Source organism: Streptomyces sp. 13-12-16 (assembly GCF_002114215.1).
Taxonomy (GTDB): domain Bacteria; phylum Actinomycetota; class Actinomycetes; order Streptomycetales; family Streptomycetaceae; genus Streptomyces.
Map to the genome: position 1 here is coordinate 1 of NZ_NCTE01001505.1, position 42,387 is coordinate 42,387.

36 protein-coding genes and 12 pseudogenes are annotated in these 42,387 nt (G+C 70.0%); 23 read left to right on the top strand and 25 right to left on the bottom strand.

Annotation, left to right across the window (positions count from 1 at the left end; genetic code table 11):
• A partial coding sequence (locus B7767_RS43865) for a hypothetical protein (protein WP_218775877.1) occupies window positions 1-777 on the bottom strand: 777 nt, incomplete at its 3' end.
• Between the two features lie 678 nt (window positions 778-1,455).
• Between B7767_RS43865 and B7767_RS43870 the strand changes: the two genes are divergently transcribed.
• The 7 genes from B7767_RS43870 to B7767_RS43910 all read left to right on the top strand — a co-directional run bounded on the left by B7767_RS43870 (window position 1,456) and on the right by B7767_RS43910 (window position 9,969).
• Entirely contained in the window at window positions 1,456-2,520 is a 1,065-nt protein-coding gene (locus B7767_RS43870) for a hypothetical protein (RefSeq protein WP_256923801.1), read from the top strand.
• A gap of 433 nt (window positions 2,521-2,953) precedes the next feature.
• Window positions 2,954-3,976 carry a hypothetical protein gene (locus tag B7767_RS43875; protein ID WP_256923802.1) on the top strand — a complete coding sequence of 341 codons (1,023 nt, stop codon included), beginning with the start codon at window positions 2,954-2,956 and terminating at the stop codon, window positions 3,974-3,976.
• Window positions 3,969-5,621 (top strand): polyprenyl synthetase family protein, encoded by a 1,653-nt coding sequence (locus tag B7767_RS43880; protein ID WP_085576639.1) that lies wholly within the window; start codon window positions 3,969-3,971, stop codon window positions 5,619-5,621. Before B7767_RS43875 ends, B7767_RS43880 begins: the two co-directional genes overlap by 8 nt.
• Complete coding sequence (locus tag B7767_RS43885) at window positions 5,618-6,313, top strand: hypothetical protein (protein ID WP_085576640.1); 696 nt, start codon at window positions 5,618-5,620, stop codon at window positions 6,311-6,313. The genes B7767_RS43880 and B7767_RS43885 overlap by 4 nt, the downstream gene beginning before the upstream one ends.
• A gap of 64 nt (window positions 6,314-6,377) precedes the next feature.
• On the top strand, window positions 6,378-7,958 hold the full coding sequence (locus tag B7767_RS43890; RefSeq protein WP_085576641.1) for a DUF11 domain-containing protein: 1,581 nt from the start codon (window positions 6,378-6,380) through the stop codon (window positions 7,956-7,958).
• 69 nt (window positions 7,959-8,027) lie between these two features.
• Window positions 8,028-8,498 carry a hypothetical protein gene (locus B7767_RS43895; RefSeq protein ID WP_085576642.1) on the top strand — a complete coding sequence of 157 codons (471 nt, stop codon included), beginning with the start codon at window positions 8,028-8,030 and terminating at the stop codon, window positions 8,496-8,498.
• A gap of 937 nt (window positions 8,499-9,435) precedes the next feature.
• The gene (locus B7767_RS43910; RefSeq protein ID WP_085576644.1) at window positions 9,436-9,969 is read left to right on the top strand and encodes a GNAT family N-acetyltransferase; all 534 of its coding nucleotides are present in this window, start codon (window positions 9,436-9,438) and stop codon (window positions 9,967-9,969) included.
• A 242-nt stretch (window positions 9,970-10,211) separates the two neighbouring features.
• On the opposite strand, the gene B7767_RS43915 is transcribed toward B7767_RS43910, so the two are convergent.
• On the bottom strand, window positions 10,212-11,441 hold the full coding sequence (locus B7767_RS43915) for an epoxide hydrolase family protein (RefSeq protein WP_085576645.1): 1,230 nt from the start codon (window positions 11,439-11,441) through the stop codon (window positions 10,212-10,214).
• A 62-nt stretch (window positions 11,442-11,503) separates the two neighbouring features.
• On the opposite strand from B7767_RS43915, the gene B7767_RS43920 reads away from it, so the two are divergent.
• Window positions 11,504-12,466: a YafY family protein gene (locus tag B7767_RS43920; protein ID WP_085576646.1), complete on the top strand. Its 963-nt coding sequence runs from the start codon at window positions 11,504-11,506 to the stop codon at window positions 12,464-12,466.
• Between the two features lie 156 nt (window positions 12,467-12,622).
• On the opposite strand, the pseudogene B7767_RS47170 reads toward B7767_RS43920, so the two are convergent.
• Window positions 12,623-12,718, bottom strand: a pseudogene (locus B7767_RS47170) (oxidoreductase); the annotation flags it as partial.
• Window positions 12,719-12,901: 183 nt separating this feature from the next.
• Between B7767_RS47170 and B7767_RS43925 the strand changes: the two are divergent.
• Window positions 12,902-13,582, top strand: a complete 681-nt coding sequence (locus B7767_RS43925) for a bifunctional 2-polyprenyl-6-hydroxyphenol methylase/3-demethylubiquinol 3-O-methyltransferase UbiG (protein WP_085576647.1) — start codon at window positions 12,902-12,904, stop codon at window positions 13,580-13,582.
• A gap of 215 nt (window positions 13,583-13,797) precedes the next feature.
• Here the strand turns inward: B7767_RS43925 and B7767_RS49220 are convergent.
• Window positions 13,798-14,121: pseudogene (locus tag B7767_RS49220) on the bottom strand (FG-GAP repeat protein); the annotation flags it as partial.
• A gap of 198 nt (window positions 14,122-14,319) precedes the next feature.
• Complete coding sequence (locus tag B7767_RS43935) at window positions 14,320-14,538, bottom strand: EF-hand domain-containing protein (protein ID WP_073937915.1); 219 nt, start codon at window positions 14,536-14,538, stop codon at window positions 14,320-14,322.
• 614 nt (window positions 14,539-15,152) lie between these two features.
• Here B7767_RS43935 and B7767_RS43940 point away from each other — a divergent pair.
• Window positions 15,153-15,710 carry a GNAT family N-acetyltransferase gene (locus B7767_RS43940; protein WP_085576648.1) on the top strand — a complete coding sequence of 186 codons (558 nt, stop codon included), beginning with the start codon at window positions 15,153-15,155 and terminating at the stop codon, window positions 15,708-15,710.
• A gap of 542 nt (window positions 15,711-16,252) precedes the next feature.
• Here B7767_RS43940 and B7767_RS43945 read toward each other — a convergent pair.
• Window positions 16,253-16,837 carry a 3'-5' exonuclease gene (locus B7767_RS43945; protein ID WP_085576649.1) on the bottom strand — a complete coding sequence of 195 codons (585 nt, stop codon included), beginning with the start codon at window positions 16,835-16,837 and terminating at the stop codon, window positions 16,253-16,255.
• Window positions 16,838-17,715: 878 nt separating this feature from the next.
• On the opposite strand from B7767_RS43945, the gene B7767_RS43950 reads away from it, so the two are divergent.
• Window positions 17,716-18,267: an EF-hand domain-containing protein gene (locus B7767_RS43950; protein ID WP_085576650.1), complete on the top strand. Its 552-nt coding sequence runs from the start codon at window positions 17,716-17,718 to the stop codon at window positions 18,265-18,267.
• A 643-nt stretch (window positions 18,268-18,910) separates the two neighbouring features.
• On the opposite strand, the gene B7767_RS49520 is transcribed toward B7767_RS43950, so the two are convergent.
• Complete coding sequence (locus B7767_RS49520; protein ID WP_373408291.1) at window positions 18,911-19,153, bottom strand: hypothetical protein; 243 nt, start codon at window positions 19,151-19,153, stop codon at window positions 18,911-18,913.
• 91 nt (window positions 19,154-19,244) lie between these two features.
• On the opposite strand from B7767_RS49520, the gene B7767_RS49525 reads away from it, so the two are divergent.
• Window positions 19,245-19,577: a hypothetical protein gene (locus tag B7767_RS49525; protein ID WP_373408293.1), complete on the top strand. Its 333-nt coding sequence runs from the start codon at window positions 19,245-19,247 to the stop codon at window positions 19,575-19,577.
• Between the two features lie 22 nt (window positions 19,578-19,599).
• Here B7767_RS49525 and B7767_RS49020 read toward each other — a convergent pair whose 3' ends face one another.
• The 4 genes and pseudogenes from B7767_RS49020 to B7767_RS47180 all read right to left on the bottom strand — a co-directional run bounded on the left by B7767_RS49020 (window position 19,600) and on the right by B7767_RS47180 (window position 21,194).
• Window positions 19,600-20,205 carry a hypothetical protein gene (locus B7767_RS49020; RefSeq protein ID WP_256923803.1) on the bottom strand — a complete coding sequence of 202 codons (606 nt, stop codon included), beginning with the start codon at window positions 20,203-20,205 and terminating at the stop codon, window positions 19,600-19,602.
• A 162-nt stretch (window positions 20,206-20,367) separates the two neighbouring features.
• Window positions 20,368-20,457 (bottom strand): annotated as a pseudogene (locus B7767_RS49530) (IS5/IS1182 family transposase); the annotation flags it as partial.
• Window positions 20,451-20,862 (bottom strand): annotated as a pseudogene (locus tag B7767_RS49535) (transposase); the annotation flags it as partial. The pseudogenes B7767_RS49535 and B7767_RS49530, both read right to left, overlap by 7 nt.
• Before the next feature lie 170 nt (window positions 20,863-21,032).
• Window positions 21,033-21,194 carry a hypothetical protein gene (locus B7767_RS47180; protein ID WP_179167579.1) on the bottom strand — a complete coding sequence of 54 codons (162 nt, stop codon included), beginning with the start codon at window positions 21,192-21,194 and terminating at the stop codon, window positions 21,033-21,035.
• A 29-nt stretch (window positions 21,195-21,223) separates the two neighbouring features.
• Here B7767_RS47180 and B7767_RS49540 point away from each other — a divergent pair.
• Window positions 21,224-21,648 (top strand): annotated as a pseudogene (locus tag B7767_RS49540) (HAD family hydrolase); the annotation flags it as partial.
• A 120-nt stretch (window positions 21,649-21,768) separates the two neighbouring features.
• Here the strand turns inward: B7767_RS49540 and B7767_RS49025 are convergent.
• From B7767_RS49025 to B7767_RS44005, 8 genes and pseudogenes are all read right to left on the bottom strand, one after another.
• Window positions 21,769-22,055, bottom strand: a pseudogene (locus tag B7767_RS49025) (hypothetical protein).
• A 147-nt stretch (window positions 22,056-22,202) separates the two neighbouring features.
• Complete coding sequence (locus B7767_RS43980; protein ID WP_373408292.1) at window positions 22,203-23,261, bottom strand: PHB depolymerase family esterase; 1,059 nt, start codon at window positions 23,259-23,261, stop codon at window positions 22,203-22,205.
• Window positions 23,262-23,352: 91 nt separating this feature from the next.
• Window positions 23,353-24,117, bottom strand: a pseudogene (locus B7767_RS49545) (hypothetical protein); the annotation flags it as partial.
• Window positions 24,118-24,304: 187 nt separating this feature from the next.
• The gene (locus tag B7767_RS47185; protein WP_179167580.1) at window positions 24,305-24,445 is read right to left on the bottom strand and encodes a hypothetical protein; all 141 of its coding nucleotides are present in this window, start codon (window positions 24,443-24,445) and stop codon (window positions 24,305-24,307) included.
• 51 nt (window positions 24,446-24,496) lie between these two features.
• Window positions 24,497-24,994: a transmembrane transport protein gene (locus tag B7767_RS43985; RefSeq protein WP_085576652.1), complete on the bottom strand. Its 498-nt coding sequence runs from the start codon at window positions 24,992-24,994 to the stop codon at window positions 24,497-24,499.
• The gene (locus B7767_RS43990) at window positions 24,991-25,524 is read right to left on the bottom strand and encodes an RNA polymerase sigma factor (RefSeq protein WP_085576653.1); all 534 of its coding nucleotides are present in this window, start codon (window positions 25,522-25,524) and stop codon (window positions 24,991-24,993) included. The genes B7767_RS43985 and B7767_RS43990 overlap by 4 nt, the downstream gene beginning before the upstream one ends.
• A gap of 370 nt (window positions 25,525-25,894) precedes the next feature.
• Window positions 25,895-26,113: a hypothetical protein gene (locus B7767_RS46055; protein WP_085576654.1), complete on the bottom strand. Its 219-nt coding sequence runs from the start codon at window positions 26,111-26,113 to the stop codon at window positions 25,895-25,897.
• A gap of 208 nt (window positions 26,114-26,321) precedes the next feature.
• Complete coding sequence (locus B7767_RS44005) at window positions 26,322-26,849, bottom strand: DinB family protein (protein WP_107486682.1); 528 nt, start codon at window positions 26,847-26,849, stop codon at window positions 26,322-26,324.
• A 293-nt stretch (window positions 26,850-27,142) separates the two neighbouring features.
• Between B7767_RS44005 and B7767_RS49030 the strand changes: the two are divergent.
• The 5 genes and pseudogenes from B7767_RS49030 to B7767_RS49040 all read left to right on the top strand — a co-directional run.
• Window positions 27,143-27,853: pseudogene (locus B7767_RS49030) on the top strand (ISL3 family transposase); the annotation flags it as partial.
• Between the two features lie 161 nt (window positions 27,854-28,014).
• The gene (locus tag B7767_RS49035) at window positions 28,015-28,818 is read left to right on the top strand and encodes a transposase (RefSeq protein WP_256923804.1); all 804 of its coding nucleotides are present in this window, start codon (window positions 28,015-28,017) and stop codon (window positions 28,816-28,818) included.
• Between the two features lie 16 nt (window positions 28,819-28,834).
• Window positions 28,835-29,473 (top strand): DUF6461 domain-containing protein, encoded by a 639-nt coding sequence (locus B7767_RS44015; RefSeq protein ID WP_085576656.1) that lies wholly within the window; start codon window positions 28,835-28,837, stop codon window positions 29,471-29,473.
• A gap of 90 nt (window positions 29,474-29,563) precedes the next feature.
• Window positions 29,564-29,776: pseudogene (locus B7767_RS44020) on the top strand (hypothetical protein); the annotation flags it as partial.
• Between the two features lie 233 nt (window positions 29,777-30,009).
• Window positions 30,010-32,694 carry an erythromycin esterase family protein gene (locus tag B7767_RS49040; protein WP_256923805.1) on the top strand — a complete coding sequence of 895 codons (2,685 nt, stop codon included), beginning with the start codon at window positions 30,010-30,012 and terminating at the stop codon, window positions 32,692-32,694.
• A 256-nt stretch (window positions 32,695-32,950) separates the two neighbouring features.
• On the opposite strand, the gene B7767_RS44035 is transcribed toward B7767_RS49040, so the two are convergent.
• The gene (locus B7767_RS44035) at window positions 32,951-33,304 is read right to left on the bottom strand and encodes a hypothetical protein (RefSeq protein ID WP_085576657.1); all 354 of its coding nucleotides are present in this window, start codon (window positions 33,302-33,304) and stop codon (window positions 32,951-32,953) included.
• Between the two features lie 609 nt (window positions 33,305-33,913).
• Between B7767_RS44035 and B7767_RS44040 the strand changes: the two genes are divergently transcribed.
• The 3 genes from B7767_RS44040 to B7767_RS47605 all read left to right on the top strand — a co-directional run bounded on the left by B7767_RS44040 (window position 33,914) and on the right by B7767_RS47605 (window position 36,677).
• Window positions 33,914-34,555, top strand: a complete 642-nt coding sequence (locus B7767_RS44040) for a hypothetical protein (RefSeq protein WP_256923810.1) — start codon at window positions 33,914-33,916, stop codon at window positions 34,553-34,555.
• Window positions 34,539-35,401, top strand: a protein-coding gene (locus tag B7767_RS44045) for an IS5 family transposase (protein WP_107486684.1) whose coding sequence is annotated in 2 segments (ribosomal slippage) — window positions 34,539-34,895 and window positions 34,898-35,401 — 861 coding nt in all. Because the reading frame shifts where the segments join, the coding sequence is not laid out codon by codon here. The genes B7767_RS44040 and B7767_RS44045 overlap by 17 nt, the downstream gene beginning before the upstream one ends.
• 199 nt (window positions 35,402-35,600) lie before the next feature.
• Window positions 35,601-36,677, top strand: a complete 1,077-nt coding sequence (locus tag B7767_RS47605) for a hypothetical protein (protein ID WP_218775880.1) — start codon at window positions 35,601-35,603, stop codon at window positions 36,675-36,677.
• 4 nt (window positions 36,678-36,681) lie between these two features.
• Here the strand turns inward: B7767_RS47605 and B7767_RS44060 are convergent, their stop codons facing one another.
• Window positions 36,682-36,960, bottom strand: a complete 279-nt coding sequence (locus B7767_RS44060; protein WP_256923806.1) for a hypothetical protein — start codon at window positions 36,958-36,960, stop codon at window positions 36,682-36,684.
• On the opposite strand from B7767_RS44060, the pseudogene B7767_RS49550 reads away from it, so the two are divergent.
• Window positions 36,893-37,849 (top strand): annotated as a pseudogene (locus B7767_RS49550) (ISL3 family transposase); the annotation flags it as partial. The gene B7767_RS44060 and the pseudogene B7767_RS49550 overlap by 68 nt on opposite strands.
• Window positions 37,850-37,995: 146 nt before the next feature.
• Here B7767_RS49550 and B7767_RS44070 read toward each other — a convergent pair.
• From B7767_RS44070 to B7767_RS44085, 3 genes and pseudogenes are all read right to left on the bottom strand, one after another.
• Window positions 37,996-38,737, bottom strand: a pseudogene (locus tag B7767_RS44070) (IS110 family transposase); the annotation flags it as partial.
• A gap of 493 nt (window positions 38,738-39,230) precedes the next feature.
• Window positions 39,231-39,800, bottom strand: coding sequence for a hypothetical protein (locus B7767_RS44075; RefSeq protein WP_085576662.1), 570 nt, complete (start codon window positions 39,798-39,800; stop codon window positions 39,231-39,233).
• 737 nt (window positions 39,801-40,537) lie between these two features.
• Window positions 40,538-41,164, bottom strand: a pseudogene (locus tag B7767_RS44085) (IS5 family transposase); the annotation flags it as partial.
• A gap of 69 nt (window positions 41,165-41,233) precedes the next feature.
• Between B7767_RS44085 and B7767_RS49050 the strand changes: the two are divergent.
• Window positions 41,234-41,368, top strand: coding sequence for a hypothetical protein (locus tag B7767_RS49050; RefSeq protein ID WP_256923808.1), 135 nt, complete (start codon window positions 41,234-41,236; stop codon window positions 41,366-41,368).
• Between the two features lie 27 nt (window positions 41,369-41,395).
• On the opposite strand, the gene B7767_RS44090 is transcribed toward B7767_RS49050, so the two are convergent.
• Window positions 41,396-42,387: MFS transporter (locus tag B7767_RS44090; RefSeq protein WP_085576664.1), on the bottom strand; the 992-nt coding region annotated here is incomplete at its 5' end.

Here is a 42,387-nt window from a genome sequence, read left to right on the forward strand (position 1 = left end):
GGCGATCCGGGCGGGGCCGCCGAGCCGTCCCCACGGCTCCCGGCTCCCGCGGGCCTCGCGCGCGGGAGGTCCCGCGGCCCCGGCCTCCGCCTGCGCGCGACGTCCGGCCCGGGACAGGTACCAGAACCGGTCCTCCACCCGGACGCGGACGCCGTCGCCCCGCAGCACACCACCTGCGCCCAGGTGGACCGACCCCGTGTCCGCGTCGGCCCGCAGTACGACGCCCGAGGCGTCCGCGGAGTCGAAGACGGCCTCCGTCACCCGGTCGACGTCGACGGACATCGTCACCGAGTACCTCTCCGCCGAGCCATCCGCGACCGCGTAGGCCCTCGGTACGGCCAGTTCCAGCGAGGCCGTCAGCCGCCGTTCCCCCCGCACCTCGACCCGCAGCCGCCGTACCTCGGCACGCGGCAGCAGGTAGTCGAGGGCCAGTTGCCCGGCGACGTCCGCGGTGAGCCGCCGCGTTCCCGGCCGCACCCGGCCGTCGAGGTCCCGGTCCGGGCCCTCCGGCTCGGCCGGCGGCGGTACGAGCCGCTCGCCGTCCGGGCCCAGCAGTCCCACCATCCACTCCCGGCGCGAGGGCCCCAGCTCGGACATCCAGCGCAGTCCCGTCCGCGCCCGCCGCTCACGCCCCCGGGCAGTTCTCGCCCGGGCCGCCCGGAACAACGGGAACGTGTTGTTGTCCCACACGTCCGCCGCCCGGTACACCGCCGCCCGGTCGAAGCTCCGCGCATCCCGCGACGCCTCACGGATCAGCGCCAACGAGCCGTCCAGCAAGGCTCCGTACGCTTCAATGGCATCCCCACCCATGCGCGCAGTCTTCCAGCCGCCCGCCGCCCCCGCGACGGACGGAGGCGCTACCGGGCGCCGTGCCCGGAACCGGCGAAGATCACCGGTGCGTCTTCGGCCTCGAGCCGTGAGAGGGCGAGGCCGGAAGGCTGGTGTACCGACCGCAGCAGATGTCACCGAAGGCATGGGCATGGGCCTGGGACGCCCAAGGGGACGTCCTGGCAGTGCTGCTGATCGGCCCCATGGCGAGCATCGAGCGGGGGGACTCAGAGCCGATGGGCGGCGGGCCTGTCGGCGTTTCCGTCTCGCCTTCCCTTCGCGGGCCGGATCCGGCGCCCGGACTCCTCGGTCGCCCATGTTCGGTGCCAGGCCGGGCCACGCCCGTAAGGACCGCCCGGCGCTCACCGGTACGGGGAGGCCACACCGCGGACGTGTACGTACCTGCTCCCGGCATCCGAGGGACTGGATGCGCCTTCCTGCGCTGCTCCGTCATCCGAGTGCACCCTCCCCTGCCGCAGCGGTTTCGGGGCGGCTTTCGGCTAGGCAATGAACTGGCCGATGACAAGGAGGCGGTATGCGTGAGAATGGCCGACGAAGGGCGCGCGCGGCGTCGCAGGCCCCCGAAACCGGGTGGCATGTGGGGGTGAAGGCATGGCGCGGGCTCGTGTGACGTCACCGCCCAAGGCGGCGAAGGGCCTGCCGACGGTGGCAGGTTGCGGGGATGCCGGCTTCGCCGGCGACGGTGGGTCGGCAGTGGAGGCGCGCCTTGCGTTTCCTTCCGGCGTTGCGGTCGACGCCGACGGAAACGTGTTCGTTTCCGATCACGCCAACCATCGGGTCCGCCGTGTCGACCCATCGGGTGTCGTCGTCACGGTCGCCGGCGATGGGGTGCGTGGTGACGGCGGTGATGGCGGCGAGGCCCAGCGGGCGCGGCTGGGTTTTCCGGTCGCGGTGGCCCTGGACGGGCAGGGGAACGTGTTCATCGCCGATGAGATGACGCACCGTGTGCGGCGGGTGGACGCCTCAGGGGCCATCGGTACCGTGGCCGGGGACGGCTCGCGCGGCGGTGGCGGGGACGGCGGGCCCGCGGTGAGGGCGCGGCTGGACGTGCCCTGTGCCGTCGTGGCTGCGGCGGGTGGTGAGCTGTTCGTCGCCGAGGGCGGGGGCCGGGCGGTGCGCAGGATCGACGGTGAGGGCACGATCAGCACGGTGGTGGCCGAGTCCCCGTTGGGCCGGGATGTCGCGGTCGCCGGGGCGCCGTTCGTCCCGGCGGGTCTGGCGATCGATGCGTCCGGGCGTCTGTACATCGCGGATGCCGAGGGGCGCCGCCTTCTGCGCTGGGACGCCTCGGCCGGGCTGACGGTGCTGGCCGGTGCCGGTGCCGGTGACGAAGAGGGAGCCGGCGTGCGGGTGCCGTGGGCGGCGCCCTGTGGCGTGGCGGTCGATGCGGGGGGAGTCGTCTACGTCGCCGATCAGAACGCGCACAGCGTGTGGCGGCTGGAGGGCGGTGCGGCCACCGTGCTGACCGGCCCGGGGGAGCCGACCGGGCCGGGCGAGGACGGCGGACCCCGGTCGGAACTGGCCTATCCGAGCGGACTGGCCCTGGATGCCGCAGCGAAACGGCTGCTGGTTGCCGACAACTTCCACCACCGCATCGCCGAGGTTGCCCTGCCGTCACGCAAGGCGGGCACGCGGCGCCGCCCTGCACGGCGCGGGCCCGCCAAGTCCTGAAGATCGGGCACGATCCGGGCGGTACCACCGATCGTCGAGTCGGCCGGGAGCCGGGAGCCGGGAGCCGGGAGCCGGGAGCCGGTGCCGGTCCGGTCCTGGTGCCGGTCCGGTCCCGGCCGGCGAGAGACGAGAAGAGAGCCGCCGACGCGGCGCGCGAACCGGGGCACTGCTCCTCTGCTCCTGGTCGAGTCGACGGCACGGCCTGTGGGGGCGCGACGGCGGCTGAGGCATCCGTTGCCGTCGCTCGCCTGCCCCGGTGACTCGCTCATCTGTTTTTTAGTCCGTTTCGCTCGCTTTTGGGTATGTTTGGCGCGAGCAAACGTTACGTCGCGTTATGGTGCAATCCGTTTGCGTTAGCTTTTGCGATGTGCAGACGTCCTCTTTGCCGACCGTTCGGCTGGGCCCGCCAGGGCCGTTCCCGCATGCCCCCCTCATGCATCACCTGGACCGGAAGTGGCTGCACTACGCGTTCCTGTCACGCTGCGGCCGGCAGGCTCTGATCGCCAACCTGTCCGTCCTCGGCCCCTCGTCAGGGAAGGTGGTCGCCGATCCAGGAGCCCCCGCCACGGGAAGGCGCAGCGGTACCGGTACCGTCGAAGGCCAGCACATGGCGATCCTCCTGACCTTCGAGGAGGACCGCGGTTGGAGCGCGACGCAGTTCAACGCCGAGCAGCCGGAGCTGCCGTGGTCGGCGTTCCGGCTGCCGCACCCGCACGGCAGTCCCGGGGCGTTCCGAGTGGCCGCCCGCGGCTCCGGTCCGGCGCTGGACGTACGGCTGCGGCGCACGAGCAGGCCGTGCACGTCGCAGTGCGCGCCGTTCGGCACGGATGAGTATCTGCGATGGCAGTCCGAGCCCGGTGTCCTGGGCTTCGGCACGATCAAGCACGGCGACGGCACGGTCTCGACGACCGACATGCTGGGCTACCACGAACGGGTCCGCGGCCGCTGGTCCTGGCCGGCGCTGGGCGGCTGGGTCTTCGGGTTCGTCAACGACCCCGCCGGCCCGGTGGGCGAGGCACCGCCCGCCGCGCTCGTGTTCACCCTGATCCAGCCCCGGCATCCGGCCGGCGCCGCCAGCGGCTCGGTCATGCTGTGGCGCAACGGGCGCATGATCCGCCACTTCCCGCGCCGGAACCTGCAGATCGCCGTCAGCGGCGTCCTCTCCCGCGACCAGGTGGCCCTGGTCCCGCCGCTGGCCGGCACCCTCGGCACGCCTCCGGCGGCAGCCGTCCCGTCCCGTCTGCTGATCACCGCCCGGCTCGGGGACGACCGCCTGGTGTTCGACTTCCACTGCCGTACGGCGGGACGGATCGCCAACCCCTCGGAGACGAGCCTGCACCCCTTCAGCGTCCACGAGACGCTCGGCCCCTGCACGGTCGAGGGTGTGATCGGCGGCAGGAGCCTGTCCTTCCGGACCCAGGGGATCGTGGAGTTCGCCGGAGGCGCACATGACTGAGACCACCCTCGCCCTCACCGGCGCCCGCCTGCTGGCGGACACGGTCGCCGCCCTGACCGAGCGCGCACCCGCCGTCCTTGCCGCAGCCGCCGACCAACTGCGCACCATCAGGCTGGGGTTGCACTTCAACGACGACAGTCACGCCACCCTCACCGCCCGGCACAGCCGCCTGCTCGTCGAGCAGACCCGCTGCACCGCTCCGGACGTCGAGGTCGTCTTCGACAACCGTGCGATGAACCTCCTCTTCGACCTGCAACGGTCCGCGATCGACCAGGTGCTGCCCGACAGCCTCGACGTGCGCGGCTCCCGCGAGGACACCCTCGCGGTGTGGCGGGCCTTCACCCTGCTGTCCCAGCGGGCGGCCGGCCTGCGCATGCTGCAGGAGCTGTGGGCCGAATACCGCGAGCAGGCACCCCAGTTGTGGGGCACCGCATCGCCGGCCGCCGTCGAGCCGGCCACCGCCCCGGTGGACTGGACGGCGCTGGACTACCTGACCCGGCGCGCCCCGGAGGACGCCCCCGAGCCGCCCGCGCTGATCAACGGGACCACCGTCACCGCGCCCCGCCCGCTGTGGGACGGACGGGTCAGCAGTGGCTGGTGGCAGGAACCCGCGGTGCACGACGCGGACCTGCTGGAGACCATGCGCGTCTGCCGGGCGCGTACCCACGAGGAGATCCAACGGCTGCTGCCGGACCGCGAACCGCGCGCCGAACTGTACGACCTCATGCGCTCCTACCCGGCCCGGCAGGGCAAGGGCCTGCGCCCCACACTCACGATCGCGGCCTGCGCCGCCTTCGGCGGCCGCCCCGAGGACGCGGTCCGCGCCGCTGCCGCGCTGGAGCTGTTCCACAACGGCTTCCTCGTCCACGACGACATCGCCGACGAATCCACCCACCGCCGCGGCCTGCCCACCATGCACGAGGAACACGGGCTGGGCCTGGCCGTCAACGTCGGCGACGGCCTGAACCTCCTCGCGGTCGACGCAGTCCTGTCCAACCTGGAAACCCTCGGCCTGGCCCGCACCCTCGGCCTGATCCACGAGTCGATCCACATGTGCCGCGAGTCCATCGAGGGCCAGGCCATGGAGCTGGGCTGGATCCGCCACGACGTCGTACCCGAGACGGACGACGCCTACTTCACCATGAGCACGAAGAAGACCGGCTGGTACACCTGCATCAGCCCCTGCCGCATCGGAGCGGTGTGCGCCGGTGTCACCGACCCGGCGGTCCTGGGCCGCTTCGACGAGGCGTTCCGCCTGATCGGGATCGCTTTCCAGATCCAGGACGACATCCTCAACCTCGTCGGTGAGGAAGCCCTCTACGGCAAGGAACCCCTCGGGGACCTCCTCGAAGGCAAACGCACCGTCATGCTCATCCACCTCTTCCGCACCATGCACGCCTTCGAGCGGCCCCGCCTCTTCGACGTCCTGCGCCGGCGCCGGACCGACAAGACCCAGCAGCACGCCGAGGAACTCCTGTCCGCGATGCAGCGCCACGAGTCCATCGAGTACGCCACCGACCTGGCCGACCGGCTCGCCGCCGAGGGCATCTCCCGCTTCGAAGAAGACCTCCAGATCATCCCCGAAAACGAGGGCAAGGCCGTCCTGCGGCAGATCGCCCACTACGTCACCTCGAGGCCACTGTGACCACCACCACGACCTCCTCGCCCCCCACGCCCGGCACCGACCCGGGTCCACCGACCACCACCGACGAGAAGGCGTTCGCCTTCCTCGGGCAGGTCAACACCTGCTTGCGCGCCTGCCTGTGCACCCTGGCCCGCCACGGCGTCGCCCTTCGCGAACGCGAACCACAGCGTGCCCAGGCCCTCCTGGCCCAGGTCGAGTGCTGGCCCCTCTACAAGGGCGGCCAGTTCCTCTTCGACCTGATGGAGTGGGAGGACCTCATGCTCGACGGCGACCCGCCGCCCCTGATGTCCACCGAGCACATCCGGGCCTCCTGCGCTTTGCCCGTCCAGTGGATCGCCGCGGGCTCGGCCCCGGGCCCCGGGCCCGCACAGCTGATCCCCGGCCGGCGCGTCGCCACGGCTCTCGGACTGCCCCTGCGCATGCTGACCACCGTCACCCGTGCAGCCCTCACCGGGGCCGCGCAGGACCTGACCGACCTGCTCGCCACGCCGTTCGCCCAGCCCGCAGGAGACCACTCGTCCGAGGCCGACGGCGAACCCCGGTCCGACACCGGCCAAGAGGACCTGCCGACGCTGGAAGCCGGGTTCTACCTCTACCGGGACGTCGTCCTGGGCGCCCTCACCGTCCTGGGCCCCTTGCTGGCCGAACACGCACCCGACAACGGCCCGCCACCGCCTCCCGAGCCCCGCTGACCACGGCCGAGCCCACCCCGACCCGGCCGCGTCCCCCGTCCCCCCGTCAACGAAGGGAAAGCACATGGTCACTCAGGCCACACCGGAAGCCGGGACCGGCAGCTCCGTCTTCCCCATCACCGAATCGTTCAGCAACAGCAGCACGGACAACAGCCAGTGGCGCATCCTCGGAAGCGCCGTCCTCAACGGAAGCCTTCAGCTCACTCCGAACGCGAAGCAGACCTCCGGCACCGCCCTGCTGGACGAGGCCTTCCCCTCGTCCTACGGCGTCGCGATCGACTTCGACTACGAGGTCGAGCCGGGCTCCACCCCGGGAGACGGCTTCTCCGTGTACCTCATCGACGGCAGCGCCACCACCGACCCCGGCGCCACCGGAGCCGGCCTCGGCTACTCCCGCGCGGAGAAGAAGCGGGGCGTCACCAAGGGCTACATCGGCATCGGCTTCGACCACTACGGCAACTACGCCAGCGACCTCGCCGGCCCTCGAGGCCCTGGCCGCACCCCCGACATGGTGGGCATCCGCGGCTCGGGCAACCACCTCGACGGCTTTGCCTGGCTCACAGGCATGTCCTTGAAGAACAGCCTGCGCACCCGCTGGGAGGAAGGCGCCCGCGTCCAGGTCACCGTCGCGGACGGCAGGATCACGGTCCGCATGTCCAGCAAGACCGACCCCAACGGCACCACCGTCATCGACGGCTTCCCCCTCCAGTCCGACGGTCAGGCACCCATGCCGGACACCTTCAAGATCGGACTGTCCGCCTCGACCGGCGACGCCACAGCGGCCCACCGCATCCGGAACCTGAAGATCACCATGCCGGCGGACATGCCGCTGGAGATCACCGGCCCTGCCGAGGCCGAGGCAGGGACGAAGGTGTGCTACCCCATCGTCGTCCGCAACGACGGCCCCAACGACGCGCCTGACGCCGTCGTCGAAGCACAGCTCCCCGCCGAACTGTCGAACGTCGCCTTCCGGGCGACGACCGGCAACGGGGCCGTGGAAGGCAAGGGGACCGTCGCGAACGGCGTCCTGCGCCAGCCGCTCGGGTTGCCCAAGGGCGCTACCGCCACGGTCACCGTCTGCGGCACCATCAACCGCACCTTCACGGGAACCCTGACCCTTCCCGCCACGATCACCAGCACCAGCCGGTCCAACATCTCGTCCCGGCCGCATGGTGAAACCTCCACGCAGGTCACGCGTGCGGCCGAACCGACGACGGACCTGGTGGTCTCCCAGGACAGCGGTGTCCGGGACGCACCAGGTGGCCTGGGTGCCATCATGGTCGTCAAGGCGACAAGCCGCGAGACCGGACACCCGGTCGCCGCCGGCCCCGTCGAGCACGTGTTCACCGCCCCCACCGGCTTCCGGTGGAACGGCCATGTCAGCGCTTCCTACCGGCGCATCGACAAGACCACCCTCGGCGGGCTGCCTCCCGTCGAGGCGAAGACCGGTGAGGACGGGCGGATCCTGACCTTCACCTACGACGTCCACGTGTACACGGGCGACGACGACCGCGACTACCTGGTCTACACGTGCGGCATCGAAGCCGTCGACGGCGTACGGCCCCACCGCTACACCGACGGCATCGCCCAGATCGGTGCCGCGCCCCCGGCCCAGCTCAAAGCCACCCTCCTGCCCAGCCCGTAAGACCGCATAGCCGCAACTCGCGGACACTTCACCGGCCTTTCCGCGCACCCTCCGAAGGGACACGAAGCCATGGCAACGGAAACCCAAGCCCCCGTCAGGCAGGGCGACGACAAGAAGCTCTTCCTCCTCCAGGTGGGCCATCCCGAGGCCCGTCCGGGCGGGGAGCCCACCCGGCTCAACTTCGCCGTCCTCAGCACCGTCAAGGAGCCCGTGAACCCCGGGGACGTCACCTACACCCTCAAGGCTCCCACCGGATTCCTCTTCAGCGGCTGGATCGGCTGGGCCTACCACGATGCCAACACGATGCAGCCCACGAGCAACGCGGAAGCCATCGAGCCCGCCGTCAGCGACGGTGGCCGCACCCTGACCTTCACCCACAAACCCTGCCTACGCAGCAACGCGGAGTGCCTGGGCTACGGGGTCGACACCACCGCCGTCGACGGCACGGACCCCGACACCTACCAAGACGGCCGGCTGGAGATCGGAGACGCCAACCCCATCAACCTCACCGGCACCGTCCTCGGCCCCGACGAGGACTGACTTCACATCAGGCCCCCACGTCATGATCACACACGCTGAACGGCCGCCCGGAACTACGCGCCGGGCGAAAGATCACACCGCTCGGCTGCGGTCACCCCACAGTGGTGACCGTGCTGAACCGATCGACATCCTCGTCGTCCTGAAGGACGGCGATTCCCGCTTACCGCGCCGTTGAGGGCTGCGGTGTCGGGTGGGTGCCTGCCTCGCCGCGCGGTACGGACACGGGTGCCCGTCTCACCTGCGCTCGACAGGCTGTCACGGCCAGTCCGGCCGCCTTGGCGACGTTGACCGCCGCGTTGATGGCCCGGTCCTTGACGCCGCACTGCGAGCACACCTGAGACATGGCCCTCGCCTCGTGCCGCAGGCACCCGGTTCGTACGCCGGCTCCCGACGATGCGCATGCCGCCCCTGGGCGCCGGAGGACCCGTAGGGGCGGCATGCGCATCGTCTCGCCCGGCCCTCCTGCCTCTACCTCGTGTGACCTGTGGAAACAGCGTGAAAGGCGTGTATGGAACAGTAGTTGGGAAAAATCCTGTTGCCGGGCATCCGGATCCGGCCCCTCTGCGGCAGCGCGGCATCCGGACCGCGATCGCGGAGCGGGGACGACCGCACGGCACCGGCCCGGGCACCTCCCGCTGGGTCGTCGAACGGACGATCTCCTGGCTGCGCGGCTTCCGCCGCCTGTGGATCCGCCGGGAACGACGCGGCGACATCCACGAGGCCCTTCCTCGGCCTCGCCGTCCGCCTGATCCCCCACCGGCACGTCCAGAGGCTTTGTCAGGGCCAGGGAGCGGCACGTCGTCCGCCCGGCCGTCGGCCCGATGTTTCTCCCGTCACGGTGCGTGGTGCAAGGGCTTGACGCGTTGTGGTTGCGAAGCGGCAGGGCGGGCGAGCGCCGGATTACCGATGCGGTGCCTGTCTTCGGCAGGATGGGCGCATGAACGAGATCCGCACACCCCGCCTCCTCCTCCGTAGCTGGCACGACGACGACCTCGCGCCGATGGCGGACATCAACGCTGACCCACGGGTCATGCGCTGGGTCGACGACGGCTCGGTGCGCGACCTGGACCACACGGCCGAGGACATCGAACGGTGGGAGGAGGAGTGGGACGAGGAGGGCTTCGGACTCTTCGCCGTCGAACTGCTGGCCTCAGGCGAACTGATCGGCTTCACGGGACTGTCCGTGCCCGAGTTCCTGCCGGAGGTGATGCCCGCCGTGGCGATCAGCTGGCGGCTCGGCTCACCGTTCTGGGGCCAGGGATACGCGTCCGAAGCCGCGCACGCCACCCTGGAGTTCGCACTCCAGGACCGCGGCCTGGATCGTGTCATCAGCATCAGTCGGGTGGGGGACAACGCCTCCGAGAACGTCATCCGCAAGCTCGGCATGGCGCCCGAACGGGAGACGGCCCACCCGGTGTACGGCTACCCACTGCGCGTTCACGCCATCGACCTCACCGAGTTCCAGGCATGAACCGGCCCGACCGCCGGTCATCACAAGACAGCCGGCCACTGTCCCCACGTCCCTGAACGCATTGATCGCGGCGGCACGGACACCCGGGAAGGGACGGCCCCTCCCTGTCACTGACCTGTGCCTTCACGGAACCGGGGACAGAGCCCTTGAAAACCCCCGGCCCCTACTCCTGTTCCCACTTGGTTGCATGCTCGATGGGCGGGACCGCTACGCCCTGCCGTCGAGATTCGGGGCGCTTCCTGTCAGCGCACCTTGCCGAAGAACTCACGGACGTCGCCGACGAGCAGTTCCGGGGCCTCCATCGCGAGGAAGTGGCCGCCACGGTCGAGTTCGGTCCACCGCACGATGTCGTGGTCGCGTTCGGCCCAGCGGCGGATGGTCACGTCATGGGCGGAGAGCAGCACGGCGGTGGGCACGGACCTCTGTGAACCGGCTGCCCAGTCGCCCTGACCGTCGCTCCACCCGGTGTCGTGCGCCGCGCCGGGGGCAGCCCGGTCGTCGGCTGCGGCTTCGCTCCAGGTGCTCGCGGACATCTCCTCGTAGTAGACCTGGGCTGCTGAGGCGGCGGTGGCGGTCAGCCAGTACAGCGAGACCTCGGTCAGGATGCGGTCCCGGTGGATGCTGCTCTCGGGCAGTGCGTCTTCCGGGTCGGTGAGCTCCTTGAATTTCTCCACGGTCCAAGCCAGCTGGCCGACAGGGGAGTCGGTGAGGGCGTAAGCCACGGTCTGCGGTCGTTTGGAGTTGCACTGCAGGTAACCGTCGTTGAAGTTCTGCATCCGATGCCATCGTCGCTGCTCGGCCTCCGTCAGGCCGTCCATCTCGCCCTCTGCCCCGGAGGGAAATGTGATCATGGCGTTGACGTGGACGCCGATCACGTGGTCCGGTGCCTGCTTGCCCATCTCCGGGGCGACCCATGAGCCGGTGTCGTAGCCCTGAACGCCGTAGCGCGTGTAGCCGAGGCGGGCCATCAGCTGGGTGAACGCCCCGGCCATCCGAGCCGTGTCCATGCCCGGTCCGGCCAGTGGGGTGGAGAAGGCGAATCCCGGCAGCGAGGGGATGACCAGGTGGAACGCATCGGCCGGATCGCCTCCGTAGGTGCCGGGGTCGGACAGCGGCCCGATGACGTCGAGGAAGTCCACCACCGAGCCCGGCCAGCCGTGCAGCAGCATCAGCGGTGTGGCATCGGCCCTGGGGGAGCGCACGTGCAGGAAGTGGATGTTCTGCCCGTCGATGGTGGTCATGTACTGAGGAAACGCGTTGAGTTCCGCCTCGTGTGCCCGCCAGTCGTAGGCAGTGCGCCAGTACTCGGCCAGATCCTTCAGGTAGTCCACCGGAACGCCGCGGCTCCAGCCGACACCGGGCAGTCCATCCGGCCAGCGGGTGGCGGCCAGGCGGGCTCGCAGATCATCGAGCCGGGCCTGCGGTATGTCGATGTGGAAGGAGCGGATACTGCTGGGTGTCGTGTTCGTCATGGCTGCGACGCTAGGACTCGCTTAGGTCAGTTTCGGTCCTCGCCTTCCGGCAGTCTTACGGCATGTTGGAGACCTCCGGGCGGCTGTTGAAGCTGCTCTCCCTGTTGCAGACCCACCGCGACTGGTCCGGGGCCGAACTCGCCGAACGCCTCGGTGTCAGCCGGCGCACCCTGCGCCGTGATGTGGAGCGGCTGCGTGTGCTCGGCTACCCGGTGCACGCCACCCAGGGCACGGCGGGCTACCGGCTCGGGGCCGGGGCCACGCTGCCGCCACTGCTGCTCGACGACGACGAGGCCGTCGCCGTCGTCATCGGCCTGCGCACGGCGGCCGGTGGCTCGGTCGCCGGCATCGAAGGGTCCTCGATGCGCGCGCTCGCCAAGCTCGAGCAGATGCTCCCACCCCGGCTGCGGTACCGAGTGAGCACCCTGCACACCGCTACTGTCCGGGCCGGCGCAGCCCCGGCTCCCAAGGTCTCCGCGGACACCCTCATGGCCATCGCAGAGGCGTGCCGCCGACGCGAGCGGCTGCGCTTCGACTACGTCAGCCCGCGCCGCAGCCGCAGCACGCGCTCGGTCGAGCCGCACAGCCTCGTCAGCTTCGACCGCCACTGGTACCTGGTCGCCTGGGACACCGACCGCACCGACTGGCGCACCTTCCGCGTCGACAGACTCACTCCGCGCACGCCGACTGGGCCGCGGTTCACCCCCCGCGAACTCCCCGACACCGACGTGGCCACCTATCTGGCCCACCAGCTGTCATCGCGGGCCTGGCCGTTCCAGGCCACCGTCACCCTGCATGAGCCCGCCGCAGCGGTCACCGACCGCATCTGGCCCGGCATGGGCGTCATCGAACCCGTCGACGACGACAGCTGCCTACTGCACCTGGGCGCCGACACCCCCCGCGACCTCGCCTGGATGATCACCTCGGTCGACGCCGATTTCACCCTCACCAACGCACCCCCCGAACTCACCGACGCCCTGCACGCCCACGTCACCCGCTGCCTGAACGCCGTACGCAAGGCGTAGACATCCCTGCCGCGCAGGCGTCCGGAAATCTCCCGACGACCGGGCTCCCTCACTGCTCAGAGGTCGTTCTCGGTTGATGTTTCATCCCGGAATCATCTGTTTGGTCCATGGTGTCGGGTCGCGCCAGGAGAGGGTGTCCTCGCCGGTGAGGCGGCGGGCCATGATGCCGGACAGGTCGATCCCGCTCAGGACGTCGTCCGCGGTGCTCCGGGCGCCGAAACCCGATCCGATGCTGTGCTGAGGTGTCGTCATGGCGGAGGCGCCAGATGCTGGACCGCACTCCAGGGCAAGGCCATCACGCCGCCCACTGAAGGTCCCGGCGGCATCGCACCCGTGCTACGACCGCACCCGGCCGTCCCTCGCCCCTTGGAAGCTGGTTTGCCGGAGCGGCAACACGAGTGGCATGGCCGGGCTTCGATGGGCGACGGTGGGCCCATGAGCGACGACATCACGGCGGGACCGCCCGTGTCCGACACCCCCTTGCCCGGCGACGGATACCTCGGAGACCCTGCGGTACGGACGGAGTGGGACAACCGGTATGCCGACCGACAACAGCTGTGGAGCGGCCGGCCCAACGGCGCGCTCGTGGCCGAGGTCGCCGGTCTCACCCCCGGGCGGGTACTCGACGTCGGCTGCGGCGAGGGCGCGGACGCCGTCTGGCTCGCGCGCGGCGGCTGGGACGTGACTGCGCTCGAGGTTTCGGGCGTGGCGCTGGAGCGGGCGACCGGGCACGCCCGGGACGCGGGCGTCACCATTCGCTGGGTGCACGCCGCACTGACGGAAGCGGCGCTCCCGCCGGCCTCCTTCGACCTGGTCTCCGCGCAGTACCCGGCCCTGCTGCGCACCCCCGACGCCGCAGCCGAGCGAGCGCTGCTCGCGGCCGTCGCACCCGGCGGCGTGCTGTTGCTCGTACACCACGCGGGGATGGATACCCAGCAGGCACACGACAGTGGCTTCGACCCGGCTGACTACGTCTGGCCCTCGATGGTCGCCGCCCTGCTCGACGACGACTGGAAGGTCGAGGTGAACGAACAGCGGCCACGCGTGGCACCCGACGGTGGCGCCGGCGCGCACCATACCGACGACCTCGTGCTGCGTGCGCGACGGCTGCGCTGAACCCTCCGTTCGTGAAGCGGGGCTGTGCCTCCGTGCGCCGGTGACGTTCCGTCATGGGTAGCGGCGTCGAACGAGGCCCCGGTCCCGCCGGCCCCGGGGATGCCGGCAGCGTCCTGCGTGTAGGCGTAGGCGCCGGTTCCGAGGGAGCCGGTCCGGCGGCCGGGGACGACCGTCACCTGCACGACGTCGGTCTCGCCCATGTCCTCCAGCGGCGAGCCGACCACGATGTCCGCCGGCCCGTCCCGGTTCAGGTCGGCCACGGCGAGGGTGGCACCGAAGTCGTCACCCTTCTCGCTCGCTCCGGGGACACCGGGGGCGTTCTGCGCCGGCGAGCGGGAAAGCGAGGTGTACCAGGAGGTCTCGACCGGATCGTCGACGGGCCGGCCCGCCGTTTCCCCCACCCGTCGGCGTCCGGGGCGAGCCGGAACAGTCCCGAGGGCGGTTTCTTCGCCGTCGTCGACGTACCGTTCGGCGTCACCGATGAGGCACTGGAGCGTTCGGCCCGCGCCCACCGTGTGCTGTGGACGCCGCTGCACCACTTCTACGACGCGGTGGCGTCGGGGACCGGAACCGGTATCGAACCACTGCGGTGTCTGCGCCTGTCGTGCAACGCCCTCGGACCGGAGGACATCGATGAGGCGCTCGACCGGTTCGCCGCCTTCGTACGCTCGGCCTGAGCACGGCGCCTGTGGCGGGCGGACCCGTCACAGGCGCTCTTCACGGCCCGGCCGGAGGCGTCAGCGGTTCATGGCCGCCCAGAACTCGTCGAAGGACATCCGGCGGTCACCGTCGGTGTCGAGTGAGTCGATCAGGGCCCGGGCCTCCGACTCGGTGATCTCGGCGCCCTCCAGCTCCGTCACGACCTGCCGGTACTCCTCCGCGGTGACCAGGCCGTCACCGTCCAGGTCATAGCGCTCGAAGACACTCCGCGCCGCCTTCTCCACCATGTCCGCCATGTACGTCTTCCTTCCGCGATCTTCGCTGACGGCGCCAGCCTATCCGTGGGCCCTCGAACGGCCGAGTGAGTGGGCTTGCCCTTTCCGTCCGGTGTCCCCGCCCCGCCATTCCGTGTGGGCAGTGATCACGACGTAGCCGAGGTGCCGGAGCGCATCAGGGTTCTGATCACGCTCAGGAGACAGCGACCCCGGGCTGCCGACCGGCCGAACGCCGTCCGGGTTCACCCGTGGGGAGGAGGCAGTACAGGTCACCTTCTCGGGCTTGCGGCAGGGAGGCGCCACGCCCGTCGACAAGCCGGGGCATCACTCTCGTCGTCCGGACAAGGACCCTGCCCCGGCTGAAACGGGGAAGGCCCTGGTACGAGATCAGCATCGACGATCTTCTACCAGGGCCGCGTGCTGTCAGAAGCCGGTCGGACGTGAGGTCCTGGACCGCCGAGGGCGTCCCGGTGCAGGCCCTTTCACATGGCGCCCTGCCCGGGGCCGGAACGGAACCGCCGCGGGGGTGGAGGGATCCGAGGTGCCCGGCGACCTGGAGCCTTGGACCTGGCAGGCGCGAGCGTGACCGGCCGAAACCCGTTCTGCCGTGGTCGGAGTGGTCGTAGCGTCGTGCCATGACCACTGTGGGCGGCACGGCTTACCGGTACCGCATCGCCACCGCCGGGGACGCCGAGGCCATCAGGGCCTTGGACGACTCCTTCACCACCGGCACCGTCTTCCAGGTGACCGTCACCGGGGAGGGGTTCGCGCTGCGGGAGGTCCCGGTGGAGCCGCCCCTGACCAAGGTGTTCCCCGAGGACGAGCCGGGCGGCGACGACGGGGACGACGCGGACTCCCGCGCTTTCGTCGCCCACGGCGCCGCCGGTGACCTGGCTGGGTTCGCCGCCGTCTCGTACTCCGGCTGGAACCGCCGGCTGACCATCGAGGACATCGCAGTCGCCCCACAGCACCGGGGCCAGGGAGTGGGCCGCGCGCTGATGGGACACGCGAAGGAGTTCGCCCGCGAGCGGGGCGCCGGCCACCTCTGGCTGGAGGTCACCAACATCAACGCGCCCGCGATCCACGCATACCGGCGCATGGGCTTCGCCTTCTGCGGACTCGACACCACCCTCTACGACAACACCCCCGCAAGAGGTGAGCAGGCGCTCTACATGAGCATGCCCTGCCACTGAGCCGACTCCAGGCGGCACACGCCAGAACGGGGCCCTCCGCTCGGCGCGGCCGCGACGGCCAGCGGCCGGGCCGGAGCCTCCGCTCGAGGCCGTGGCCCGCTTGCACCGCTGCACGTACGCGTCCGGCAGGCAGCGGTGGTGCGGGGAACTGTTACCCACTTCCGGATGACGGTCCACGCCACCTGGGGCGGCGCGCCACGGCGTCCGCGGGCCCCACAGCCAAGCCCTGAAGGGTCCTTGGCCCACAGGGGAACCTGTGTCGAAGTCCGTCACCGCCCGCCGCCTGACCGCCGCCGTCCTGGGCACGGTCCTGACCGTGCCCACGTCGGCGGCCGAGCACCGCCCGCACCACCACGGTGCACCACCCCTTCGACGCGGCGGCACGCCGCCGGTATGAGGAAGCGACGTGCAGCGCGGCGGGGAACGCGATGGGCGGTGGCTGCCGTGCAACCGCCCAAGACCCTGCCGATGAGGGGAAGGTCAGAGGTCGGCGCAGATTCCGCAGGCCTTGGCCGGCTCCCTCTTCAAGCCGAGCGAGTGGGTCAGGCGGGGTGTTCCACCGTGGCCGGCCAGACTCCCCGTTCAGCGAGGTGAAGCACGAGGGCCGCGATGTTCCAGGCGTCGTCCTCACCCCGGTGGTGACGGCCTTCGAGCCGCAGTCCGGCGATCTCCAGGGCCTGTGCCATGCCGGGGCGTTTGCGCAGACTGTGTGCCTCGGTGAAGACAGCCTTGGCATTGGTGTGACGGCGACCGAAAGGGTAGGGCGTCCGTGTGGCCTGACACTGCCGTGTGAACTGGTGGCGGTCGTAGTCGCCCCAACTGACCCACGGCCGGGCGCCCGCGCGGTGTTCGGCCGCCAGCAGCCGGCACGCCTCGGCGAAGGCGAGCCCCTGATCGACCTCGTGCTGAGTGAGGCCGGTCAGCTCCGTGCAGAACTTGCTGACCGTGGACCGGACGGGCCTCACCAGGATCCGGTGCCGGGCGAGGCGCTCGCCTGCGTCCAGGTCGATGACAGTCAGCCCGATCTCGATGATCTCGCTGACCTCGCCAGGCGGCCGGGAACCAGCCCAACACGTCGCTTCGACGTCCACGACGTTGACGAGGTTCTCGGTCCGGGTGCTGTCCATGGCAGGGAGCGTAGGGAGACACAACGGCTGGAGCACGTGGTTTTCGAGGCTGCCCCGGCGCCGGCCTCAAGGGCACCACGGTCAACTGCGTCGAGGCCTGGGGGAAGGAGCCCGGCGAAGACCCGACACCGCTGATCAGTCCGCTGTGCCTGCTTCAGGGCCTGCGCTCGGCCGGAGTCGCGCACCCTCGCGGGAAGGACCGGCAAGCCACCCTCGTCCGGGCGGGATCGGACGAACCGCAACCGGACGAGCAATTCGTCAAGGCAGTCGAACTCACTGCCGACGCGTTCGACGCCCTCGCCGAGCTCGCGGACAGGCACAAGGCGGATACACAGAGCTGAACGGACTGGGGCAGCGTCCCGGTGCCGTACGCCGTAGTCGCCCCCCCCGGTGCGTCGTCTCGGGCCCGGCCGTCATGTGCTGCCGAGCCCGAGACGACGCAGTGACAGGGATGCTCGGTTCACCGTACGACCCACCTCTCGGCCCGCTTCGCCGCCACCGGCGCCCCCCGACCGCCATGCTCGGCTCGCTGTACGAGCCGGCTGGGGGGAGGATGACGGGCGTGACCAGCGTGCCGATCGTCGTGCATCGACCCTCACGTACGAACCGGCCGGAACGTCACGCAGGCACCACCCACACGGACGCGACAAGAGCCTCGGCACCGCCTACAGCGACCACGACCTGGACGTGCTCCTCGAAGCCGCCGACCCCGACACCACCCCGGACGCAGTAGGGGAGCGGCACGGCGGCCACGTCCACGAGTTCACCGACGCCTGAGTACGTACCCGGGTATGCCGGGTATGGTCCGGTGCTCCTTCGGGATGCTGTGCCCCCGTGCCGAGGAAGTCGCGACACCAGATCACGGAAGGACCCGGCCCATGACCACGACGGCACAGGACATCCTCACCCTCAAGCTCGAGCGCACCTTCGACCAGATGGACGCCAACCACGACGGCTACATGGACTGGACGGACTACCAAAAGCTCGCCGACCGCTACATCCAGGCCTACCGGCTCGACAAGGACGACCTCCGGGCCCGGGCACTGCAGACCTTCTGCCAGATCTACTGGCTGGAGCTGCTGCGCCACGCGGGCGTGGACAGCGACCGGCTCACCAAGGACCAGTTCGTCACGGCCAGCCGCCTGGCGGTCATCGACACCAGCCGCCTGAACGTGACCGAAGGCGGCGGACACGCGATCTTCGACATCGTCGACGTCGACGGCGACAACGAGATCACCAAGGACGAGTTCGCCCGCTTCCTGAGAGACGTCTGGAAGAACGACGCACCCGACGCGATGGACATGTTCACCAGGCTCGACACCGACGGGGACGGCGCGATCTCGCGCTACGAGTTCATCCGCGCGATCCGCGAGTACTACCTCTCCAACGATCCGAACGCACCGGGCAGCCTGTTCTTCGGACACGTCTGACACCCCGGCCGCGCCGCGAACACCGGTCGGGAGGTTCGCCACCGGCTCCCGTCCGGTGAACAGTCCTCACGTTCGGCTGGCCGACCAACCGGTGCAGCCAGCCGACAGGGCGATCAGGAGGGGGCATGAAACCAACCACGACGGAGTCGGGTGAGGCTGAGTCACAGGCCCGTGAGGAAGTACTGACGAGCTCGTCAACCGCGTACGTCCTGGTCCTCGACGGCGAGATGTCGTGTGGCCGGGCAGCCAGGCTTTTCTCGAGGCGTCCGGCGTCGCGCTTCCTCCGGTCGGCCGCGAGCGTGCCCGAGATCGCGCCGGCCGCTCCCGCACAAGCCCGTGAGCGCTGCGCCGGTTCCACTGTCAGGCGTTCTCCATCGTGGCGGTCATGCACTCTCGACCGCGATGGAGATCATGGCGCCCGACCACATCGAGTCCGGCACCCACAACGACCGCACGGCGGCCATCGCCATGTGAGAACGGAGGAGGGCGGCGGTGTCCGGGACCCCGACGGCCTCCAGGCATTCCTGAAAGGCATGGGCCGTGGCGGAGCACCCATGAGGACACTTCAGCCCTGGATGGGGCCCTCGTCCCCATGCCCGACTGTGGTGGCGGTCTCCGTTCCGGCGGGTATGCCTGGGCGACCTCAGGCGGTGGCGTGTCCGATGCGTGTGGCGATGCCGTCGAGGATCAGTTCGAGCCCGACCGAGAAGCCGGCGTCGGAGACCGCGGCGTCGGGCGGCTTCCCCGACTGTTCCCCGATCAGCGCGGAGGAGAGCAACCGGGCTGTCTCCGGCAAGGGTTCGGGATTGCGGCGCCGTTCCACGCCGCAGGCGTGGGCCCTGCGGTGCCGGATCATCCTGGCCTGCGCGAGTGGCGCGTCGAACAAGGACGTGACCGCGCAGTTGGGTTCGGCACCGCACGCGGTGGGCCGGTGGCGGAAGCGGTTCGTCGAGCACTGGATCGCCGGCCTGGGCGACATGCCGTGGTCCGGCGGGACGAGGACGGTGACCGACGAGCAGGTCGCCGCGGTGGTGAAGCGGACGCTGGAGTCGGCGCCGAAGAACGCCACGCACTGGTCGACGCGTGCCGTGGCGAAGGAGATGGGCCTGTCGCAGTCGACCGTGTCACGGATGTCGAGCGGTGGTTCGCCGAGCTGGCCGACAAGCAGATACGACGCGGGGTCCACAAGAGCGTCCAGGCACTGGAGAAGGACATCCGCACCTGGATCGCCACGTGGAACACCGACCCCAAGCCCTACGTCCGGACCAAGACCGCGGACGAGATCCTCGAGCGCCTCGCCAACTATCTGAACGAAATTCCTGACTCGGAAGACTAGATCTCCCCGGCCGCCAGCTGCCAGGCCATGAACTCCTCGACTGCCCCGGGCGGATTGGCGGCCTCGGTGGCATGCACCTCCCAGCCGGGGCGGGCCATGTCGAAGACGACCACCGGCAGCGGCCGGCCGAGGACGCGTTCGATCACCCCGTCGGCGTGCAGATGCCGGGCCAGGTCGATCACTGCGTCGCAGAAGTGCGCGCGCAGCAGTTCGGCACGGGTGGCGACGTCCTCGTCGTCCAGCAGCCTGTCGAGGTCGAACTCGCCGTCGTACCAGGCGCCGAGACGCCGCACCTCCTCGACGTACACCTGGCTGCCGACCGGGTCCTCGGGGACGTTGCCGAGCGTCTCGAAGCCCTCGAGGAGCCAGTAGGCGTAGTTCCAGCGCACCTCGCCGTCGTCGTCCGGGTAGCGCTCCCGCTCGTACTGGCTCTCGGTGTTGTAACCGATGGCCACGTACGGGCGACGGTCGTCGTCGTCCACCCGCCAGATACGGAAGGACAGGGCGTAGATCTCGGGCCTCAGCTCGGCGGGAAAGCGTTTGAGGACGCCGACGGCCGCGGTCCGCAGATGGGCGAGGAAAGTCTCCGGTCGATCCGTCATCCGAAGAGCATCCCACCCGCTACGACCGGCGCCGCCACCCGGGCAGCCGCCCCCTGCCCCGACCGCCGGCGACCACGACCAGCAGGTGGAGAGGCTGTCTCATCGACCGCGGTGGGGGAGACGGACCGTGCCGCCTGCACCCGGGTGGCCCGCATCTGCTCAGCAGGCGATGCCGGCCTCGGCGAGCGCCTCGATGATGCGGTGTTCGCGCGCGGCCCGGACGTCGTGGACGGCGCCGGCCAAGGCTGGTGAAGGCCGCGGCGGACGGCGGTGATCAGGTCGTCGGGGTCGGCGAAGGCCCGGTCGGCTGTGGTGGTGCGTCGCAGCACGGGCCAGATGCCCTCGGCCGGGTTGAGGTCGGTTGCGTAGGACGGCAGTTGGAAGACGGTGAGCCAGTCGCGGTCGGTGGTGCAACGGCGCGTGTCGGCGGTGAGGTGGGTGTCTTAGGTTGTCCCGGACCAGCACGATCGGTCCGCCGAGTTGCTGGTGGGCGGTCTGGACGAGGTCGTGATAGTCCTTCCAGGAGAAGCTTCTGCGTCCGTCGGGCCGGGCATCGGGGCAGGGCCGGTAGTTCAGCCGGGAGGGTTCGCCGGCCTTGTGGCAGGCCAGGGCGGCGACGTCTTGCACGGTGCAGCTTTTGTGGAACCGGCGCCCGATGAGGGTCTTGATCCGTGACAGGGTCCAGGTCCGGTCCGGTCGGCCGTGTGCCACCGGACCCTTGAGCAGCTCACGCTCCAGCACGGCGAACAGGTCGTCGCTGAGCAGCGGCCATGATGCCGGCCCCTCGGGACCGGCCCGTTCACGGGTTCACTGTGCCCGTTGGGGCATCAGGGCTGGTCGACGCCGATCCAGTTGATGAAGAAGCCGTACTGCTGGGCGGCCTCGGGGGTGAGCTGCTTGCCGCCGCGCTTGGCGTCGTCGACCCAGCGCAGGTAGACGCGGAAGCTCTGGGCGGTGGGCTGTGGACGGAGCTGCCGCCCACCGCCCACAGCTGGCTGCCGCCCGTGGAGCTCGGTGACGTCGTGAGGGCTTGGACGAGGGCGACCTGTACGACGACATCCGCCCGGCACTGGCCGCGCTGCGTTTGCTGGGCGTGCGCGTGGTCATCCCGGGAACCGGAACCCGCGCACGGGGCGGCTGCTGCGTGGCCTGGACCTCCCGTGGGCCTGATCGTCACCTCGGGGGAGCGGGGGCGTCGCGAAGCCGCGGTCGGCCTTTCTCGGCCGGGTCATCGAGGCCGCGCAGGCGGCCGCGGACGCGACCCTGTACGTCGGCGACCACCCGGCCGACGACGTGTTCCCCGCGAAGGCGGCGGGGCTGCGTACGGCGCACCTTCGCCGCGGCCCGCGGGTGTATGTGTGGGCGGACGACCCGGAAGCCGTGATGGCTGCGGGTCGGTGGACCGGCAGCCTTACCCAGCTCACCGGCATCGTCGGCGCCTGACCGGCGTGAAACAGTCGAGTGCGGCCGGGGCCGGCGGGCGGGCGTCCTGTGCGGTCAGTGCGCGGGACTGTGTTCCCGCACCGCGGCGGCGCCGCGCTGTGTGTCCCCTTGGGTGTTCCTTCAGGAGAAGGCGACGGAGCGCAGGAGCAGACGGTCGGATGCGCTGGTACCCGGGGAAGGGTGTAGTAGGTGTCGCCTTCGCAGTCGGCGTTGAGGAAGACGGTGGTGGTGGCGTCCGTGAAGTTCTGCGGTGCCCTCGAGGCCGTACCGGGGGCGGAGCCAGGTGCGGGAGGGTTGATGCATTCGCCGCTGGCGGGGTCGTTCAGGAAGCCGACGGCTTCGTATCCCTCGGCGGTGGTGTAGGTGTAGCGGAACTGGCCGGTTGCCGCCGATGCTGAACCGGGCACGGCCAGGAGCAGGGCGAAGGCGCTGCAGGCAGCGCCGACGGCTGCCGTGAGGGAATGGCGGGCGGGCCGTTCAGGTGGCCTGCCGCCATGACGGGTGCGCAGCCGCAGGCGCCGGGGGCGGCGCTTGCGGCCATGACCGGCTCCGTGTCAGGGGCAGGCCCCGTCCGCGACGGTGTAGTAACCGGCAGGCGACTCCTTCAGGGTGTGGGTGATGAAGGTGTTGTACAGCCCCATGTTCTGGCGCGAACCCACCGCGTAGGTGTAGCCGCCGCTGGCCGTGGCCCGACCCGCCTGCACGTGGGCGTAGTTGCTGGCGGTCCAGCAGACGGCCGTGGCGCCGGTGGTCCTGGCCGTGACCGTGCCGGAGAGCTGCCCGGTCCTGCCGTCGGCGTCACGGGCGGCCACCGTGTAGGCGTGGGTGGATCCCGCGGTGAGCCCGGTGTCGGTGTATGACGTCGTATCGGATGTGGTGATCCGGGTGCCGTCGCGGTAGACGGCGTAGTCGGTAGCGCCGTCGACCGGGCTCCAGCGCAGGCTGACAGTGGTGTCGGTGGTGCCAGTGGTGGCCAGCCCGGTCGGAGCGGGCAGCGTGCCGGGCTGGGGCTCGGAGTCCTCCAGGCCGAAGAACCGCGTGATCCAGTAGCTTGAGCAGATCGAATCCAGGAAGTAGGCGGCGCTGGTGCTTCCGCACTGCTGGGCGCTGCCGCCCGGATCGACCGGGGTGCCGTGCCCGATGTCCGGGACGCGGTTCACCTCGACGGCCACCGAGCCGTTCCCGGACAGGTACTCCTCATGCCGTGTGGAGTTCGGGCCGATGACCGAGGTGCGGCTCGGGCTCTGGGAAAGGCTGTGCAGCGCGGTCCACTGGTCGCGCAGTTCGTCGGCGTTGCGGGACACGACGGTGGTGTCGCGGTCGCCGTGCCAGACGGCCACGCGCGGCCACGGACCGGACCACGAAGGGTGGGCCGCGCGGACCCGCTCGGCCCACTGGCCCGGAGTGAGGTCGGTTCCGGGGCTCATGCACGAGTAGGCGCTGCCGACGTCGTTGGCACAGCCGTAGGGCAGGCCGGCGACGACGGCGCCGGCCTGGAAGACGTCCGGGTAGGCCGCGAGCATCACCGAGGTCATGGCGCCGCCGGCGGACAGGCCGGTGACGTAGGTGCGCCGGGCGTCCGCGTCGTAGGCGGTGACGGTGTGTGCGGCCATCTGGCGGATGGAGGCCGCCTCCCCCCTGGCCTCTGCGGTTGTCGCTTGTCTGGAACCAGTTGAAGCACTTGTTGAGGTTGTTCGAGGAGGTGGTCTCCGCGAACACCACCAGGAACTTGTGCCGGTCGGCGAGTTCGGGCAGCCCGGAGTTGTCCGCGTAGCCCTGGGCGTTCTGCGTGCAGCCGTGCAGCGCGAACACCACCGCCGGGTTCACGGGCAGGGAAGCGGGCCGGTAGACGTACATGTTCAACTGGCCCGGATTGGTGCCGAAACCGGTGACCCGGGTCAGGCCGACCGCAGCCTGGGCGCTCGGCGCCGGGCCGCTCAGGGCCGCTGTGAGCACAAGGGCCACGACGGCCACCAGACGGGACAGCACAGCACGCCACACGCGGCCCACCGGCCGTGGCAACGGATCGGCGAGCAACGCGGAAGAGATGTGGGTCGGCGGGGCGACGGCTCCCCGCGACGGCGGCGACTGCATGGCGGCTCCTTCGGTGCTTGGGGGGAGAGACACTGGGCCGCTCCGCCGGCGTGGGGCGGCGAAGCGGTCCGGTGACCGGCACCGTAGGGGTGGTTCAACGCGCAACGGTATGGCGCGGGGCACCACCAACCTGCCCGGCATGGTGTTCGCACGGACGGGTTGTGCCGCCACGTCCCGTCTGCTAATCAGACGGGATGTGCCGCTGGCCGGGCGGGAGCGCCGGTGGCGGCACGGACGTCGTCGACACTCACCCGGGGCGAGTCCGGTCAGCCGCAGTGGAGCATGCGGGGTGTTGCCGTTAAAAATTGTGAAGAGCAAAGGTTCCTGAGCGGGCATCAGCCGCTCCATGGTCACCTCTCCCCAGTCGCGGGCCATGCTCCACCTGGAGAAGCGGAAAGCGGAGGGCCTGGAGGCCGACCAGTTCTTCCCCGCGATCCAGGCGGGTCAGCGCGCCCTTCGGCTTCGGATGATGCGGTCAATGCCCAGCCGTCGGCGGATAGGGAATTCTTGGGCGTGTGGCACCGAGGTCCCAGTGGTGGAACCTCGGCTCCGGGGCGCAAGCTCAGGTCAGGAGCAGGCCGACGCCGATCAGCAGGGCGGTACCGGCCAGGGCGGCGACGACCAGGACGGTGCGCTTGTTTGCACCGCGAAGACGCAGGGCGAGGGCCAGCTGGCCGATCGGAGCGGTCCTGTTGTTGTTCATGTCCGTCTCCCTGATGATCCGGGTAATCTGGGATTGGGTGAATTCGGTTGTTCAGGAGGCGTCCTGTCGCAGGGCATCCCGCAGTCGCAGTAGTTCGCGGCGGTGGTGCCGCGCCCGTACCAGGGTGAGCATCGCGGCGGCGGTGAAGACGACCCCGCCCGTGGCGGTGGCCACCAGGTCGGCGGTGCTGCCTCGGACGGCGGCCAGCGCCACCCCGGCCAGGGCGGTCACCACGGTCGCCGCCAGCGCGATCCGGGCGGACAGCACCCGGTCCCGGGCGAACAGCGGCCGACGTCTGCTCAGCACCCAGCCGGCGAAGACGGCCCAGGCCAGCCCGATGGCGATCAGTCCGGCGAAGACGGCCTGAGTATGCGGCGGCGGCGCATGTGGCTCGGTGGCCCACAGCACCGCGATCATGGCCGCGCCGCATCCTCCGGCCAGGCCCACTGCCACGTGGCGCAGCCGGGACCGCAGTGACACCTCCGTGGCCAGCACGCGCTCCAGTTGCTCGGGCACCGCCCGCTGCGCTGCGCGGTTCTGCTCGCTCATGCCTCGTATCCCTTCTCGGCAAGGTGGTTGCGCAGCATGCGCCGGGCGCGGTGCAGCCTGCTCTTGACCGTGCCGGCCGGTACGCCGAGCACCTCCGCGCAGGAAGCCAGCGGCAGATCCTGAAGGTGGAAGAGGATCAGCACCTCGCGCTCCAAGGGCGGCAGCACGGCAAGACCTGCCTCGATCTGCATCGTGGTGAGCACGCCGTTGAGCTCATCGTCGGCGACGACAGCCGTGGCTTCCTCCACGGCCGTCTCCGGCGCCTTGTACGTCTGCCGCAGATGGTCAGTGACCGTGCGCCGGGCGATGGTGAACAGCCAGGGGGCGAACCGCTCCGGCTGCCGCAGCCGCGGCAGGCCGCGCACCACGGCGACCCACGCCTCCTGAGCAAGATCGTCCGTGAGGTGCGAAGAGCCGACCATGCCCCGGACGTAACGCCACAGCGGGGGGTGCCACACGGCCACCAGCTCGCGGAACGCCTCCCGCTCCCCAAGCTGGCAGCGCACCACCAGCAACTCATCGTTGCCCACCACACCTCCCTGCCCTGCGCCGTCCGCCACACAGACAGTCGGCGTTCCGGGCGGAAAGGTTCACAGAATCCTGCGCATCCGGTCGAAAGAGGAATCTCACCTCTTGATCACGACTTCAGACAGGCCCCAGAGATCGTCTTCAAAGGTCGGATCCGGAGCAGGATTGAGGTGATGGTGACGGTGGCCCGGCAGGACTCGCGGGTCTTGTCGTCGCGGGTGGCCAGGCCACGCCAGTGCTTGAGGCGGTTGAAGCAGGGCTCGACGACGTTGCGGCGGCGGTGGACGGACCGGTCGGAGCCGGGTGGCCGGCCGCCGCGTGTGCCGCGGTTCAGCCGGCCGAGTCCGTCGCAGGCGAGGCGGACTTTCGTGCTCAGTCCACCGCGGGATCGGCCGAGGGCGTGATCACCCGCTTCGTCCCGGTCGACCGCTCCTTTTTACCGTCGGCGACGTGCTGATGGGCTCGCACGACGGTGGAGTCGACCGACACCAGCCACTGGATGTCCCCGGCCGCGTCCTTCTCGGCCTGGGCGGCCCGCAGCATGCGCGAGAAGGTGCCGTCCAGGGCCCGCTTGCGGAAACGCGTGCACAAGATCTGTCAGGAGCCGTACCGTTCCGGCGCATCGCGCCAGGACGAGATCAGGTCCGCAGCTCCCACACGATCCCGTTCAGCGGCGCGAGCATCCAGACCGGCACAGAGTCCTACCGCCTCGCCCGCACCAAAGCCCTGGCCGAGCAGGCCGCCGGTCGAGAGGGACTGCCGGGTGCTGGCGCGGTCCTTTCGACCGCGCCAGCACGTCTCACGCGCCGGTGACTCCGTCGACCTGCTCGCGGATGAGATCAGCGTGACCGTTGTGACGTGCGTATTCCTCGATCATGTGCACCAATATCCAGCGCAGGGAGACTCCCTGGTCGCCGACGTGACCCGCTTCCTGCTCGGACAGCTGGCCGGAGTCATCCAGCGATGCTTCAGCGATCAGCTCACGACCTCGGGCGACCTCCCCTTGCCAGGCAGCCATCGCCTCGTCGAGTCCTCGTTCCAGCTGAAGGGCGAAGCCGTCGAGGTTGCCCTCCCCGAAGACCGGCGACACGGTCAGACCTGCGAACACGCGCTGGAACCAGTTGCGCTCCACCTCGGCCATGTGCTGAACGAGACCGAGCAGCGTCATCGACGACGGTGACGCCGCAGGAAACCGTAATTGATCATCTTTCAGGCCCGAACACTTCAGGACGAGAGTCGCACGGTGAAAGTCCAGCCATGCTTCCAGCATGGTGCGCTCGTCGGCATGCGCGGGCGGGACCGGTCGTCCATCCGGTGTTGTATTCATGAGTACACCCTGGCAACGGCGGCCATGGACCACGACCGTCTTCGCTGGGGACGAACACGTGTCTCGCCCGTCTTCCACGGCGGGTCGGTGACATCAAAACTCGGCTCCGTCACAGATCTTGGGGAGCGGTCGCGGAGCGTGACCGGGGTGTTCGATTGCGAAGACTCGGGTCGAGGTGAGACGGCGTACGCCTCTCCATCTGGCAGACGAGCATGACGCTCCGTCAGGTATGTCTTGGTTCTGGCTGGAGCTGGTAGTGGCCGGGGACGGTGCTGGTTATGCAGGCCGACACAATGTTCTGGGACTCGCTGGTGTTCGACGGGATCGACGGCGTGGACGTCGATGCAGTGACCGTCGCCTTCGGCAGGGTCGACATCGTGGCGCGAGGCCGGGCGACCGGCGGGGTGTGTCCTGACTGCGGCCGTTCATCGAACCGGGTGCACGGCTCCTACCAGGGCAGACTGAAGGACCTGCCGCTCGCTGGGCAGAGCGTTGTGATCTGTCTGACCGTCCGGCGTTTCATCTGCGACGCGGCAGACTGTCCACGTCGCACATTCGCCGAACCGTTCGCGCGGCTGACCACCCCGCACGCACGCCTCACTTCGCGACTCGGCCATGCCCTGGAACGCGTTGGGCTTGCCCTCGCTGGACGGGCCGGTGCCAGGCTGACCGCCCGACTCGGTTTTCGCGCAGGAAGGATGACCTTGCTGCGCAAGGTCATGGCGCTGCCCGACCCGCAGCCCGGCACACCCCGCGTGCTGGGCGTGGACGACTTCGCGATCCGCCGTGGACGGACCTACTCCACCGCCTTGACCTGCGGCGAAACCCATCGAGTGGTCGACGTGCTCCCGACCCGCGACTCCGCTCCGCTGGCCGTGTGGCTGGCCAATCACCCAGGCGTGGAGATCATTTGTCGAGACCGAGCGGGCGCCTGCGCGGAGGGCGCTCGAATCGGCGCCCCCACCGCAGGCCGGGTGGCCGACCGATTTCATCTGTGGCAGGGCACCGGCCGGGCCGTGGAGACCTGCGTCGCGGCCCACCGTGAATGCCTGAATGCTTCAACACCACTGACAAAAATGGCCGTTGAGGCACCCAGCGACACCAAGGTACCCGCCGGCCCGGACCTGACGGCCGTCGGGCTCAGCGCAAGAAGGCCGCGCACGCCTTGGTCCACAACCTGCTCGCCCAGGGCCATTCCCGCCGGGGAATCGCCCGGCACCTGGGCTGGAGCCTCAACACCGTCCTGCGCTACGCACGTGCCGTCGACTGGCAGGACACCCTCCGCGAGAACCGGCCCCGGCCCACCAGGCTGGATCCTTGCAAGCCTTACTCGGAACGGCGGTTCGCCGCGGGATGTACGAGCGTCACCCGTCTGCACCACGAACTCCTCGCTGAGAACGCCCCAGTCACCTACCAGATGGTCCGCGCCCACATCACCACCCTGCGCGCCGCACCGGCAACAGCACCTCCTCCACCGCCGACGGTCCGGCAGGCCACCGGCTGGCTCACCCGCCACCCCGCGACCCTGAGCGAGGACGACCGCACCTATCTGAAGAACGTCCTGGCTCGTTGCCCGGAACTGGACGCCGCCGCCCGCCATGTCCGGGATTTCGGCGAGATCCTCACCGGCCGTCTCGGAACCAGGCTCCCCACCTGGATCGAGGCCGTCGAGGCCAGCCAACTGCCCGGCCTCACCGGCTTCGCACTTCACATGCTGGGAGACCTCGACGCCGTGACAGCCGGACTCACCCTGGAGTGGAGTTCCGGCAGTGTCGAAGGTGCTGTGAACCGCATCAAGAAGATCAAAAGGCGGCTCTACGGTCGAGCCGGATTCGAACTGCTCCGAAAGCCGATCCTGCTGCAATGGCTTCTACGGCCACCAGGCAGCATGAAACTGGCGTCTCGTCACGCCATACGCATGGCCCGGAACACACCAGCCCTGCAGGGCCGGCGAGCGATACCGAAGTGAACGACGGAGGCAAGTCATGAAGACAGAAGCAGGCATGGATTCGCTCCGCTGGGCGGTGGCCTGGATGTGTGTCACCTTTACCCGCGGCCTGAGCCCCAAGGAGGTCTTCACCCGCTACGGGGCCGACCCGGACCAGGCGCGACTGCTCGACTGGGACGCGGCCTTGGACCTGGTCTCGGGCGACTCCGACGATGGGATGGTCTCGCTGCTGCGGTCCGGGAGGATCGGTGACTGGGTCTTCTGTGTCGAGGAGGAGGGTGGCATCGGCTTCGGGGAGGAATCGCTCGCGGAGTTGTCCCGGGGCACTGAGACGTACAGCCTGTCGACGACCGATGGAATGGACGTCTTCCAGTACTGGCGTGACGGCGAGTGCGTCGAGTACTTCGAGCCTGGCGTGGAGCACACCCGGTCCGAACCACTCGGCCGCTGGTGGGACCGGGTGGAGGCGGCACTCGCCGTGCACGAGGGTGAGGGTGCCGGGATGGCGCCGGTAGTGGCCCTCGTACTCGACCACCTCGGCATCACTCTGGACGATGATGTCCTCGCCGGGCCCTGGCTCAGCCTGGCGCTCGCCGAGAACGCGCCGTCGACGCCACCGGGCGACACCTACGCGGGCGAGGGACCGGTCCCGCCAGGGGCTGTCGAGATCTTGTAAGGCCCTACGGCAGTCACCCTCCGCGTTCGCCCACCAAGATCTGTGACAGAGCCCGCTTCTCACCGACATCTCTCAGCCGTCTGATCGCCAAGTGCGTACCTGGTGGGCACCCGCCACCGCGCCAAGGGCACGACCTCCGAGGCGTCCTCCCGCCCGGACGCCGACACCTATGCGGCCCACGGCGGCTCCTTCTCCATCAGGGGGGAAGGCGCGGGTGTCATCGGTGCGGTGACGGCCTCGGACCTGCAACTCCAGTACCACCAGCGGATGGTGGAGGCCCCGGAGCACTTCCTGACCCGCCCGTGGGCACTGTCGGGCCGCCTCTTGGACCCTCACGGATCAACAGCCGTGCCGGGGCCAGCGCTCCGTGCCACCGAGCCGCCCCGGTAACGCGGAGCGGTCCTCGGCAGGCCACTCGGCTCTCGTCGGTACAGCGGGACGGGCTCCTCTGCCCGACCGTTGCCCCGCCTGCGGCGCTGCTCCGGCCGGGTGACTCCCGGAATGCGGTCCGATGCCCAGGCGGTGACGCTGACGTCATGGCATCTCCTCTGACAAGGCGACTCGCGGCCGCGTTACTCGTCTGGCTCACCGCCGTGCCCGGAACGGCCGCAGCCGCCCCGGCCGGCGGGGACACCGGGGCTGCGGACGGGTCACTCACGACCGTCGGCGACGCACTGCCGGCCCTCGAAAAGGCAGCCCGTCCGTTGCGCACCACCGAGCCCTCGGGGGGTTTCGAGGACCTGCGCCCCTTCGGGAAGGCGGTCGGTGACGCCGTGGTGGTCGGTATCGGCGAGGCCGCCCACGGCTCCCACGACTTCGTCACCTTCAGAGACCGGGCGTTCCGGTACCTGGTCGAGGAGAAGGGCTTCCGCTCCTTCGTCCTGGAGGCCAACTGGGGCGCCGGTGCGCGCCTCGACCACTACCTGCTCACCGGGCGCGGTGATCCCGTCCGGATCATGTCCGAGGAGTTCCAGAACGCTCACCTGCTGCTGCACAGCCAGGAGTACCTGGACATGATCCGCTGGATGCGCGCGTACAACGTCGCCCACCCCGACGACCCGGTCAGGTTCGCCGGCGACGACAGCAGTTACGCCGGCCCGGAGCTCTACGACCGGGTCGTCGACCACGTCCGGCGCGCCCACCCCGACCTGCTGCCCGAGGTCACCGGCCTGTACGAGGGGCTGCGCCCCACCCTGCCCGTCGACGCGTGGATGCGCGCCGCCGTGACCGCTCCCCTGGACGAGCGCCGTGCGAAGGCCGAACGCACCGGACGCGTCCTGGAACTGCTCGGCGCCCGTAAGCCCGCCGGGACAGACGAGGACCATGCCTGGGCGGTCCAGCACGCCACCGTGATCGACCAGGTGGCACGCCTGTACGCCTTCGATCTCGCGGATCCCCGAATCGCGCCGGAGGCCATGGCCTACCGTGACACCGTCATGGCGGAGAACACCCTGTGGTGGCACCGCCACACCGGCCACCGACTCGTGCTCGGCGGGCACAACAGCCACCTGTACACCAGGAGTTCCACCCCCACCCTGCCCGTCCCCCAGGGAGCGGTGCTCCGGCGGCGGCTGGGCGACGGGTACCTGACGGTGGGACTCTCCTTCGACCGGGGCGCCGTGCACGCCACCGCACAGGGCCTGCAGAACCCGGCCGACCGGGACGTCAGGCGGTTCGACGTGGAGCCCTCCGTGCCCGGCTCGGCCGAGCACGTCCTGGACCAGGTGAGCCACCGTGACTGGTACGCCGACCTGCGCACGGCACCGCCCGCCGCCCGCGCCCTGCTGGACGTCACCCGGCCCAAACGGGAGATCGGCACGGACTTCCCTCCCTCCGTCGACCAGGTCAACCTGCTGAGGTCGGCGGACCTGGTGGTGCACCTGCACGAGATCCGGCCGAGCCGGAGACTCGCCCGTGAAGCGGCCGGACAGCGGCCCCCCACATCGGCGACGTCCACCGACCTGCTGCCCGCCCTGGAGAAGGCAGCCCATCCGCTGCGCACCGTACAGCCCACCGGCCCCTTCGACGACCTGCACCCCCTGGGCGAGGCGGTGAGCGACGCCCGACTGGTCGGCGTCGGGCAGGCCGTCCACGGCTCCCACGACTTCCTCGCCCTCCAGCACCGGGTGTTCCGGTACCTGGTCGAGGAGAAGGGCTTCCGGGCCCTCATCCTCGAAGCCCCCTTCAGCGCGGGCCTCCGTCTGGACGACTACCTGCTCACCGGCCGCGGCGACCCCGCCCGGATCATGTCCGAGGAGTTCCAGAACGCCTACCTCTTCATGCGAACCCGCGAGGTTCTCGGCCTGATCCACTGGATGCGCGCGTACAACATCGCCCACCCTCACGACCCGGTCAGGTTCGCCGGCAACGACAGCAGTTACGCGGGCCCGGAGCTGTACGACCGGGTCGTCGACCACGTCCGGCGCGCCCACCCCGACCTGCTGCCCGCCGTCACCGAGCTGTACGAGGGGCTGCGCCCCACCCTGCCCGCCGGCGAGCACATGACGGCCTCCTTCGAGGCACCCCTGGCCGTGCGGCGGGAGAAGGCCGAACGCACCGGCCGCGTCCTGGAACTGCTGCGCGCCCGGAGCTTCGCCGGGCGCACCGTGGCTGGGGACGACCACGTCCGGGCGGTGCGGAACGCGGAGATCATCCACCAGGTCGCACGCCAGGACGCCTTCGACTACGACGACCCGGCCGACGAACGCGAGGGCTTGGCCTACCGCGACACCGTGATGGCGGACAACACCCTCTGGTGGCTCCGGCAGACCGGCGCCCGGGCGGTGCTGGCCGCCCACAACGGCCACGTATACCTACAGGGCTACGACCCGGACTACCCGGTCATCCAGGGCGGCCTGCTCCGCCGCGCGCTCGGGGACGCCTACCGGGCCGTGGGCCTGGCCTTCGACCACGGCTCCTTCCACGCCACCGACGCCGGCGTCTCCAACCCCCGTGACGAGGACGTGAAGGTGTTCCGCTCGGGGCCCTCCGTGGCCGATTCGGTCGAGCACACCCTGGACCGGGTGAGCCACCGGGACTGGTACCTCGACCTGCGCACCGCGCCGTCCGTGGTCCGCGCCTGGCTGGACGTCACCCGGCCCAAACGGGAGATCGGCACGCACTGGCCCCGGGACCCGGACCCGGTCAACCTGCTGAGGTCCGCGGACGTGGTGGTGCACCTGCATGAGATCCGGCCGTTCCGTCCGCTCCCGCAGAGCTGAGCTCCGCAGGCCGGGCGGACGGGACCGGACCGGCGGCTCCGCGCGCCCTGGACGCGGCCGCTGGACGCGTTCTCCGGCGCGGCACCGTACCGGTCGTCCAGTCGTTCCCGTGCCGGACGATCCCGGGCTGTCCGGACGAGAAGTGCCGCAGGCCGCAGGCCGCAGGCCGCAGGCCGCAGGGTGGCGAGTACTCCTCATCACCGCGCGTGTCGCGACCGGCCGGCCGGCCCGGACGGACCGGGCCGGCCGTCAGTGGTTACCTGACGTGGAAACCGTAGACATGGTAGGTGTCGGCGCCGGTGAAGGGGGCTAACGTGTGGGGCGGGAGCACTTCGACGTCCCATCCCAAGTTCGTCCTCCAGAAGACGACCACGTCGTGGGCGCCCGAGTAGAAGGAAGTGACACCGTCCTGTCCGAGCGGGACGTCGCCGGGACCGGTCCAGCACCGGGCGTGCTCCGTGCCGTTCTCCAGGTACGTCACCCTCACGGAATCCGTGCCGGTGCCGCAGTCGATCTCCTCGGTGGCGAAAGCGGGGGCTGCCGGGAGCGCGACGCTCACCGCGACGGCCGCTATTGCACCCAGCGCCAGTTTCTTGGATCGGCTCTTCATGGAGTCGTGGTTCCTTCCGGTCAGAGCTCCGGTGGGATGGAGCTTTACATGAACCATCAACCATTAACCGGCTTTGTTTCAACGCCTCGGTGGAATCTCCTCGCGAACCGGCCGACGGCGTTGTCCACGCGCGCCCCGGCCCGAGACACCGGGCGTCCTGGAGGAACGGGGCGCTCCGGACGAGTCGGGGAGGGGTGCACAGGCTCCGTGGGAAAGGCGCGCGTGGAGGAGGAAAGCCCTGCGGTTCCGGGGCGGACCACCGCTGTTGGGCCTCGTTCGGGACGAGGGTGGTTGGCTATGCAGGCGAGAACCGGCTCTGGTCCACTTCTTGTGGTCACGTACGCGGCGTGACGGCTGGTCGTCGTTCGGTGGTGGTTGACATCGCCCGAAAATCGACCTGCCAGAGAGGGGACAACGTCGACAGTTCCGCGCCGTGAACAACGTGCGGCCGCAGCTGGAAGAGCTGCTGTTCGGGTCGGTGGAGAACATGGCGGTGGAGTCGGTCGACGTGGCTGATGCTGTCGTAAGAGTGGAGGCCCCCGGTCCACGGCCAGGCGGGCGGCCTGTCCGGGGTGTGGGTGCTGGTCAGGGCGAGTACACGGCTCTTACCTGCGGTTTCCCCGAGATCTGCCCACGTCGGGCAAGCTCGTCGTGATGTCGTCGCGGGTGCGCCGGTTCGTCTGTGCGGAACGTTCCTGCCCGCGCAGGACGTTTGCCGAGCAGGCACCCGGCCTCACCCGTCGATCCGGTCGCCGGACAGGGCAGCTGCGATCGACGCTCGTCTCGATCGGTCTCGCGCTTGCGGGGCGGGCCGGCGCTCGAATGTCGGACGCCTGCGGGGTCCGAGTCAGCCGGAACATCCTGCTGAGGCTGGTCACCTCGCTGCCAGACCCGCCCACCACCGTTCCCCGCATGCTCGGCGTCGACGAGTCCGCCCAGCGCAAGGGCCGGATCTACGGAACCGTACCTGTCGACGTCGAGACACGGCGCCCTGTGGACCTCCTGTCGGACCGGGAAGCGAACACCCTCGCGACCTGGCTGTCCGAGCGGCCCGGGATCGAGATCATCTGCCGGGACCGCGCTCTCTTCTACACCGAGGGGCCACCCGCGGCGCCCCGCAAGCACTCCAGGTCGCCGACCGATGGCATCTCTGGCACAACCTCGGCGAAGTCGTCGGGAAGTGCGTCTACTAGGGTCCGTCTTCAAAGATCATCAGATCGTGGATCATGGTGGGGTGGTACGTCGTCATGAACTCACTGACCAGGAGTGGGAGTTGCTCGCTCCGCTGATACCGAGGGCCGCGACGGGCCGGCCGCGGGTGTCGGACCGGCAGGTCATCAACGGGATGGTCTACAAGATCCGCACCGGGATCTCGTGGCGTGACCTGCCCGAACGCTACGGGCCTTGGCAGACGGTCTACCCCCGCTTCCGCCGCTACGCGATCGACGGGGTGTTCACCCGGGCCCTGCAGCAGATCCAGGCCCGGGCCGACGCCGCCGGTGACATCGACTGGCTGGTCCAGATCGACTCCACCATCGTCCGCGCCCACCAGCACGCCGCCGCCACCGGCCGAAAAGGGGGAATCAGCGGCCGGACGAACCGGACGATCACGCCCTCGGCCGATCCCGGGGCGGACTGACCACGAAGGTCCACCTCGCCTGCGACGGCAAGGGCCGTCCTCTGGCTCTCCTCGTCACGCCGGGCCAGCGCCATGACAGTGTCTGCGCACGCATCCTGCTCGAACGCATCCGCGTTCCCCGCAGCAGCCTCGGCCGGCCACGCTGCCGACCCGACCAGGTCATCGCGGACAAGGCCTACAGCTCCCGCGGTTTCCGCGCCTACCTGCGGCGACGCGGCATCGCGCACACCATTCCCGAGAAGGCCGACCAGCGGCGGCACCGACTGCGGCGCGGGAGCCGCGGCGGTCGACCGCCAGGGTTCGACCGGGAGACTTACCGCCGGCGCAACCTCGTCGAGCGCTGCTTCAACCGGCTCAAGGGCTTCCGCGGCATCGCGACCAGATACGACAAGACCGCCACCTCATACGAGGCAGCGGTCAGTCTCGCGTCGCTCCTGCTCTGGGCAAGATCCGTTTGAAGACGGACCCTAACACCGCGCCTGCCTGCGGCCCGCATCTGAGTCATCGGAAGAGCCAGACCAGACGCCGGAGTCACCCACGTCCTCGCCCTGGCCAACGGGCCACCGGTTCGCCGAACGCACCCGTGCCAAGCACACCACCGTCCACGCCCTGCTGGTCGCCGGTCGCAGCAAGCGAGCCATCGCCCAGCAGCTCGGCATGGGCCTCAACACCGTCCTCCGATTCTCCCGCGCCACCGAACCGGAGCAACTGTTCACCGGCCAGTGGCAAAGCTGCCCCACCAAGCTCGACGCCTACAAGCCCTACCTCGACCAGCGATGGCAGGAAGGCTGCACCAACGCCTGGAAACTACGGGAGGAGATCAAGGCACAGGGCTCCCCGGACGGCTACGGCAACGTCCGCGCCTACGTCAGCCGGAACCTACGCGGCAAGCCCAAACCGGTCGGCCCCCGACCGTCATCCGCCCACGCCGTCACCCGCTGGATCCTCACCCACCCCGATGCCCTGGCCGAGAGCGACCGGCTCCAGCTCGAGGCCGTGTCGGCCAACTGCCCCGAACTGGACGCACTCGCCGAGCACGTGCGCTTCTTCGCCTGCATGCCCACCCAGCTGCAAGGCCACCAACTGCCGACATGGATCGAAGCGGCAACCGCCGCCGACCTGCCCAGCCTCCAGCGCTTCGCCGGCACCTGGAGCGCGGCCTCGACGCCGTCACTGCCGGACTCTCGCAGCCGTGGAACTCCAGGGTCGTCGAAGGCCATGTCAACCGGATCAAGATGCTCAAGCGCCAGATGCCCGGCCGCGCAGGCTTCGAACTCCTCCGCAAGCGCGTCCTGCTCCACTCCTGAGTTTGCCGTTCAGTCTTCGGCGCCAGGCGAAGACAGTTCGTCATCGGCGGCGAGGGTGACTTGGGCGGTCCATGACCAAGGCTCCCGGGGCGGATCCCAGCTCACCTCGACGTCGGTGTCATGGAAGGCGCGCACGAGTTCCGTCACCATCACCGCCGCCGCGGCCCGCGCGTCTTGCGGGTCGGTGTTGATCGGCACGCCCAGCCGCCCGCAGAGCATTCCGCTTTCGGTGAGGAAGCTGGTGCGCCAGCCCTCCGGCGTCGCCAACAGAACGATCCCCTTCGGGATGCCCCAGGCAGGCCGCTGCTTCTCCTTCTTGCGTCCCACCACGCCGCTATTCAACATCGTCGAGTCCATTGGTGATGAGCGTGGGTGGAGGATCAACCGCCGCGACGCGGTTCGGTGCCTGCCTCGCACGGCAAGCTGAACCTTCAGGACGGATCGTCGATGAGCCCAAAGCCCTCCGGGAACCCCTCCAGGAACTCACGTCGAGCGGGGTCGGCCTCGGCAGCTGTCATCTCCCCGAGCAGGGCGATCAGCTCCTGTTGCTGATCACCAGGCAGCGTGCTGACCACGTGGGCGACCCCCTCCGTCACCTTGACCGCGTCGTCCTGATCCATCTGCTCGTTTTCGCTGCCGTCGATGAACCACAGGACATCGACCAAAACCTCGACCAAGACACGAGTCAGGGACGGATACGAAGACGTCACGGCGGTCTCCCAGCAGATCAACGGCAGAGTCCGGTCATCCCACCACGCACCACTGACATCACGATCCGCGAACCTCCACGGAAAGTGGACCAGAGCCTTGTTCGGCTCTGATCCACTTCTTGTGAGGCGGCGACACGGCGTCACAACCGGCTGGAAGGAAGCCCGTTGGTGTGATTGCAGCGTGTTCTCGACGTTCTCCACGGTCTTCGCCCATCTGTCCTCCGTGGTGGTCGACGAGATCAGAGCAGATGGCGGTGGGATAGCCCTCACGGCACGGACGGTGACGCGCGAGGCGGCCTGCCCGGGCTGCGGCGCCGTGTCCGTCCGTGTCCATGGTGGCCACCGACGGCGCCTTGCCGACCTCTCGGCGGCCGGGCGGCAGGTCCTGATCGACCTGCTGGTGCGACGGTTCCTTTGCCCGGCGGCTGCGTGCGGTCGCCGCACGTTCGTCGAGCAAGTGGACGGGCTCACCGAGCGATTCGCGCGGCGCACGCCGCTCCTGCGTCGCTCGCTGGAAAAGATCGCGCCGGCGCTCGCTGGACGTCCTGGCGCCCGGCTGGCCGCGCATCTGTCCATCCCGACGAGTGCGAACTCCCTGCTCAGACTGGTGCGCAGGCTTCCGGACAAGCATGTCGGCGTCGCGCCCCGTGTGCTGGGCGTCGATGATTTCGCCCTGAAGAAGGGGCACGTCCATGGAACGATCACCTTGGACATGGAGACCGGGGAGCGCGTCGACGTCCTGCCTGACCGCACCGCGGAGACCCTCACCGCGTGGCTGCGCGCACACCCCGGAGCGGAGATCGCCTGCCGGGACCGGGCCAGTGCCTACGCCGAGGCCGTACGCACCGCCCGCCCCGACGCGATCCAGGTCGCGGACCGCTTCCATTTGTGGAAGAACCGGTGCGAAGCCGTCGAGAAATACGTTGTCACGCACCGCAGTTGCCTCGCCGAGCCTACCGAGGACGCGCCCGCTGACACCACTGCCGAGCAGGAGGTGTCGGGGCGGCCGGAGGGGATGCGCGTGACCCGGCGCCGCGAGCCGGCCAGGCTCGGGACGATCAGCGCGGCCGCCCCCGTGCCCGGAACGATGACGGTCTCCTCGTCCAGCGCAGCGAAGATGTCCTCGACCAGCCGCTCGGCCATCCGCGGGGCCTTCGGCCGTAACAGGGTGACCAGCCGCCGCCGTCCGGCCTTGCGGATCCGGGCCGGGGACCCGAACCGTTCCAGCAGGGTGAGGACGGCCGGGTGCTGCAACCGCGGCCCCAACACCCGCTCCAGCGACGGATGGATCTGCGTCAGCAGGCCATGGAGCCGGTGGCAACGCGGGGCGCTTCCCCGGCCAGGTCGTCGTCGAAGCCGACGATCATCTCCAGCTCGGCGATCGTCTCGTCCTCGCCGTCGATCCCCCGCAGCGTGTGGGGCATCGCGCGGGCGGCGTCGGCGATGATGAACGCGTCCTTCGCGTCGGTCTTGGCCTCACCCGGACAGAGGTCGGCGATCCGCCGCATCGCCAGGCCGGCAGATAGGCGACCGGGCAGCCCATGTCGCGGGCGACCGCCAGTGGCAGAGCTCCGATCGAGGGCGGCTGGTCGACCACGACCAGTACCGTCCCGTGCTTGGCCTGCAACTTGGCGAACAGCTCACGGAGCTTGGACTCGGTGTTGGGCAGGCGCTTGTCGAACGCCTTCTTCCCAGCCGGTGTGACGGCGGTGGCGTGGTGTTCGCCTTTGCCGACGTCCAGGCCGGGGAAGACGTCGATGTCGCCGGTGTCGATCACGTTCAGGCCCCTCCGTCACGCTTTCATCCGGCCTTGCCTCGGCACCGAGCTGCCACATCCAGGTTACGGAGAGCTCTTCCGGGTGCGCTGGCCTGTGTGGTTGGGGTTGTGGGCGGTTCGTGGCCGGGCGCGGCTGCTCTTACGGCGGGGCAGTGGTGTGTGACCTCTCCAGGTCTTGTCCGCCACCGCCCGCCCCGATGGGGTCGGCGGCTGCCTCGTCGGCACCGGCCTGTCCCTCGCCGTGCACTCGTCAGAAGACTCCGAAGAAGCGGTGCCACCAGGTGGGTCACCGAACATGCCGAGGCAGCTGGCTCGGCCCGGTGCGGTCGCACTCCAGTAGCTCCTCGGGCACGATCACGTACGGGACACCCCCACGTATCGGCCGTCACGGGGCAGTCCTGCTCCCCGCACCCACGGGGGATGGTCCCTTGACCGAGGACGGCATGCCGATGTCGGTTTCGGGCAGTGAGGCCTCACTGCTGGTTGAGCCTTCTCACGGGATGAGCGGAGCCTTGGAGCGGGCGTGCTCCCACATGCCGTGGAGCTGTTCCAAGGGCCGCTGCTGTTCGCCGTGGAGGGCGTTGAGGACGAGGAGGCATCCGGTGAAGGCCGGCACCGCCCACTGTGCGCAGGCGAGCTGGCGCTGTGCCTTCTCCATGTCGATGGGGTGCTGGTCCGCCTTCTGGCTGTCCTCGGGATCGGAGGAGGAGGCCAGCTCGACCTTCTTGCCGAGGACGCGGGCGTAGGCGGTGGCGGCCAGGGCAGCCGCCGTGACGACCGTCTTGGCGGTGGTGGAGGCGCCCACGCCGTGCTGGGTTCTGACCCGGTGGGCGTTCACGGCGAGCAGGCCGCCACCGCCGAACAGGTGCGCGCCGATGGCGGCGGCGTTGACCGGTACCCACTTCGCCCAGCCGACCGAAGCGATCCGGGCCCTGGCGGCGACCGTGGGGCCCTCGTGCTCCGCCGCTCCGTTCAGCCCGACCGCACCCATCAGGGAGCCGCCGAACCAGGCGGCCAGTCCCACGTCGTGCAGGCTGCGGATGAGGGTGTTGCGTCCGGACATGAATGTGCTCCTCCAGGTAGGCGGGCGGCGGGGGCCGACGACGAGGTGTCGCGCGCTTCTCCACCCTCGCCGAGCCGCGCCGTCACCGCCATCACAGCTGACCCGGATGATTTCCTCTGACAGGTAGCGGCAATCCGCGAGGCTCGTTGTCTTGAGCAACCGGCAACGGGTCGTTCCGGGTGATACCACTGATGGCCCGCCGCGGCGAGTGCGGGCACCTGGTGGTGCTGCCGGATTCGGACTCACGCCTCCCGCACCGGCGACCAGTACCACCGGCAGCCCGGAGCCGTGGACCGCGTACGTCGTCGCGTCGCTCATCGGACCATCCTCTGCAGCGCGTCTCCGTCCACGCCGAGCGGCCGGTGTCCAGGCCGCGCAGCGCCACATGGGCACAGAAGAAGGACGCCCGGGACAGGATGTGCCACCGCATGCCGGTGGGCACCTCGCCATCCGCCGCCCGGCCACCGTGGTCTGCTCAGCGCCCCTGAGGGCGGCGCGTACCTGTGGTGCGTACGTGCTGCCCCCGCACGCGTCGTGACGCTGAGATGGCCCGGACGGGCGGCCGTAGGAGGATCGCTTCGGCGGCGTGCCGTGTCAGCAACGGAGACGCTCCCTGCCGACGGGCCGCACGATGACCTCGTGAACCGACGGATTGCCCGGCGCCGCAAGCGGCCGGAGCGCCCAGGCCGTTCCCTCTCCTGGGTGGTGTCGCACGGGTGGAAGGATAAGACCGTGTCCTACGTGGTGAGGCGGATGAGTCGCTTGTAGCGGCACAGGGCGGCGGCGAGTCCGAGAAAGGCCAGGTAGTTGCGGGGATCGCGTTCGTAGCGAGGGCTCAAGCGGCGGTAGCCGGACAGCCACGACATCGCCCGCTCGATGACCCAGTGGCGCCGCCCTAATCGCTCGCTGGACTCGATGCCTTTACGGGCGATGTGTACGCCGATCCGCTTCCCGCGCAGCCATCTGCGCAGGTCAGCCCGGTCGTAGGCTTTGTCCGCATGCAGGCGTTGCGGCTTGAAGTACCGGCCGTTGTGGGGGTCGTGTCTCGTTTGGTGACCCTCCACCATCGGCTTCAGCCCTTCGCTGTCGTGGGTGTTACCCGCGGAGACGCCGACGAGAAGGGGCAGTCCGTTCGCGTCCGACAGGACGTGCATCTTGGAACCCGGCCTGCCCCGGTCCACGGGGCTCGGACCTGTGTGTTCGCCCCTTTTTTTAGCCCTCACGTGGGCGGTGTCGAGCGCGACGCGGGTGACGTCGATGAGGCCGGCGTCGTCGAGTCGGTGCAGCACCGCCTCGTGAAGCCGACCCCAGAGGCCAGCTCTGGACCAGATGAGGAAGCGGCGGTGGGCGGTCGACTTCGAGACCGCCTTCGAGGTGCCTCCCGCGCTCATCGACGAACGAGTCCCGTTCTCGTAGGCAAAGCCATCTCAGCGATGCGCGAACATCCCGCCGAGCACGAGGCGCTGATCACCAGGCTCCGCGCCAACGATGTCCGGGGCTTCTCCGACATCCTCCGTTCCCGCGTCGGCGACATGTACGGATCCGACGTGCGCCACCTCCACTTCTGAAGCCGACACCCGCTCGACGGCCGACCTTCAGGAGGTGCCCTGCGGAGAGCGGACGGAGGGGGCGCCCTTGCCGAAGGCGCGCATGGCGAAGGCGCCGGCCAGGGGGCCGGGGGCGAGGAGGAGGAAGGCGTACTCCCAGCCGACGGCCCCGGCCAGGAGGGGGGTGAGCTGGATGCTGACGACGGTGAGGGCGAAGCCGATCGCGGTCTGGCCGGTGAGCGCCGTCCCGATGTAGCGGTGGTCGGCGACCTCGCTCAGTGAGGTGGAGAACACCCCCGAGTCGGCGATCACGGCGGCGCCCCACAGCGCGCAGAAGGCGAACAGCAGCGGCGGCGGAGCGTGGAAGAGGAGCGGGGAGAGCAGGCAGCACAGGCCGCTGAGGAGGAGTGCCGTCAGGGCGGCGGGCGGGCGGCCGAAGCGGTCCGCGCCCCAGCCACCGAGCAGGCAGCCGGCCGCGCCGCCGAGTCCCATGGCGAGGAACACCGTGGTCTCCACCGAGCCCGGGAGTCCTCCCGCGGCGGGGGCCGCCAGCAGGAAGGACGGGATCCAGGTCCACAGGGCGTAGAGCTCCCACATGTGCCCGAAGTAACCGAGGTTGGCCAGGCGCGGCCCGCGTTCGGTGAACATGGACAGCGCGTATCGGGGGTTGCGGGCGGGTGCGGCCGACGCCGCGTAGGGGCCGGGCCGGACCAGGACCAGGGCGATGACGGAGCCGGCGAGTCCGGCCGCCGCTGCGGCGAGCAGGACACCGCGCCAGGGCAGCGACCCCAGCCCGGCGATGAGGTGGGGAAGCGTGGAGCCGAGGGTGAGGGCGGCGATGAGGACGCCCATGGTCCTGCCCCGTCCGGCGCTGCCGGCCCAGGAGGCCATGAGCTTCATGCCGGTGGGGTAGACCCCGGCCAGGAACACCCCGGTCATGAAGCGCAGCGGGACGGCGACGGCCGGCCCGTCGGCGACCAGGGCCAGCGCCGCGGTGCAGGCGGCGGCCGCCGCGGCACCGGCGGCGAGCAGGCGCTGGG

What these genes read in the sequence shown, in the direction of transcription:
- B7767_RS43950 (WP_085576650.1), top strand. Translation starts at nt 17,716, where the DNA reads ATGACCACGACGGCACAGGACATCCTCACCCTCAAGCTCGAGCGCACC.
- B7767_RS43940 (WP_085576648.1), top strand. Translation starts at nt 15,153, where the DNA reads ATGACCACTGTGGGCGGCACGGCTTACCGGTACCGCATCGCCACCGCC.
- B7767_RS44035 (WP_085576657.1), bottom strand. Translation starts at nt 33,304, where the DNA reads ATGAAGAGCCGATCCAAGAAACTGGCGCTGGGTGCAATAGCGGCCGTC.
- B7767_RS43945 (WP_085576649.1), bottom strand. Translation starts at nt 16,837, where the DNA reads ATGGACAGCACCCGGACCGAGAACCTCGTCAACGTCGTGGACGTCGAA.
- B7767_RS43910 (WP_085576644.1), top strand. Translation starts at nt 9,436, where the DNA reads ATGAACGAGATCCGCACACCCCGCCTCCTCCTCCGTAGCTGGCACGAC.
- B7767_RS43915 (WP_085576645.1), bottom strand. Translation starts at nt 11,441, where the DNA reads ATGACGAACACGACACCCAGCAGTATCCGCTCCTTCCACATCGACATA.
- B7767_RS47185 (WP_179167580.1), bottom strand. Translation starts at nt 24,445, where the DNA reads ATGAACAACAACAGGACCGCTCCGATCGGCCAGCTGGCCCTCGCCCTG.
- B7767_RS47605 (WP_218775880.1), top strand. Translation starts at nt 35,601, where the DNA reads ATGGGCCTCAACACCGTCCTCCGATTCTCCCGCGCCACCGAACCGGAG.
- B7767_RS44015 (WP_085576656.1), top strand. Translation starts at nt 28,835, where the DNA reads ATGAAGACAGAAGCAGGCATGGATTCGCTCCGCTGGGCGGTGGCCTGG.
- B7767_RS44005 (WP_107486682.1), bottom strand. Translation starts at nt 26,849, where the DNA reads ATGAATACAACACCGGATGGACGACCGGTCCCGCCCGCGCATGCCGAC.
- B7767_RS49050 (WP_256923808.1), top strand. Translation starts at nt 41,234, where the DNA reads ATGCGCGAACATCCCGCCGAGCACGAGGCGCTGATCACCAGGCTCCGC.
- B7767_RS43875 (WP_256923802.1), top strand. Translation starts at nt 2,954, where the DNA reads ATGCATCACCTGGACCGGAAGTGGCTGCACTACGCGTTCCTGTCACGC.
- B7767_RS43980 (WP_373408292.1), bottom strand. Translation starts at nt 23,261, where the DNA reads ATGGCCGCACACACCGTCACCGCCTACGACGCGGACGCCCGGCGCACC.
- B7767_RS43925 (WP_085576647.1), top strand. Translation starts at nt 12,902, where the DNA reads ATGAGCGACGACATCACGGCGGGACCGCCCGTGTCCGACACCCCCTTG.
- B7767_RS43890 (WP_085576641.1), top strand. Translation starts at nt 6,378, where the DNA reads ATGGTCACTCAGGCCACACCGGAAGCCGGGACCGGCAGCTCCGTCTTC.
- B7767_RS44075 (WP_085576662.1), bottom strand. Translation starts at nt 39,800, where the DNA reads ATGTCCGGACGCAACACCCTCATCCGCAGCCTGCACGACGTGGGACTG.
- B7767_RS49525 (WP_373408293.1), top strand. Translation starts at nt 19,245, where the DNA reads ATGCCGTGGTCCGGCGGGACGAGGACGGTGACCGACGAGCAGGTCGCC.
- B7767_RS43880 (WP_085576639.1), top strand. Translation starts at nt 3,969, where the DNA reads ATGACTGAGACCACCCTCGCCCTCACCGGCGCCCGCCTGCTGGCGGAC.
- B7767_RS43920 (WP_085576646.1), top strand. Translation starts at nt 11,504, where the DNA reads ATGTTGGAGACCTCCGGGCGGCTGTTGAAGCTGCTCTCCCTGTTGCAG.
- B7767_RS49020 (WP_256923803.1), bottom strand. Translation starts at nt 20,205, where the DNA reads ATGACGGATCGACCGGAGACTTTCCTCGCCCATCTGCGGACCGCGGCC.
- B7767_RS43895 (WP_085576642.1), top strand. Translation starts at nt 8,028, where the DNA reads ATGGCAACGGAAACCCAAGCCCCCGTCAGGCAGGGCGACGACAAGAAG.
- B7767_RS49040 (WP_256923805.1), top strand. Translation starts at nt 30,010, where the DNA reads ATGGCATCTCCTCTGACAAGGCGACTCGCGGCCGCGTTACTCGTCTGG.
- B7767_RS43935 (WP_073937915.1), bottom strand. Translation starts at nt 14,538, where the DNA reads ATGGCGGACATGGTGGAGAAGGCGGCGCGGAGTGTCTTCGAGCGCTAT.
- B7767_RS43985 (WP_085576652.1), bottom strand. Translation starts at nt 24,994, where the DNA reads ATGAGCGAGCAGAACCGCGCAGCGCAGCGGGCGGTGCCCGAGCAACTG.